This is a genomic window from Ruegeria arenilitoris, from assembly GCF_013031355.1.
In the GTDB taxonomy this organism is placed as follows: Bacteria; Pseudomonadota; Alphaproteobacteria; order Rhodobacterales; family Rhodobacteraceae; genus Ruegeria; species Ruegeria arenilitoris_C.
The window spans coordinates 573,826-630,856 of record NZ_WPZO01000002.1 but is presented as its reverse complement, the minus strand read 5'-3'; the positions used below and the strand labels follow the sequence as shown (position 1 = coordinate 630,856).

Here is a 57,031-nt window from a genome sequence, read left to right as displayed (position 1 = left end):
TGACAAACAACTCAATCTGGTCGCGCGACAGATTCCAATGATCAATCGCCAATGAACCCGCAACAGACTCGTCCCCAGCCTCAATGGCCGCGATGATGGCGTCATGCTGGGCACTGGCCTCGGACAGGTTCTCGGTCATGACCGGGTCCTGTGGTCGGTAGAAGGTCATGCCGATCCGGGCATGATCGATCAGCAGCCGCTTGAAAGACGGCAGCAGATAAATGTTATCGGCCATATCGCCGGTAATCTCGTGAAAGCGGTTGTTGGCCATGGCCCGGTCTGCACCGGACCCGCCGCGCAACGCCGATTTGAAATCTTCCTGCGCCTGCTTCAGTTGTTCAATTTGGGCAGGCCGAGCATTCTTTGCCGCCAGTTGCAGAATTGCGCCATAGATCATCGGAGCTGCAAGAAAGAAGTCGCGCAACGTCGTATAGGACATCCCCGATACGCGCGCGCCACGGTTCTCGCGTAACTCAAGGTACCCTTCACCCGCCAATTGCCGAAAAACCTCGCGCAATGGCGTCCGCGAAAGTGCAAACTCTTCAGATAGCGTCGCCTCGTCCAGATCCGTTCCAGGCTGAAGCGCAAGCGTCAAAACTGACACTTTCAAATGATCATAAAGCTGCTGCTTTCGACGTCGCGACGCGTCTTTCATGTTCGACCTCCCAAAAGAATACACGCGCCTGTGCAGTAACGGAATCGCCGCTGTGCTTCCACTGGTTCAACACAATAGAAGAAAATTCAAATTGTGTACAAGAAAAAAATATGCAGTATGCAACGCGAGTTTTAGGTTGGGAGGAAGCGGTGAAAGATTCACATGATGACGCTGTCATCGATTGCCGAAATCTATGGAAAATTTTCGGCAAACGTTCCGCAGAGGCTATGAAAGCTGTTCAGGAACAAGGGCTTGGCAAGCTTGAAGTGCGGGATCGCTTTGACTGTGTTGTCGGCGTTCAGGACGCCACTTTCACGGTCGGGCGGGGTGAGATTTTCTGCATTATGGGCCTGTCAGGCTCGGGTAAATCGACCCTGATTCGCCATGTGAACCGACTGATCGAACCAACTTCGGGTCAGCTGTTCATCGAGGGCCAGGACGTCAACAAGCTGAACGCACGCGACCTGCGCGAGGTTCGGGCCGAGAAAATCGGCATGGTTTTCCAGAACATGGCGCTGATGCCACATCGTACCGTGTTGGATAATGTGTCCTTCAGCCAAGAGGTTCGGGGTCATGATGCAAAAGAGCGCCATGAAAACGCCATGCGCGCCATTGATGCGGTTGACCTGAACGGCTGGGATCAAAAATACCCCGATGAGCTGTCAGGCGGTATGCAACAACGCGTGGGGCTTGCCCGTGCCATTGCCGCCGACCCGTCGATCCTGTTGATGGACGAACCCTTTTCGGCTCTCGACCCGCTGATCCGGCGACAGTTGCAGGACAAGTTTATGTCGCTGTCGGCCGAGATGAAAAAGACCACGCTGTTTATCACTCACGATCTGGATGAAGCGATCCGCATCGGCGACCGCATCGCGATCATGAAAGACGGTGCTTTGGTGCAGGTTGGTACGCCCGAAGACATCGTGACCAACCCGGTAGACGACTATGTGGCCGATTTTGTCGCCGGCATTTCCAAGCTGGAACTGATCTCGGCTGGCAAGATCATGGAGCCGGTGGCCGCGTTTGAACAGCGCCGCGGTCCGGTCGATCACGACCAATGGCCCGAAGCGCATCCGGATCACTCGCTGGATGATCTGGTCAATCTCTCCATCGCAACACAGCACCCCGTTGTGGTGAAAGCCGATGGCAAACCGATCGGGATCGTTACCAAAAACGCACTGCTGCGCGGCATCCAGGGTGATGTCGACGACCCCGCAACAATGAAACACTGAGAGAGGGTATCATGGCAGACACAGAACTCAGCATCCTCGATCCCTTCTCGTCCATCGATTTGGGCATCGCCGAAAGTGCGGATGGCGTCAAAGGTTGGGCCATCGCCAACAGGGCGATTATCCAGCCCATCAAGAACTTCTTCAACGAAATGATCGTCGGCATCGACACGGCTTTGAACGCTGTGCCGCCTCTGATCATGCTGATCATCATCATCCTGATTGCTTGGCAGGCCGCAGGTCGTCGCACCGCCATTCTGGTTGGCATCCTCATGACCGCACTTGGCTTCCTTTCGCCGAATGCCTGGGGGCTGGCGATGACCACGCTTGCCATCGTGGTTTCTGCGGTGATCCTGTCGTTCTTTATTGGCCTGCCACTTGGCATTCTGGCTGGCAAGAATGACCGGTTCGAGGCCGCAATCCGCCCGATCCTGGATACCATGCAGACAATTCCGGCCTTCGTGTATCTTGTGCCGGTGGTCATGCTGATCGGTATCGGCAACGTGTCGGGCGTGGTCGTTACGATCATCTTCGCACTGCCGCCGTTGATCCGCCTGACGTCGCTGGGTATTCGGGGCGTCAACCCGTCGGTGGTCGAAGCTGCCCGGGCCTTTGGTGCCAATCCGCGACAGGTCCTGTTCAAAGTCGAGCTGCCCCTGGCCACCCCCACCATTCTGGCCGGTGTAAACCAGACAATCATGCTGTCGCTGTCGATGGTCGTGATTGCCTCGATGATTTCGGTCAAAGGGCTTGGCAACGAAGTGCTGCGTGCCATGGGTCGACTGGATGCCGGTAAGGCGCTGGTTGGCGGCCTTGGCATTGTGATCCTGGCGATCGTGCTGGACCGCATCACTCAGGGCATGGGCCAATCCGGGCGCGAGCGTGGACACCGTCATTGGTACGAAGGCGGCCCGGTTGGCCTTGTGCTGCGTCTGATCAAAAAGCCTCAGCCCGAACAAACACCCGAACCACAGAAAACGAACTGATCTATTGGGAGGACCTTTCACTATGTTCGTCAAATCAACTCTGGCCGCGTTTGCTGCCACAACTATCCTCGCCACGTCGGCCTTTGCGGCCGGCGACAAGCCCGGCGAGGGCGTCACCGTTCGCCCGGTGATCCAGCCGATTGCGGAAGAGATCTTCCAGCACCGTATCCTGTTCAGGGCGCTGAATGATCTGGGCTATGACGTTGCCGAGCCCGAAGAAGTACAGGCGCAAACCCTGCACCTGGCTTTGGGCACGGGCGACGCGGATTTCACCGCTGTGCACTGGAACGGCCTGCACGACACCTTCTTCCAGGAATCGGGTGGTGACGACGTTCTTGAGAAAGTCGGGACCCTGATCGACGGTGCACTGCAGGGGTATCTGGTCAACAAAGCCGCCTATGATGCAGGTGTTCAGAATCTGGGTGATCTGAAAGACCCGGAAAAGGCCGCTCTGTTCGATGCCGATGGTGATGGCAAAGCCGACCTGGCTGGCTGTGTTCCTGGCTGGGGCTGTGAGCGTGTCATCGAGCACCAACTGGATGAGTTCGGACTGCGTGACACCGTCAACCACAACCAAGGTGAATATAACGCGATCATCGCGGACACCATCGCGCGCAGCGAAGGTGGCGAGAACGTCCTGTACTACACCTGGACCCCTTACTGGGTATCGGGTGTTCTGGTTCCGGGTGAAAACGTTGAATTCCTGGCCGTGCCGTATTCGTCTCTGCCCGATGGCGCAACCGCCGAGACTACTTTCGATGGCAAGGATCTTGGCTTTGCGGTCGATAGTATCCGTATCGTCGCCACCGATGAGTTCCTAGCCGCAAACCCGGCCGCTGCGAAACTGTTCGAAGTTGCCAAGATCGACATCAACGACATCTCGGCCCAAAACAAAAAAATCGCGGATGGCGAAGACAGCTCGGACGATATCGACCGGCATGTTGATGAGTGGATTGCTGCCAACCAGGCCGCATATGACAGCTGGCTGGAAGCCGCACGCGCCGCAGCGCAATAATACTAAGGCAACAATTTTGCTTTTCAGACTGCGCGGGCCAACCCGCGCAGTCTTTTTTTGGGGGTAGGGCTAAGGCGCCCTAGCGCAGCTTTGCCTTCTTGGCCTAGAGGCCGCATCGGGAAAGCCGCGATGCAACGCAGATGAAACCCGTCCAGATACGCGAGCGCCTCGCTTATTTCGGGCGCCTTGGCACAGCATTGCCACCTTTAGCCGCGGCCGCACGAGCCCGGTTTTTCTTGCTGCTTGGCTTACCTTTGGGCGGCGGCGGACCCTTCGGGCGACCGCCCGGTTTTTTGCTTGAACCCTTGAGGTTGTCGCGTTTGGTCTTGGCTTCAGCTTTTACCTTGTCAGACGGCTTGGGCTCGGGCTTCTTTCGCGCCTTCGCAGGCTTCGGCTCGGTAAGGCGAGGCGGTTTTTGCCAGGTTTTCTCCGGACCTTTTTTGCCTTTTGCGCCCCGTTTGGGACCTGCCTTGGCAGAGCTCGAAAAATCGGGTGCAGTATCCAGCTGCACGATGTCTTTTGTGCCCTCGATTTTCATCTCGGGTCCGATCGCGTCCAAAAAGCCAGGAACGCTGCTTTCGCGAATTTCGATATAGGTCACATCGTCCGCGATACGGATCGCTCCAACATCGGTTTTGGTAATGTTCCCCGCCTTGCAAATCATGGGAAGAAGATAGCGAGGAGACGCATTGTCATTGCGACCTTCCGACAGCGAAAACCAGACGCTCGGCCCAAAGGGCACGTTCGGCTTCGGCCCGGCGTCCTTGACGTCGCCTAACTCTTCCGGTGCGGAATGCTGACGCTGGTATTGACGGACATAGGCCGCGGCCAGTTGTTCTGGTGAGAACCTTGCCACCAGTTCATCAACGGATGGGCGTTCGGTCTCGGTTACATCCGTCAGCCAATCGTCCGAACCGAACATCCGCTGCAAGTCCTGCGCGTTGACCTCGTCGGCCGAAGGGGCAGCCCCCCAGTCGGCCGTCAGTTTGGCGAACTTCAACAGACGTTGCGCCTTTTTGAACGACGCCGGAGGGACGATCAGGGCGCTGACCCCTTTGCGCCCTGCACGACCTGTTCGGCCCGAGCGGTGCAGAAGGGTTTCATGACTGTTCGGCAGTTCGGCATGAACCACCAGATTTAAGTTCGGTAGATCAATCCCGCGGGCGGCGACGTCGGTTGCCACGCAGACACGGGCGCGCCCATCACGCATGGCTTGCAGGGCGTTGGACCGCTCGCTTTGGGTCAGCTCACCGGACAGCGCCACAACCGAGAACCCACGGTTCGACAGCCGGGCCGTCAGACGGCTGACCATGGCACGCGTGTTGCAAAACACGATGGCGTTTGGCGCCTCATAAAACCGCAACACGTTGATGATCGCATTTTCACCATCACGAGGAGCTACGCTCATTGCGCGATATTCGATATCAGCGTGCTGCGTCCGCTCACTGACGGTGCTAACACGTTCGGCATCCCGTTGGTACTGGGCAGCAAGGCTGACAATGGCGCGGGGAACGGTGGCCGAAAACAACAGCGTCTGGCGGTCTGTTGGCGTTTGCTCGAGAATGAACTCCAGATCTTCGCGGAACCCGAGGTCGAGCATTTCATCGGCTTCGTCCAGAACCACGGCGCGCACGGCCGTCAGGTCTATTGAGCCGCGCATGATATGATCGCGCAACCGCCCCGGCGTTGCGACAACGATATGCGCACCCCGGGCCAACGCCCGGCGTTCATCGCGCATATCCATGCCGCCGACGCATGATGCAATGAAAGCCCCCGCTTCGGCGTAAAGCCATCCCAGCTCTCGCTTGACCTGCATCGCAAGCTCTCGCGTCGGCGCGATGACCAATGCCAAAGGCGCATCTGCTGTATCAAAAACCTGCGCCTCGTCCAGAATGGTCGGTGCAATGGCCAAACCAAACCCGATGGTTTTCCCCGATCCGGTTTGCGCAGAAACCAACAGGTCCCGCCCCTGCAAATCCGGCGCGGTCACTGCCTCTTGGACAGGGGTCAGTGTGTCATATCCTTTGCGCTTTAGCGCAGCTTCGAGTGTCTGTTTCATGGTTCGGCTCTCTTGGGTGATGCTGTCACCCTCAGAGCGTCCAACATACGGATCAAAATCGAAGCGCTGTCCATACCGAGTGAAGAAGCGGATGTATAGAGCGAAAAAGGAGGGCCAACTGAGCCTGCGGTCTCATCCACAAGGCAATGCGATGCGGTAAGTATACAGTAGATTCGGAGCGCTTTGGCTTCACAAAAGCCCACACGGCGCGGGATGCCTCGCTCATCATGCTAGAGGGGTTATGTAGCAAGCTATATTGGATAGCAGCATCAGCGGAACTGGTGGTTTTTGTGGCCCTGCTAGCTGGGCAAACTGCGAAAACGGAGAGAAGCAAAGCGTGAATTGACCTTTCTGTCTCACGTTGACCAGTTCGAAACCACATTCATTCATGATTTCTTCAAGATCCCGGTATCAAACACCGTAGTGCTAGTAGAAGAAGATCGCGTGCGATCAGAACCGCAGTTGGAATGACAGTTGGGACCAGGGTTTGCAACAGGGCCCAACAAAACGGAATTTCTACAGAGGCAAAGGCGCATAGGCGGTCTTGAGCCAGACCAATGTGGATGGAGACAGCAGTGGGCCAAGACGCTCAAGCAGTGTCGCATGATAAGTATTCAGCCAGTTGATCTCGGTTTCATTCAATAACTCAGTCTGCAGCATGGCGGTTTGAACAGGGCACCATGTCAGGTTCGAAAACGCCATGAACCCGTCCTCGGCTCTTACGATCTCGAACAGGTTTTCGATCCGGATACCGAACTGATTAGCCACATAATAGCCCGGCTCGATCGACAGGATCATGCCGGGGGCAAGGTCGACCGGACTATGGGGTTTTCCGATACGTTGGGGATGCTCGTGTACTGAAAGTCTGTGCCCAACACCGTGGCCCGTACCGTGGTCATAGTCCAGGCCGAGGTCCCACAAGGGGCGGCGGCAGATTGCGTCTATGTGATGGCCTTGTGTTCCGGCGGGAAAGCGTAGGGTCGCGATGGCGTGGAAGGCTTTGAAAACTGCAGTGTAGGCGCGGTCATAGCCCTCTGGCCGGATTGGACCAAAGGCGAAGCTGCGCGTGGCATCGGTGGTTCCGGTTTCGTACTGGCCGCCGGAATCGAGGAGATAGGTGCCATTTTCCAAAAGCGGAACCGTGTTGTCCTCTTGTGTCGCGTAATGGCACATCGCAGCGTTGCCGGACGCGGCAGAAATCGGATTGAAGCTTTCCTCAAGAAAACTGGGCTGCGCTTGTCGGAAGCTCAGAATGGCGCGCTCAGCTTCACGTTCGGTCACAGGCTCGCCCTGTCTGGCGCGTAGAGGCACCTCGGTCGCCAACCATGCACAGAACTCGGTCCAGGCGACGCCATCCGCTATGTGACAAGCGCGCATGCCTTCGAGCTCGGTTTGATTTTTTATCGCTTTGGCCGCAGTCAGGAGGCTGGGCAAAGGCATCTTCCTTGCCTTTTTCTGCTCTAGCACAAGCCGAACAGCAGCGGGTGAGAATGCTGGGTCGAACAGAACGCCTTGACCTGCAGCGACTCTGGCCTTGATGGTCGGAAGAAAGGCACCGGGCGCGCAGGTTTGTACATTGTCCGGCAGGTGGTCGGTGACATATGCATCCAGCTTTTCCGGCGCGACGAACCATTGGACCAGTCCTTCGTCATCCAATAGCAGAAACGATTGAGGGACGGTGTTGTATGCCACATCTGCGCCACGAACATTCAAAAACCACGCGATGTTATCTGGCTGCGTTTCTACCAGAAATCTGGCCCCGAGGTCGCGCATCTGCTGAACCAGATCGCTGATCTTGTCTTGCGCTGGTTTTCCTGAAAGTTGAACGGGGAAAGGATCTATCCGACCCAGCGGAGCAGGGGGTTGATCAGGCCATACGGCATCGACGGGATTGGTTTTGATCGGGACAAGCTCGGCATCCGGCAACGCCTCGGCGAACCGATCCAGGAATACAGGCGGAAGGTGCATGGCATCAAAGCCAATGCGCCAGCCGGTCTGGGTATGCTCGGCCAGCCAAAACTCGGGCGGATTGTCGAACAGGTGTTGGTGCGTGAACAGCGGCGTTGGGCATTGGTTCGCTGCCTGCACCACATAGCGTCCGTCTACAAAGACAGCGACCGTGTCCATCGTCACGATTGCCATTCCTGCCGAGCCGGTGAAACCCGTGACATAAGCCAGTCGCTCGTCATGCGGTGCTACATATTCCGCCTGATGCGCGTCATACCGGGGCAGGATGAAGGCATCCAATCCTTGCGTCTGCAATTCGGCCCGGAGGGCGGCGATAACGGGGCCACGAGAGGTCTCGGGGGCATCAAGCATGGGCATTGATCTCTTCAACGTGATGGCAGGCCACTTCGCCTCGCCCCTCAACGGGCAGCAAGGCCGGAACCTGTTGTTTGCAAATTTCGCTGGCGTGTCGGCAACGAACATGGAACGGGCAGCCCGAAGGCATGTTCAACGGCGAGGGCAACTCGCCTTCAAGTTTGGTTGTCTTGCCACGGTCGTCCGGGTCCAAAGATGGGGCTGCTGACAAAAGCGCCTGACTGTAGGGATGGGAGGGGTTTGAAAACAGCGTTTCGCTGTCTCCAATCTCGACGATCCGACCCAGATAGATCACAGCCACACGGTTAGACACGTGCCGCACCAGGCGCAAATCGTGTGCGACAAACAAGATGGTCAGGTCGAGTTCTTGCTGCAGTTCCAGCAACAAGTTCACCACCTGAGCCTGGACCGAAACATCCAGAGCCGAGACAAGTTCATCCGCGATCAGCACCTCTGGCTCAACCGCCAGAGCGCGTGCGATTGCGATCCGTTGGCGTTGGCCGCCTGAGAACTCATGGGGCAGTTTGTGCTGCGCGTCTTGCGGCAGGCGCACCAACTCCAGAAGTTCCGAAACGCGGGCGGGGATTTCAGGGTCCGGGCGCATGTCATGAACCCGCAGCGCCTCGGCCAGAATCTGACCTGTTGTCATACGTGGATTGAGCGATGAGTAAGGATCCTGAAACATCATCTGGACGCGCCGGTTATAGCTGCGATCCGCGCGTTGATCGGCGCCAAAGATGTCTTGCCCATCGAAACGAACTTCGCCCTCGCTGGGCTTGTAGAGGCGCACGATACAGCGTGCCAACGTGGATTTGCCACAGCCAGATTCACCGACGATCCCGAGTGTTTCACCGCGGTTAAGATCTAGACTGACACCGTTCAGCGCGTTGACGACACGGCCCGGGCGACCCATGGCGACATCGGCCATGCTGCGCCCCAGAGGGAAGCGCAGGTGGAGGTCTCGGATCTGAAGCACCGAGGTCGTCATGCGGCATTCCCCTGTGATTTGGTGATCGGGTTCAAACAGGCCACTTGCCGCCCCTCGGTGACAACGGTCAGAGGTGGCCGGTCCTGCGTGCAGGCCGCAACACAGGCAGCACAGCGCGGGGCAAAGGCGCAACCTTGCGGCAGCGCATCAAGGCTGGGTGGGACGCCCGGCACCGAATAGAGCGGCGTCCGAGGTGGCAGGTTTTCAGGAACAGACCGCATCAGTCCAACGGTGTATGGGTGGCGCGGGTCTTTCAGCACACCGCGCACCGACCCTTGCTCGACAATCCGTCCGGCATACATCACGGCAACGGTGTCACAGGTCTGAGCGACGACGCCGAGGTCATGAGTAACCAGGACAACGCCCATATCCATGTCTTGCGCCAAGCGCAGGATCAGGTCGAGGATCTGCGCCTGAATGGTCACATCCAAGGCTGTTGTCGGCTCATCCGCCAACAGCAGTTTGGGATTTGCAGCCAGCGCAATGGCGATCATCACGCGTTGCCGCATTCCGCCCGAGAACTGGTGCGGGTAGTCTTTCAATCGTTGAGCGGCCGAGGGAATGCCGACCAAGTCTAACATCTCGATGGCACGATCGCGGCGAGCAGACTGGGATAGGTCGGTATGCGCGCGCAGGGTTTCTTCTAGCTGCAGACCGACCGTGAGAAGCGGGTTGAGTGAAGTCATTGGCTCCTGAAAGATCATTGCGATCTCGCGGCCTTGAATCTGGCGCAGGGCGCGATCTGGCATCTGGACCAAGTCCTGCCCTTGCCATCGAACCTCGCCGGTGACATCGCCGTAACGTCGCGCAAGGCCGATGATAGAGCGTAAAGTCACGCTCTTGCCCGACCCGCTTTCGCCGACCAGACCCAGAACCTCGCCCCGCGCGACCGAGAAACTGACATCGCGCAAAGCTGGCAATGGTTGCCCGCCGCGGTGGAAGGTGGTGTTGAGCCCATCAACCTCGAGTATCGGTGTGTTGTGTTCCATCCGTTACCCTCGCGGTCTCAGCAAATCTGCCAGCCCGTCACCCAGCAAGGAAAAGCCCAGCCCGGTCAGAACGATGGCGATGCCAGGCATCAGGCTCAGCCACCACGCTGTTGAAATGAAGTTGCGCCCTTCGGCGATCAGAACGCCCCATTCTGCTTGTGGCGGTTGCGCGCCAAGCCCCAGATAACCCAGCGAGGATCCCAGCAGAATCACCAGCGCCATATCGGTCATCCAATAGACGATGACCGGAGTTATCGCGTTGGGCAGCAGGTGGCGGAAGATGATGCGCTTGTCGGAGTAGCCCATGACCACACCGGCTGCGGCATAGTCGTTGCCCATTTGCGCAATCACCTCGGCCCGCATCAAGCGCGCGTAGTACACCCAATAGACCACCGAAATCGCGATATACATATTGACCAACCCGGGCCCCAAAACCGCAACAACTGCGATGACCAGCACTAGGAAGGGGAAAGTGATCACCGCATCCACGATCCGCCCAAAGATCAGGTCGGCGATACCCCGGTAGTACCCGACCAGAGCGCCAACTATGACACCGATCACCAGTGCAAAGACTGTGCCGAAGACAGCCATTTGCATGTTCACCTGATACGCCCAAATCACGCGAGACAAGCTATCCCGACCCAGCAGATCCGTGCCGAACGGGTGCGCCCATGAAGGTGGTTGGCGGACTGCAAGATAATCGATTGCGTTGGGGTCATACGGGGCAAAGAACCCCGGAAAAATCGCCAGAAGGATTGAGAACCCGATGATGATCAGCCCAGCAACAAACCCGGGTTTGCGCAGAGCCCTTTGCAGAAAGGTCGGCTGTGTTGGTGTGAAGGTTGCATCACTCATTGCAGGCGCATCCTTGGATCAAGGCGGCTTTGGAACAGGTCCGTCATCAGGAAGACCAGTGACACCAGTAAGGCGAAGGTCAGGGTCAGTCCTTGGATCAGGGGGTAATCGCGGGCGAAGATGGCTTCGAGCATCAGCCGCCCCATACCCGGAACCGCAAACACTGTTTCGGTGACCAGGGTGCCGCTCATCAGGTTGCCGATGGACAGGCCCAGCAGCGTTACGGTCGAAATCAGGGCATTCCTCAGCACATGCCGTCCCAAGATAAGCCGCGCGGGCAATCCTTTGGCGCGGGCGAATTGGACGTACTCGGCGTCCAGAACCTCGATGATCGCACTGCGCAGGTTCCGCATGATGATGGCCGAGGTGTAAAGCGCCACCGTCACCGACGGCAGAAACAAGTGATAGAGCCGTTCTCCAAAGGTGTCGCCATAGCCCCCCACGGGGAACAGGCGCAGCTGGGCTGCGAGGAAAGTCAGCAAAACCAATCCGATATAGAAAACTGGCATCGACAGGCCGATTTGGAAAACAGTGCGGATGACGGCGTCCGGCCAGCGGCCCCGGTTCAGCGCGGCAACAAAAGCCAGAGGTCCTGCTATCAGCAAAGACAAAACAACCGAGTAGATTGTCAGAAACACGGTAATCGGCAAGCGGTCTGCAATCACTGTGGTGACATCGGTACGCATCAGTATCGACCGTCCCAGATCGCCTTGCAGTGTGTTGGTGAGAAACAGCCAGAACTGCACGAACATTGGCTGTGTCAGACCAAGGCGTTCGCGAATGGCTTGAATATCAGCGTCCGAGGCGCGGTCGCCCGCCATGGCAATCGCAGGATCACCGGGCAGCATACGCACCAACAGAAAGATGATCACCATGACCAGAAAAAAGGTCGGGATCATCAGAAGTAGACGTTTGAAGATATAGGACAGACTGGACAAACGCTGGCTCCGCAAAGAATACCCGCCGCCCGTGAGCGACGGGCTGAGGGGGTCAGAGGTTAGCGGCTTACAGTCGCTTCGTCGAAGATATTATTGCCCAGCGGGGTCTGGACATAGCCATCAACGGCCGTTCCCAGTGCCACGGCAAACGGAGTTTCATACATGAACAGCAATGGGGCGGCCTCTGCATAGATCTCCTGCATCCGGGCAAACTGCGCCTTGCGGGCTTCGGCGTCCATCTCGCTTGCAGCTTTCTCAAACAAGGTGTTGAACTCGGCATTTTCCCAACCGGTGCCAACGGCTTTGGCGGTTGGCGTGTAGCCCAGCCAGCCAACAACCTGGCTTGGATCATTCACGTCATTCACCCAGCCATAGGTGTGAATGTCGAATTCGCCCGAACGGTTCTTGGCGCCGCGAGTGGCGTTATCGACCTGCTCGACCACCAGGCTGAGGCCCAGTTCACCCCACATCTGTTGCAGGGCTGCAAAGATCGTCGCATCATCCGCCGATCCCGCCAAAGTGGTCAACGTCACCTCGGTTCCGGGCTGTACACCCGCCTCAGCAATCAGCGCCTTGGCCTTGTCGAGGTCATAGGCATAAAGCGGGTTCAGGTCCGCAGCATATTGTGTCGCCTTTGCCATCAGAGGAGAGCTCATGGGTTGACCTGCGCCGTGCAGAACCACCCCAATCAGCGCATCTTTGTTGGTGGCATAGTTCAACGCCTGCCGGACACGCGGATCAGCCATTGGGTTCGGGGACCCATCTGCACGGGTTTCGCGTGTGTTGATCGGCGAATAGATGATCCGGGTCGACGGATAGAGCTGCATGTCGATGCTCGGATCAGCCTCCAATTCGGCTACGCGGCTGAAGGGGATGAACTCGGCAGCGTCCACCTCACCGGCTTGCAGGCGTAGGATACGGGTGGCGTCGTCGGGTACGATCTCAAAATGCACGCCGTCCAGATAGGGCAGGGCTTTGCCGTCCGCGCCCATGCGCCAGTAATGCTCGTTGGCGCAGAAATCCATCGAAGCGCCCTGTTCGAACCCGCACAGATAGAAGGGACCCGAGCCGACCCCGGCCGTTGTTGCCGCAAAGATGGCGGCAGATTTGTCCTGATCAGTGTCACCAGCGGCCGCATCAAACGCGGCTTTGGACACGATAGCCGTGTTGAACGTGGCCAGCATCGACAGGATTGTCGGGTCTGGCGCGCTCAGCGAAAGGGTAACTGTGTTGCCATCTGCAGCAACCGTGTCAATCGAACCCAGCAAACCTGCCCAAGGGCTCAGGTCAGGGTTGCGCGCACGGTCCAGCGAGAAAATGACGTCTTCGCCAGTCATAGGTGAGCCATCTGCAAACATGACGCCTTCGAGCAGGGTAAGAGTGACAGTCTTACCATCGTCGGAAACAGAATAGCTTTCGGCCAGTCCCGGTTCGACCGAGTTCCCGTCGGCGCTGCCGCGTAGCAACGTGTCAAACAGGCTGCCGACCATCCAGATATCCGGGTTGCGGTCTGCATAGATCGGGTCAATCAGACGTGATCCGTCATAACGGGCAAAGTTCAGCGTTCCACCTCGTTCCTGCGCCATAGCTGGCATCGCTAGGGTAGCAGCAACGGTTATTCCCAATACCGTCTTAAACTTCATTCTCTTCATCCTCCCGCAATAGTTCTTTTCCAACCTTAGAAGGGACAATAAGTGATTCTTAAAATTACTAAAGAAAATTTTAGTGAAGAGTGAAAATTTTTTACCGCCAGAACCTCGTGATTGTTTTCTGATCAGTTTAGAGCGTCACGAGGACCCTGTGTCTTTGATAGGTGAAGTTGTGACCCACAGCTCAACAGCCTCGGTCTCTCCAAGAACAACTGAATAGTGCCGCGTAGAGGTGTCGTGATGTATGACATCTCCGGGGGACATAATGAAAATCTGGTCTCCCAGATGGTATTCCAACTGACCTGAAAGCAAGTAGCAGAACGCCTCTCCATCATGACACATTTTCTCCGAAACATGGCCCGCAGGGCGATGAACGATCTGGGGGTGAAACAAGGCGCCCGAAAATCCAGGCCCTAGTTTTTCGTAGAAACGCCCGCGTGTTCCAAGAGAATACGTTTGTCGTTTGTCTTTCGGTACATACTCCGAAAAGACTTTTGGCACACTCAGCAGCTGTTCGATGCTGGTGTGCAATGCTGCGGCAATCGCCATCAGCGATGTCAGGGACGGCGAACTGAGCCCTCTTTCCACCTGAGACAAGAAACCGGTAGTCAGGTCCGAGGACTTCGCCACTTGATCAAGCGTCAACCCCATGGCTTTGCGCCGTCGCCGGATGGCCTGTCCCAACTCGGTCGGTTTGCCCTTTGGCTTGGCTTTGGCACGCTCGGTCGGGGCTGACATGCTGTTTCTCCTGCGGTTGACGGTTTGGCTATAAAACAGAATAACCGAGAGAAGATCAAAATTTTTCTTAGTACTGCTAAAAAAATCCACGCCACCGCGCTACGTCATATAGAAACATCGTTCGTCGCGGGGCGGTTTCTTGCTTTAGTGTTCAGATGCCTAGGTAAACGCAACGTTTGTGGGTGCCGGAATAGTGAACCCGGCCATACTGGAAGAGGTTGTTGTCCAACAGAACCAGATCACCCGGGTCATCCTCGGCACCATCACCAGAGGCGCTGTTGCTCCGAATTTCATCTTCTTTCAGACCATAGTCCCAATAGACACCGTTCTGCGTCCAGAAAGAGAAGCGCATTTCAGACATCTGGTTTAGCCAGACCTCTTCGCCCTAATAGCGTTGAAACACCTTTGCCCCGTGCGAGATGGTCATCGACCCGTTCGGCCCCAAGTCGCTATTGATACCGTAGTGGGCCAGATAAGCCTCGGCCTCTTCCCTGTTGCGGACACCAAGAGATTGTTTCAAACCCACGACCTGGCTGGTTTTTCCTCGGGATGCCAGCGGTAGTAACGGATGGCGCGACGGCGAGTTTCCTCGACAATCGCCGAATCAAGTTCTCCGGCGTCAGGCGGTTGTCGTTGATCGGAACTTCTCCGCCAGTTTCAGTGGTCTTCTGGAAAAAAATTAAAAAAGCCGGCCCGCCGGGCATATGGGTCATCTCGATAAGGGCGACAGCGTGACCTCGGGCGGTTCGAATCTAGTGACGTTGACATTGTTTTCCTACTAGTCGCGCACCGCTTTGCCGCCAGTGTAGTCTTGCGGCTTCACTCCCATTCCCGCGCAGAAAGCGCCAAACTCATCCAGCCTGAAACCGCACAACCTAAGTAAAGCTACCTGACTGAATTTACAGGGAATGGAAAAGATCTGGTCCAGATTAATATCAGGGAAAAGCGGGCAAAACAGTATGACCTTGCATGGGTTAGCCCGTGATTGGCGGCGGACGGGGGCGTTTCCCCGAGATGGCATTCCCAACGATGGCCACCAATAGCACGCCGCCGCCGAGTAGTGTGTTAACAGTTGCCGTTTCACCCAGAAATAGCCAGACCCATACCGGGCCAAGGAGAACCTCTGCAAGGGACAAAAGGACTAGTTCAGCCGCAGGCAGACCGCGAGATCCAATAGTGTAGAGAATAAGACCCGTACCAACCTGAACAACGCCCATGGTCATCGCAATGCCACCGTCGCGGGGGGACAGGAGTAAAGGCAAGTGTAAATACAGGCAAATCGTGGATGTGATAATTACTGCGAAAACGCCAGAGAGAAAAACCGATGGCAGCATGTCGGTCGATTTTCCCCAGCGCAGAGCCACTGTGAACACAGCAAATCCAAGAGCAGATCCCAGAGCCGCGACGCTGCCTTGAATTGCACTGCTTCCGGTCTTGTCAGCGACCATAATCGAAATGCCACAAATGGCGACGAAAATGGATATCCAGGTTGCCCTACGGACACGTTCTTTCAAGATAATCCACCCCAGAATTGCCGCCATGAACGGAGCAGAGGCAAAAAGCAGCATCGCATTGGCGACGGAAGTGACCTGAATCGCATAGATCGCACTAGAATAAGCTGCAACCAGTGACAGCCCCGCGATAACAGCAGGAAAACCAAGGCGACGAAGGTGTACAAAAGGCATCTCTCCGGTGCGCAATCGAATAACAACCAAGAGAAACAGGCTGAGGCTTATCGAACGATAGAGTAGGATCTGCCAGACGACGGCGTCTTCAATTAGGCGAATACCGAGCCCGACTGTCGACCAAAGAACCCCGGCCGCAAAGACAAAGAGTACGCCTCGCCCGTCATTACTCTTTCTGATTGCGGTCTCACTCTGCGTGTTCGTCATCTCATACTCGGCTGCCCAACTTCCGGGTCAACTGTATTGAAAGGAAATTGAGAAAACCTACTGGTTGCGACATTGGGCATTTGCAGCAATGCCGGCTTTTTTGCGAGACTTGATCATCTCTCTCACAGACCTCGCCGCGGAACGTATGAAGGGGCGGAACTCCTGCCGCGCGGCGACATACTGGGTTATGCAAGTGCGCCGAGTATTGTTCTGCGAGCACACTCAGCGAGATACTGACACAGCTTCTAAGGGCTCGGCATGAACCAATGCCACATGAATGACGGAAAGCCGCTTTGAAATGGTGAAGGGTGCTGTCGATCTTCGATCGACCAGGCAGCAGTTGCACAGCGCGAAGATTACCGGTCTTTAGGTATATTTCCGCTGCCCTTGCCCGGCGGAGTGAATGCGTGCCATTTTCACTTGGCACCAAGCCAATCGCCGTCACCCAGTCAGGGACAAGCTGACCAAACTGGCGCGTCGAAATGTGTGGCCGGTCATGGAAATGGCCAGGGAAGATGAACCGGTATGCAAACATCTCGGATGATCTGACCCGGGCCGGCACGGTTTCTCTCGTATTTTCCGTCTGTTCGAGCTGAACGGGTCGGTTGGTCTTGCTCTGGATCACCGAAACACGCTCCCGGACACGATCATCCTTCACGAGATCAGTCACGGCCAGCTGGACCAGATCGCGGCCGTGCGGCTTGCTGTCGATGGCGGCGGGGGCACGCAGGTTTCCGGCAAGTTCAAGTCGTGCGCTGCTGCCCAAACCTGCTTGGGCAGCAGCGGTCGTTTCTGACCGATGATCCGCCCCTTGTTCCAGGTATTGCATTTCGGGGTGACTGCGGGGAGTTGGACTCTTGGCATGATTTGCCCACCGATCCTCCCTCCGCATCCACTTATCAGCACCGCGCTTACAGCGCGCTTCTAAGAGCAGGATTGATCGACGGGTTTCCAAGGCCAACTTACGCGCGATTTCTGCTCAAGCATCGGGCGGAAATGAACCCGTATTTGCTGTTTTCGCGAAGTGAGCAAACGGCCGCTTTGGTGATAGTCTCTATTGTTTAAAACTTGTCTCCAAGTTCTTAAGGACGACCGAAACGATCGCCCTTTTGCGGCTCAATCCCATTGCTTAGCTACGTGTCCGTGACTTTTCAGGGTCATAGACTGGGCCGGCGACGATCTTTGCTGTTGTACTCAAAGCATCGCCAGCTACCGACAAACATGTACCGACGGGCAATCCCGGTTGCACATGGGCCAAAGCCAGTGATTTTCCCATGCGGCGCGAATAGCAAGGGCTGTTGATCACGCCCACGTTTTCGCCGTCCATCATCAGGGTTTCACCACCTTCGACCAAGTCGGGGTGGTCGATATCAATGCTGATGTTGTTGACCTTCTCATTTCCTTTAGCAGCCATGAGCGCAGCTTTCCCCCGGAAATCGGCTTTGGTAGTACTTATTGTAAAATCCAGGCCGACCTCCCACGGGGTGTTGTCCTCGGTCATGTCATAGCCATAGAACAACAGGCCCGCTTCGATGCGCACTTTATCCAGCGCCGTGAACGAACAGGGCATAACGCCAGCGGCCGCCAACTTGTCCCAGATTTCAGTGATGACGCTGCCATCGGCAAAAATCTCATAACCGCGTTCGCCGGAATAGCCAGTGCGCGATATGCGGCAAGCATGGCCAAACAGCGTCGCTGGCGCATGTTCAAAGTAGGCCAGTGTCCCAAGGTTGATATCGGAATGAGCGTTGAGGATATCCAGCGCTGCAGGGCCCTGTACGGACAGGTCGTGTAGGTCATCAGTAAATTGCACCTCAACATCTCTGCCTTCAGCCGAGGCCTCAAGCAGCGCCATCGTGTCACCCGATCCATGCACTATCATCCACTCATCGCCGCCGTTGTTAGACACAATCGCATCGTCCGCAATTCCGCCCTGATCAGTCAGCACACACAGATATGCCGCTTTGCCCGGTGTGACTTTTTTCAGATCTCGTGTGGTCAGATGGTCCAGAACCGCCCGCGCATCCGGCCCCCTCACAAATACCTTTTTCAGGGGCGACATGTCGAACATACCCGCGCGATCGCGTACCGCATCATGTTCGTCATTCGGGTCCGTGTCATAGGTCCAGGCAGTGCCCATGCCGTTCCAATCTTCCAAACCGGATCCAAGGGCCGTGTGGCGCGATGCAAGCGCCGACCTGCGGCTGAGTTCTTCGGTCATGATTTTCCTTTCTAGTACCATTCATCCGGCATCGCGGCCTTGCGTTCAGATACAAAATCCTCAAGCGCGGCACGGATGCCCGGGTTCATTTCAGGAGGTTGGTAATCGTTGAGCATCCGCCGCCATTGCACCGAGGCGCGCTGATCCGATGTGAGAGCCCCATTTTCGATCCAACTCTCGTAGGGGCCTGGGTCGGAAATCTGGGGCTCAAAATTGGCAGATGTATAGTGTCGCAAGGTATGGCCGCTAGACAGGAAATTTTCGCCCGGCTCGGTCTCTAGATAGGCATCACGGCCGAAGGCCTCGTCATCTGTTTCGAACCCTCGCAGCATTTTCAGAATCGCACCGCAATGATCCAAATCCATGATGAATTTTTCATAGGACATAACCAACCCGCCTTCGAGCCAGCCTGCCGCGTGCCAAACCTGATGCGCGCCGGACAATATCGTAGACCACATCGCACCGGCACTATCCTGCATGGCCTGCCCGTCCGGCGCATTCGATGACGTGATCTGTCCGCCACCGGAGCGAACCGGCACACCCAATCTGCGGCCCAACTGGGTGATCGCCATCGTGGTCATATTCGCCTCGGGCGAGCCAAAGGTCAGTCCACCTGTGCGAAGGTTCATCGTCGAGTGGAAGGAGCCAAAGACAACTGGGCAGCCGGGCCTGACCAACTGTGCCAGCGCAATTCCGACCATTGCCTCGGCCAATGTCTGCGCGGCGACGGCCGCCGGCGACAGCGGTCCCATTGCCCCCGCGAAAATCGCCGGTGAGACGCATACACATTGATTTGCCTCGGCATAGATACGCAACGCGCTGGACATTGTGTGATCATAGATCAGCGGGGAATTGACGTTGATATTGGCCTGCATCACCGTATTGCGTTCCAGAACCTCCGACCCAAAAACCAGTCGCGCCATTGCGATACTGTCCTCTGCCCGCTCGGGGGCTGTCACTGCCCCCATGAACGGCTTGGTCGACAGCGTGAGATGCGCCAGCATCATGTCCAGATGACGCTTGTTCACCGGTACATCCGTTGGTTCGACCACGGTGCCCCCGGAATGATTCAAGGCCGGCGCACCAAAGGTGAGTTTCACGAAATTCCGGAAATCCTTGAGCGTGGCATAGCGTCTGCCCTTTTCCAAATCGGTCACAAAAGGCGATCCATAGCCCGGCATCAGCACCACATTGTCCCCACCAAGGGTCACAGTTCTGTTCGGGTCGCGCGCGTGCAGCAGAAACGTCTCGGGTGCGGTGGCGCAGAGTTCACGCGCATGGCCGGGTTTGAAACGGACCCGTTCACCGGAAACCTGCGCGCCCGCCTGCGCAAACAGATCCAATGCTTGCTGATCGCCGCGAAATTCCACTCCGATTTCGTTCAGTATCCAGTCGGCCTGATCCTCGATTCTCTTCAGTGCCGCGTCGTTCAACAACGCGTATGCCGGGATACTGCGCCCCGAAAACGGCGCTGCAACTTCTGGTGTGTTGTGGCGCACCAACCGCCTACGACGGGCCTTGACGCGGTGGGTTGTCGAAGGCGGCGAATGAGGATCTGCGTTTAAATTGACCAACACCCTTACTCCTCCATGCGGGGCCAGGAACTAATCTGCACGATATAACGAACAGGAAAATCGAAAATTTCTTTTCACGGCGTTCAAGAAATTTATACTCTGATCTATGTCATCCAGGTTCCGCCATCACGATCAACTCAGACTCTTTGTCGAGATCGCCAGTCACGCCAGCTTTTCGGAAGCGGCAGAAGCGCTCAACATGACCAAGGGTGCCATCAGCTATCAGGTCAAAACGCTGGAGGACGATCTTGGTATGTCTCTGTTTCGGCGTACGACGAGGGGCGTTGCCCTGACGGGTGAGGGTCTCAGGCTGTTGGCAATCTGTCAGCCTCAGTATGACGAGATCGAATCTGAACTTTCTGCGCTGAAGGGTATCGTTTCGCGCACCTTGACGATCGGAGTCTCAACCTATTTTGCAGCACGCTGGCTCTCGCCTCGGCTGATGTCCTTCATGCAGGATCATCAGAGCGTGCAATTGCGAATTCAACCAATGGTTCAGTTTTCCGAGCAGGAGTTGCAGGATGTTGATCTGGCCATTCGCTGGGGCGATGGACAGTGGCGTGATGGCATTGTCACCCCCTTCATGCCCCTGCGTTCTTACCCAGTCGGCAATGCGGAGGCCGCGCAGCAGGTTTCAGAAATAGGCATGGAGAGCGCGATTTCCCGATTTACTCTGCTGAGGGATCGCGATGACAGCAACGCCTGGTCCGAATGGCTGAGAGCGGCCGGGCTTCCACGGCAAGCGCGGCGCGATGTGCTGATTGTTCCCGACCCGAACGTCCGGGTGCAGGCTGTAATCGACGGTCAGGGGATTGCCCTTTTGGATGATCTCGTACAAGAGGAGCTGCGAAGCACTAAGTTGTATCGGCTATCGGATACTACGCTTTCCGACTATGGATACTTCCTCTATAGACCGCTCCGGGTTGCTGAAACTGAAACGGTTCAGGATTTTTCCAATTGGCTTCAATTACAGAAGTCAACAGATCCATGATTGACGGCGTAACCATTATTCAGCGGATCGCTGAGCGCGGGGCACACATAAAAATCCTTGATAAGCCATGGCTCAGCCTTGCCACCCCAATGAGAAAGGTCATCCTCGCATTTCGACGATCTCAGGATGGTGGCCAATGACCACTTTGTCTGCGACGACATTGCTCCGAACCAGGACTTTGGAAGGGGTAGGCTTTGCTCTGCAGAACAATCGTTACTCTACATGGAACACACAGGGTTGCGCCCCGCTTCGGAATCAACTTCGAAGAGTTGAGATGCCACGGTTGCTTCTGGCACAGACAGGCCAAGCGACGCTGTTTGGATCAAAGAACCCCGAGCAGTAACAATATGCGCTTGTTCTTCGTTTCCCGGCTGTAAAGGACGCTAAAATGAACCAAGGATTGGCTCCAAAGACGCGCCGATCCTGCTCAGTTCTGCTGAATGGATTGAGATTGCCATGGACTAAGCGGAGATTTGTTGAAGTGCCTTTGCTTTGGTCGGTAACTATCGGAAAGAGGTCATTCGCTGTAATCGCAAATAGTCACTAGAAAAGTGGAAAGTGCTCTTTGCTATTCCGGCCAAACAGAACTTATCGCGTCTTTGGAAGTTCAAGCGTTAGGCTTGCTCCTTTTACGGCCGGATTGATTAGGATCTGACCTCCGTGGCGACGTGCGACTGCTGAAACGATCGACAAGCCTAACCCGCTTCCGTCGGAGGGTTCTAGTTGAGAAAACCGGCTGAAGGCCGTGTCGCTTTGGTCGGGCGTCAACCCAATGCCGTCATCGGTCACAGTCAGCCGGATCGTATCCTGATCGCACTGCAGCACAACTGAAATGATGCTCAGTTTGGTGCCGCCATGTTTCATCGAATTGTCCAGTAAGTTCTTTATGGCCTCCGCCAGAAAAACTCGATCACCCGCGACCATGATCGACGTATCCGGCATCGTGACCTCGAATTCGACGCCCTTTGCAAGGATGTGAACGCCCATCTCCGCGCAGGCCTCTTCCACGACTGCGCGGAAATCAATTTTCTCCATCTGGTCCTGATGCGTCGGTTGCCTCAACCGCTCAAGAGACAACAACTGCTCGGCGACCGCGGCCGAGTTTTTTGCCGCTGCCACCAACTCCGCGATGCGTTTGTCTCTGTCCGCTTCCGTTTTTGCGTCCCGCAACGCTTCGGCCATCGACTGAACCGCGGCTGCTGGATTTCGTAACTGATGGGCGGCTTCGGAGATGAACACCTGATGGGCGTTTATGCTGGTTTCGACCTGCCCAAACAGCCGGTTCAGGGTTTTTACAATGCCATGGACCTCGACCGGAACCGGGCGTTTGATTTCGCTCAGGTCGTCAGGTGAGCGCAAGTCGATGGCGTTTTGCAAATCCAGCAAGGGCCGCAGACCTCGCGCGACGCCGAACCAGACAACAAAAGCCAGGGTCGCAAGCAAAACACCCATCAAGATCGCTGCTCGGATTGACAGCTCATTGGCAAAGGCATTGCGGTCTGCGATCCGTTGCCAGGCCGTGACCGTCGCATCGCCCACCAGGTTATCCAGTGTGATCCGTTCAGTCATTTTCAGCACACGCACCGGCTCATTACGATAAATTGCTTCAAAAAACTGCGGCTTGTATGCGTCTTGTTCCGACGGGCTCGCGGAGGCTGGAGGATATGCATAACCGGTCACGTAGATACCACCGGGCCCGGTCACGTGATAGAATATCTCTCCGCCCGACGCATCGCGGATCAAGCTGCGCGTGGTAGGCGACAAGGCATCGCCCTCTGAAATCGCCACATCGCGCGAGATCGCCAGACCAGCGGACAACAAGCTGTCGTCAAAAAGCTCTTGCGCCGTTTGCTGTGCAACCGTGTAGCGCCAATATCCAAGCAGTATTGCGATCAGAACCAGCGGCGTCAGGATCAAAATAAAGAGCCTGAGCCGGAGCGAACCATGTCTGATCACTTCTGCACCTCAAGCAGATACCCAAGGCCGCGGGCTGTCTTGATCCTTATGCCCAGGTTCTGAAGGCGTTTACGCAACCGCGATACATGAGGTTCAACGGCTGAGTCTTCGACATCGGCCCCCACGCCGTAGACGTAGTCGGTCAATTGGCTTTTGGGAACAATCCGACCGCGCCGCTCCAACAGGCATTCCAGCACCGCCATTTCTCGGCGCGGGACGTCAAGCACCTGTCCATTTGCGCTGACTTGCCGGGCGGTGCGGTCAAATTCCAGGCTGCCGATGGTTTCGCGTGATCCATAATCCAGTTGTTTGCGGCGCGACATGGCGCGGATGCGGGCCTCCAGTTCGTCCATCTCGAAGGGTTTGACCAGGTAATCGTCTGCACCCATGTCCAGGCCCGACACCCGGTCACTGGTCTCGGAGCGCGCCGTCAGCAAGATGACCGGTACGCTGTCGCCTCGATTGCGCAGGGACCGCAAAACCTCCAATCCCGACTGACCGGGCAGATTGATATCCAAAACAATCAGGTCTGCGCCTTCTTGCTGAAGGTACAGGTCCGCCTCATCGCCATCCGTTAGCACGTCTGCTGCGTGGCCCCGATCGCGCAGACGATAGGCAATAGCGTTGGCGAGGGTTTCGTTATCCTCGACGATGACGATCCGCATCGGGTCTCCTGCAAGTTTCACGCAAGGTTGGCGCTCCATGATTGCCAGATGGGAGGGGGAATCAACCCCACAGTTCTATTTGCGATCACGGTGGCGCGAGAGACGCTGGCGTGGTTGTCTGGTCAACAGGGAGGAACCAATGGCCATTTCCAACTTTACCCGTCGCGCCGTCGTGGGGCTGATCGCCGCCGCCGGTATCGCTGCACCTGCCGCCGCCGAGGTCGATTTCTCGGGTAAGACTATCGAATGGGTCATCCCGTTTTCGGAAACGGGCGGGTCTGCCAAATGGGCCAACTTCTTTGCGCCGCTTTTGTCCGAGGCGCTGCCGGGTCAGCCGACCGTGGTGGTGAAATTCATGCCGGGTGCCGGGTCGACCAAAGGGGCGAACTGGTTCCAGGAACAAAATCATGATGATGGAACGCTGCTGTTTGGCACTTCGGGTTCGACCCAGTTCCCCTATCTGCTGAGCGATCCACGCGTGCGCTATGAATACAATGATTGGATCCCGGTCATGGCATCGGGAACCGGTGGTGTTGCTTATCTGAACGCCGAGGACGGAGCCAAGTTTGATGGTTCCGCAAATGCGCTGAAAGACACCAGCTTCATCTACGGTTCGCAGGGTGCGACCCGTCTGGATCTTGTACCGCTGCTGGCATGGCAAATGCTGGGCATGAATGTCGAGCCAGTCTTTGGCATCAAGGGCCGTGGTGACGGCCGTCTAATGTTCGAACGTGGCGAAGCCAACATCGATTATCAGACCTCGTCCGGGTATTTGGGCGGCTCGGCCCCGTTGGTCGAGGCCGGTCAGGCCGTGCCGATGATGACCTGGGGTGCGCTGGATGCCGCCGGCAACATTGTCCGCGACCCGACTTTCCCGGATATTCCGACGTTCAAAGAGGTCTGCGAAGCCACCGATGGCTGTGAAACCAGCGGTCCGGCCTGGGACGCCTGGAAAGCCTTTTTCGTGGCGGGCTTCCCGGTGCAGAAACTGGCCTTCCTGCCAGGTGACACGCCGCCCGAGGTCGTTGATGCCTATACTGCTGCCTTCCAGGCGGTAACCGAACGGGCCGACTTTGCCGATATCTCCTCAAAGCGTGTGGGCAAGTATCCGGTATTCGTGGGCGATGGGTCGCAAGTCGCGCTGCAAACGGCCACGAATGTCGATGACAGTGCCAAGCAATACGTCCTGAACTGGCTGAAAGAGGCCTACGGAGTCGAGCTGAACTAAGCCGACCTCCTCAGCGCGTGCCCGCCATTGGGCGCGCGTTTTCTGCACACATGACAATTTATGAAAGGCGGCCGCTATGGAGGTTTTCGCCACCGCTGTTCCTGCGCTCAGTGACGCGTGGGGACTCATCCTGCAACCCATCGTTCTTGGCTACCTCGTGCTCGGCGTCGTTATGGGGCTGGCCGTAGGTGTTTTCCCGGGGCTTGGGGGTATCGCTGGTCTGTCCCTGTTGCTGCCTTTCATGTTCGGTATGGACCCGATCCTTGGCCTCGCGCTGATGATCGGGATGGTCGCCGTTGTTCCGACCTCTGACACCTTCGCGTCAGTTCTTATGGGGATCCCCGGCAGTTCCGCCTCGCAGGCCACGGTGCTGGACGGTTTCCCGATGGCGAAAAAGGGCGAGGCCGCGCGGGCGCTGTCGGCAGCCTTTGCTTCATCTCTGTTTGGCGGTTTGGTTGGGGCCACATTCCTGACCATGTTCATCCTGATCGCGCGGCCCATTGTGCTGGCGTTTGGCCTGCCCGAGATGTTGATGATCACCATCCTCGGCTTGTCGATGGTTGCCATCCTGGCAGGACGTATCCCATTGAAAGGCGTCGCTGCTGCCGGCCTGGGCCTGATGGTCGGAACGATTGGCGAAGCAGACGCGGGCGGGTCGCTGCGTATGGCGACCTATGACATTCCCTATTTGACGGACGGTCTGAAGCTGGTCATCGTTGGCCTGGGCATCTTTGCCGTTCCCGAGATCGTCTCGCTGCTGCGGCAAGACCGGTCGATTGCCAAAGGCGCCTCGCTGGGGGCAGGTTGGCTGGACGGTGTCAAAGACTGGGCTGCCAATATCTGGCTGTCGGTCCGCTGTTCTATCATTGGTGTGGTTGTCGGCGTCATTCCCGGTCTCGGAGGGTCGGTGGTCGACTGGATCGCCTACGGCCATTCGGTTCAAACCACCAAGGACAAAAGCAACTTCGGCAAAGGCGAAGTGCGCGGTGTCATCGGGCCGGAAAGCTCGAACAACGCCAAGGAAGGCGGCGGGCTGGTGCCAACGCTGCTGTTCGGCATCCCGGGTTCGGGATCAATGGCGATCTTCATCGGTGCGGTTGCTCTGCTTGGGTCTGGCGATATCGAGGTCGGTCCGAGCATGCTCAAGGACAACCTCGACATCACCTATTCGATTGTTTGGTTGCTGGCGCTGGCCAACGTCGTGGGCACCATCCTGTGCATCGCGGCCTCGGGCGGGATCGCCAAGCTGACCACGATCCGCTTCACCTATCTTGCGCCGTTTCTGTTCATGCTGATCAGCTTTGCGGCCTTCCAGTCCGGTCAGAATTTCGAAGACCTGCTGGCCCTGTTCGTCATTGGCCTGATCGGCATCTTCCTGCGCCGTTTCGATTGGTCGCGCCCGGCCTTCCTGATTGGCTTCGTCCTGTCAAACCCGGTCGAGAAATTCACCAATCAGGCGTTCCAGATCGCCTCATTCCGCTTCCGCAAAAGCTTTGGTGAGGGCATGGAATATGTTTTCAGCCCGATCGTGATTATCCTGATCTTGGTTACTGTGGCTTCGGTCATTCTGGGCATCCGGCAAGCCAAGATGATCATGGCCGAGGGCGAGGTCAAATCGGGCAGCAAACGTGCGCCATTGGTGTTCCTGCTGGTGATCATGGCCTATCTGATCGTCGCATTGGTCAACGCCAACATGATCCCCGACTACAACATGACCGACAAGATCATCCCCCTGGTGATCGGCAGTGTGTCTTTGTTCTGCTGCGTGATCCTGTTGATCCAGATGATGCGGAGACCCGAGGGTGATGCGATCTTTGCCGACAAGGAACTTGCCGGAGAGGATGCCAGTGCGCCGCATGGGCTTTGGTCGACTCTGGCGTGGTTTGCGGGTCTGATCGCGGCCACTTGGGTCGTGGGCTTCATCCTCGCCCTGATCGGGTTCCTGATTGCCTTCTTCCGCATTCGTGCTGGTTCAAGCTGGCAAATGACCCTGATCCTGACTGCCTGTGGCATCGGCTTCATGTGCTTCATGGCAGGCGCACTGAACCGGGATTTCCCGCCCGGTCTGCTTCAGGACATGGTCAGCCTGCCGTGGCCGCTGAAATGAGCGATCCACTAAAGCTGTTATGCCTCGAAGGGGACGGCATCGGGCCAGAGATCATGGCCGCAACACTGGCAGTTTTGCAAGCTGCCAGCCCGGCCCTGAACCGAGAGGTCAAAATCGAGCAGAAGACGATCGGCTTTGCGGCGTTGGAGACCGAAGGGTCCACAATCCCTCAGGCGGTCGTCGATGCCGCCAAGGCCGCTGACGGAGTTATCCTTGGACCGGTTTCGCATAACAGCTATCCGCCGGTCGATCAGGGCGGGCGCAATCCTTCGGGAGTTCTGCGAAAAGAACTGGAGCTTTTCGCCAACCATCGCCCGGCCAGAACGTGGCCCGGATTGGATGCACCGTCCCGCAAGGCGTTTGATCTGGTCGTGATGCGCGAAAACCTCGAAGGGTTCTACGCCGACCGCAACATGTTCGCCGGTGGCGGAGAGTTCATGCCGGAACCAGATGTGGCCCTCGCCTTCAGGAAGGTCACGCGTGCCGCCAGCATGGATATTGCACGAGCCGGGTTCGAGCTGGCCGCGTCGCGCCCCCCCAAACAGGTGACTGTCATTCACAAGGCGAACGTCATGCGCATGACGGATGGCTTGTTCCTCGATTGCACCAGAGCCATGGCCGATACGTTCCCCGGTGTCACGTATGACGAAATGCTCGTGGATGCCGCGGCGGCCCATTTGGTGCGGAATCCCGCGCAGTTCGACGTTTTGATCACCACAAATATGTTCGGGGACATTTTGAGCGACCTGGCCTCTGAACTGGCCGGGGGGTTGGGGTTGGCCGGGTCCTTGAATTTCGGCGCCCGCCACGCTGTCGCGCAGGCACAGCACGGATCGGCCCCGGATATTGCGGGCAAGGATCAGGCCAACCCGGTGTCCCTTGTTTTGTCGACCGAGATGCTGCTGCGGCATCTGGGCGAAACAGCCGCTGCGGACTTGATCCGCGCGTCCGTAGGTATCGTCCTTGCGCTGCCTGAAACTCGAACACGCGACCTGCAGGGGACCCTTGGCACCCATGAATTCACCGAAGTTCTGACAAACCTTGTTGAGGAGGGCCTGAAATGACCCAGACGGCAATTCCGTATGTTTTCATGCGAGGAGGCACTTCGCGCGGCCCGTATTTCCAGCGGTCTGACCTGCCAGAGGACCTAGATATCTTGGCTGAGGTCTTGATCGCGGCAGTGGGTGCCGGTCACCCGCTGAATATCGACGGAATAGGCGGCGGTGCGGCGGTCACGACCAAGGTCGCGATGCTTTCGGTCAGCGAAGATGAGTGGGCAGATATCGATTATTTCTTCGCCCAGGTTTCGGTCGAGGAAAAGTTGGTGGATTTCAAGCCGACCTGCGGGAATATCCTGTCTGGGGTCGGGCCTGCCGCAATCGAGATGGGGTTGATTTCGCCGCAAGGTGATCAGACCGAAATGCGGATTCGAGCCGTCAACACGGGGGCACAAGTGGTCGCCAAAGTGCAGACCCCGGGCGGTGAACTGACCTATGACGGTGAGGCTGAAATTGCTGGTGTTCCGGGACACTCAGCACCGGTGCAACTGAGTTTCATGGGGGTCGTTGGTTCCTCTACAGGTGCCTTTTTGCCCACGGGAAATCTGCGAGACACTGTTCAGGGGATCGAGCTGACCTGCATGGATGTTGCAATGCCCATGGCCATTGCGCGCGCCTCGGATTTTGGTCTGACGGGATATGAAAGCGCAGAAGAGTTGGACGCAAATCGCGCGTTCTTTGATCGGATGGAAGCTATTCGGATAGAAGCTGGCGAATTGATGGGAATGGGGGATGTCTCTCAGTCGGTAACGCCGAAGTTCGGGCTGTTTGCCCCGGCCAAGGACGGTGGAACGATTGCTGTCCGGTACTTCATGCCGTGGAAGACGCACCCAACCATGGCAGTTACGGGGGCGCAATGCATGGCTTCCTGCGCGCTGACGCCGGGAACCGTGGCAGACGGGCTGCTTGAGCGCGCGGTCGCCAGCCCGGCAGAAGTCGTACTCGAACACGCCTCGGGGAAAATCGATGTACTGGTCGATTTTTCAAACGAAGATGGCTTTTCACTGAGTGCCGCTGGCTTGGTGCGAACTGGGCGCAAGCTGGCCGATGGCCATATCTATGTGCCCCAAAGTGTGTGGGATGGGAGTTGATCAGGCCATCCTAATGGTATACAATAGTATACATAAAGGAGGTGATGCCATGGACGATTATTCAGAATGCCTCGACATTGCCCGACAGGAACTCAAGCTGGCACAGGCGGCGCTGCGGCGAGACATGGTGGAATATCCGACACCAATTGCTGTATGCGACGAGCAATTCAATCACTTGCTCGATCAAAGCGAACGTGTTCGCAAAGCACTGGCTGCACTCGAAGCCCCTTGTTTTGTTCCAACGCCAAGAAAGCTCACACCCGGGCGGAGTATTGAAAGCCGATGAAAGTTCACATCCTGGATGACTGGTTTGATACGTTGCGTGGTCTGCCTTGCTTTGCCAAGCTTGCCCAACACGACGTGACGGTCTGGACAGACCACGTTGAAGACATTGCCCAGCTGGCGAGCCGATTGCAGGACGCAGAGGCGGTTGTTCTCTTCCGGGAACGTATCAAAGTGACGCGTGAGTTGCTTGAGAAGTTACCCAATCTCAAACTGATCAGCCAACGCAGCGTGTATCCTCATGTGGATGTACAAGCCTGTTCGGATCATGGCGTTTTACTGTGTTCAAACATGCACGGCGGGACGCCATCTTATGCCGCCGCAGAACTGACCTGGGCTCTTATTATGGCCGGAATGCGAGATTTGCCCACGCAGATGGCTTCTGTCAAAGCGGGGAATTGGCAAGCAGGCGTGGGCAAGACTCTGCGTGGTCGTCAACTCGGGCTTTATGGCTATGGTCGTATCGCTCGCGCGGTTGCAGAATATGCCAAGGCTTTCGGGATGAATGTGGTCTGGTGGTCATCAGATGAAGGCCGCGCCCGAGCACAGGCGGACGGCGCCCCAATTGCCGCCAGCCGCGAGGCATTCTTCGCCGAAAGCGACGTCGTCTCGATTCATGTGCGCCTGAAACCGGGCACGCAAAGGATAGTCACTGCATCTGATTTCGCAACCATGCAGCCAGGTGCGCTGTTTGTGAATACGTCCCGGGCGGGGCTGATCGCACCGGGGGCGTTGCTGGACGCGCTCAATGCCGGTCGTCCCGGAAAGGCGGCAATCGACGTGTTCGACACCGAGCCGCTGACCGATCCTAACGATCCGCTGCTGTCACATCCGAATTTGATCGCGACACCGCATATTGGTTTTGTGACCGAGGACGAGTTCGACCTGCAATTCGCCGATATCTTTGATCAGGTGAACGCTTATGCAGAAGGCGCCCCGGTTCATATGATCAACCCCGAGGTCTGGAGCAAAACGCCGTAGGTGTTCGCGTCGAGGCCGATAGATGTGACCCGGCCTCGAACAATCCGCACCTATTGGCGCGCCGGGATGTGCGGTCGTTCGCGGAAGCGACCGGGCCAGAGGTAGTCTGAGCCGAGCATGAGTTCGTCTTCTATACGTTTCGCAACAGAAGCGTTCATGGATCTGACCTGATGACATGAGATTGCCGGAGCCGGGAGAAGTTGAGCCAATCAGATGCATATGAGAGTTTTCGTGAAACAACTTCCAGGCTCATGATTATCAGCACAGGAATTCGCAGGGCTAGGTGTGTGACCTGTTGCGAGCGTAATCTTCATATACGGAGTACATGCACCGAACACTGAGCGTGGCGAACGACGAGAGCGGCCGTTGAGCCCAAAAAGAACTCCTTCATCCCGGGTTTGTGCGAAGCAAGGACGATACAGTCGATACCATGCTTGTTTGCGTATTCGGTGATCGCCCGCCCGGCAGATTGGCTCTCGAGCAGGACGGAAGCGACCTCGGTCTCACCTTTCAGGCGTTCGGCCAGGCGCGCTTCTGCTTTTTGAAGAGATTTTTGCGCAATCCCTTCGTCCATATAGTACATAATCTGCCTGTTTGGTGGTTCGTGAATATGTGCTGCCGTGATTTTCCCACCTTCGGATACAAGGGCGTGTGCCGCTGAGAGTGCGTGATCACTGATGCCGTGTTCGAGAGACAGCGCGACTAGGATATTTGTATACATTTCAAACCTCTGTTTTTGGTACCCGGTTTTTTTGCTGCGAACTTGTCTCTCCCGGTTCATCTTTGAGAGAGTGCGCCGGCACCCCGAGTCAGAATGGGGTGCGCGCTTCTTTGTTTGCCTTGCGGTTTTGCACTTCCTCGCCGCTACCTGCTGAGCAGGAGGTCCGGCAGAAAGAGAGCCAGCTCTGGTACGAAGGTTGTCAGCATCAGCGTGGGAAGCCAGGCAAAGACAATGAAGATCAAAGTCGGCCACAGCATGCGCGAAACCGGCTCATCACAGACCTGAGCACCAAGATAGAGCAGGGGCGCTGTCGGAGGTGTAATGTTTGCCATCCCCAGGTTCACGCCAATCACAGCCGCAAAATGGATCGGATCCATGCCAGTGCTCTGAGCTATAGGCAGCAGGATTGGTGTAGCCAGAAGCAGACCCGAGATGTCGTCCATCAGCATTCCGATCAGGATCATCACGACGTTGATCATCAAAAGGATCACGATCGGGTTGTCTGACACGGAATAGACCAGATCCTTGGCCAGTTGGGGCGCGCCTTGTGAAATCAGGTTGTCCGACACGATCAGAACCATGAAGATCATGACCATGACCACGCCAATCGTAACGCCTGAGTTCTGGATGGTCTGAGCCAGCGTTTTCCACGTCAGGCCACGATAGAAGTAAATCGCGATCGGAATCGAGTAGACCACGGCGATCCCGGCGGCCTCGGTCGGTGTCATGATCCCGCCATAGATCCCACCCAGAATGATAAGCGGCATCATCAGCGCAGGCCCGGCCAACCGCGCCTGTACTCCGAATGTCGGCAGAAACGGCTTTGGGCGTTCCGTCAGATTGATGTCGTGGTACTTCCGCAGCATGAACTGATTGACCACAATCAGAAGCGTGATCAGGATGATGGCGGGAATGACCGTGGACAAGAAGCATTTCAGCACGTGCTGTTGGGCGACCCAACCATAAAGGATGTGCGACGAGCTGGGCGGGATCAACAGGCCCAGCGGGCTTGCCGCCACGATCAGCGCAGCCGATTGACCGCCCGGATAGTTGGCCTTTTTCAGATGGGGCATCATGATGCCGCCAATACAGGTCAGCGTTGCGTTCGCACTGCCGGAAATGGAGCCGAACACACCGCAGGCCAGTACCCCCGCCGCGCTCAGCCCCCCTTTGATATGGCCAATGAACATTTCAGCCAGCGAAACAAGAGGGGCGGCAATTTTGCCTTTTTCCATGATGCCACCGGCGATCATGAAGAGCGGGATTGCCAAAAGCACCAATGAACGGATGCCCGTAGAGCCGGTCGGCAGGTAGCCGGTGATGGATTGATCTCCAACAATTGCGATGAAAATCAAGACCGATCCGAATGCCACGTAAACGCTAACGCCCAACAGCAGCATAAAGCAGACGATAAGGAGACTTCCTCCGATGATCATTGGGTTTCTCCTTTTTGCATTTCTGATCTCAAGGGAAGGCCAAGCCCCTTGCGGATATGCACGTACAAATATGCCGCCGTGAACGTTGCCATGAGGCCAAAGGCAATCATGATTGCAATCCGCCAGGTCACAAATGGAATGCGCAGCACTGGCGTTGCGCGCAGTCGCGGGAATGAGAAGTCATCGAGCAGCGAAACGTAGCACGCATACATAAGAAACAGGATCACCAGGACCTCGACGGTCAGGACGACAAAGCCGCGCCACCAGATCAATCGAGGGTTTTGGATCACAATGCCCAGAATGTCCGCGTTGATATGCAGGTTGCGGGCAGAGGCCAGAACAGCGCCCGCAAAAAAACCGATGATGCTGATGCCCAGAAGCCATTCTTCGTAGGCGAAGAGATCGCCACCAAATCCGTACCGGATGACAACAACGGCCCCAAATGTGAAGGCCATCAGAAAGCCGGCAAACATGACGATCTGTCTCATGACAAAGGCCACTGCTTTCAGCGGATACCCAATTACAACCGGCAACTCATCGGTGATTTTTTGCGAGCTCTTCTTCTCCGCGCTTTCTACGATCAGTATATGCTCAGCTTCTGAAGCAGACATCTTTCTCCCTCCCTTTGTTGAGCTAAAAACCAAAAAAGGGCCAACTGATTTGCTGGCCCTTCTCTTGGAGTTTATTGTTGCGCTTTAGCTGCCAGCAGACGGTCAATGATGTCCTGACCGACATTTTGCGCCATCGCAGGCCAGACCGTTTCTTGAACATGAGTGGCCATTGCAGCCTGTTCTTCGTCGCTCAGGCGCAGGATGGTGTAGCCTTTGTCGAGCAATTTCTGACCGAAGACTTCGTCGTTCTCACGGTTGTAGGCAAAGAAGTCTTCCGATGCTTTGGTCATTGCGGCCTGCAACGCGGCACGCTGGTCGTCGTTCAATTTGTCGAGTGTCCGTTGCGATGCATAGAACGTTGTCAGTTCCGAGATCGAGTTGTACTCGACGAAGTGAGTGCCAACATCCGACTTTGCGAAGATCGAGTAGGTCGCGGTCTTGGTGCAGCAGATGGCCCCATCGACAATACCAGCCTGAAGTGCGGGGAAGATGTCGCCCCATGCCATGGTTGTCGCCTGGTAACCCAGTTCTTCAACCATCGATTTCACGACACTGGACGACCAGACACGAATATTCATGCCCTTGTCGTCAAAACTGTTCCAGTTCTCGGGCTCTTGCGAGGCAACAATGCCGATGAACCCTTCAGGGTTCTGCGCCATGACGCGCACACCGTATTCGTCGGTGATTTCCTGCAGGATGGTGTTGAACTCGGAATCCATGTTGAGCAGGGTGCTTTCCATGTCATCCCATCCCCCAAGCAGGAACGGCATGGACAGGAACTCAAGACGCGGATCGGTGTCGGCATAGATGAAGGCCGAGGCCAGATCGATATTGCCGCGGGCTACGTCTTCGAACAGCGCCTCACCAGAACCAAGCTGGTTTGCCGGAAAGACTTCAATCGTCAGGCCAACATCTGCAGCTGCCACGTCAGCTGCAACCTGCTCCATCATTTTTGTGCCCTGATGATCGATCGGGAACACGCCGGCAAAGCGCAGTGTCATGTCTTCTGCTGCGACTGATGTTGAGAGTGTGGTTGCAGCAAGCAACACGGCGCCACCCATCGCGCCGAGGGCGCGGCGGTTAATCTTCGTAGTCATTCGGGTTTCCTCCTCAGTGGTGGGTGTCCCGCAGCCTCGTGAACCGCGGGACGTTTCTTTGCTTCAGATCAGCAAAGTTCCGGGGCGATGAACTCGTATCCGAGGTCATCGGCCACAGCCTTGTATGTCACCTTGCCGTGGGCCACGTTCAGGCCGTTCATCAGGTGACGATTGTCCGCAAGCGCCTGCTTCCAGCCATTGTTGGCAATGGCCAGAGCGTGCGGCAGCGTGACGTTGTTGAGCGCGTAAGTCGACGTTCGGGCGACTGCGCCCGGCATGTTGGCGACACAGTAATGAACAACATCGTCGACAACGTAGGTGGGCTCTGCGTGAGTGGTGGCTTTGGACGTTTCAAAGCAGCCGCCCTGATCGATCGCCACGTCCACGACGACCGCACCGGGTTTCATTTTCGAGATCAACTCGCGCGAGACCAGCTTGGGCGCAGCAGCGCCCGGGATCAGAACCGCGCCAACAACCAGATCCGCATTGGTGACTTCTTCCTCCAGTGCAGCTTTGGTCGAATAGACAACCTTGGCCGAGGCCTCGAAGTGGTTTTCCAGCTTCTCCAGAACTGCCGGATTGCGGTCCAGAATGGTCACGTCCGCATGCAGGCCGACAGCCATCTGGGCCGCGTTGAAACCAACGACGCCACCGCCGATGACCACAACTTTGCCGGGCTTTACACCAGGCACGCCGCCCAGCAATACGCCCAGACCGCCCTTGGCCTTTTCCAACGCACTGGCCCCGGCCTGGATCGACATGCGACCGGCAACCTGACTCATCGGTTTCAGCAGGGGCAGACCGCCATTGTCGTCGGTGACGGTCTCATAAGCGATGCAGACCGCGCCCGAGTTGACCAGATCTTTGGTCTGCTCTGGATCGGGGGCCAGATGCAGGTAGGTGTAAAGGATCTGGCCTTCACGCAGCATGGCGCGCTCAACGGCCTGAGGTTCCTTCACCTTCACGATCATCTCGGCATTGGCGAATACATCGGCCGCAGTTGCAGCAATTTCGGCCCCGGCAGCCCGATAGGCGTCGTCATCTGCGCCAATGCCGGACCCGGCATTGGTCTCTACGATGACGTTGTGACCATGCGAGACCAGTTCCGCGACGCTTTCTGGGGTCAGGCCAACCCGATATTCATGGTTCTTGATTTCCTTGGGAACACCAATGAACATGTTCTTCACTCCTTGGACCGGATGATCATTTTACCGTTGGCATGACGAATTCGGCGCCTTCCGAGATGCTCTCGGGCCAGCGCTGCATGATGGATTTCTGCTTGGTGTAGAAACGCACACCCTCTTCGCCGTAGGCGTGCATGTCTCCGAACAGGCTCTTCTTCCAGCCGCCAAAGCCGTGCCAGGCCATCGGAACCGGGATCGGAACATTGACGCCGACCATGCCGACCTGAACCTGCTTGCCAAACTCACGCGCGACATTGCCGTCGCGGGTGAACAGCGACACGCCGTTGCCGAACTCGTGGTCGTTGATTAGTTGCAGACCTTCCGCGAAACTCGAGACGCGGACGCAGGACAGAACCGGGCCGAAGATCTCTTCCTTGTAGATCTTCATGTCGGGGGTGACGTTGTCGAACAGGGTGCCGCCAAGGAAGTAGCCTTCCTCGTGCCCTTCGACGGTATAGTCGCGGCCATCGACCAGCAGATCCGCACCTTCTTCGACGCCAGAGTCGATGTACCCTTTGATCCGGTCCCGCGCGGCTGCGGTGACGATCGGACCCATCTCGGCGTCCAGCTCAAGACCGTTTTTGACCTTCAAGGTTTCGGCGCGTTCTTTCAGGACCGGCATCAGCTTGTCGGCGGCATCGCCGACAAGCAGGGCAACCGAGATCGCCATGCAGCGCTCTCCGGCCGAGCCATAGGCCGCGCCGATCAGTGCGTCGGCAGCTTTGTTCATATCGGCATCGGGCATCACCAGCATGTGGTTCTTTGCGCCACCCAGCGCTTGAACGCGCTTGCCGTGCCGCGCACCGACCTCGTAGATGTAGTTGGCGATCGGCGTCGAACCGACGAAGGAAATGGCTTTGACGTCGTCATCTTCCAGCAACGCGTCCACAGCGACCTTGTCACCCTGAACGACGTTGAACACACCGTCGGGGAAACCGGCCCTCTGCATCAGATCCGCATACAGCAGCGAAGCTGACGGGTCGGTCGGCGACGGTTTCAGGATAAAGGTATTGCCTGCGGCGATGGCGATCGGGAACATCCACATCGGCACCATGACCGGGAAGTTGAAGGGAGTGATCCCGGCGACGACACCCAACGCCTGACGCGTGGTCCAGTTGTCCATACCGGTGGAGACTTGCTCCGTGTAATCGCCCTTGAGGAGTTGCGGAATACCGCAGGCAAACTCGATGATATCAATACCGCGCTCAACTTCGCCTTGGGCGTCGGTGAACACCTTGCCGTGCTCGACCGTGATGGCGCGGGCCAGCTCGTCCTTATGCTCGCGCACCAAGGCCAGGAAGTTGTTCATCAGACGTGCGCGGCGGATCGGTGGGGTATTTGACCACTTGGGGAACGCGGCTTTGGCAGTGGTCACCGCATCGTTCACTGTCTGTACAGTCGCCAGCGACACCTCACCGGTTTGCGTTCCGGTTGCCGGGTTGAAAACCGGTTGGGTCTTTTCGCCGGACGTAACTGTGATTTGGCCATTAATGTAGTGGCCGATCAAAGCGATCGGGGATGCATCTTTCATGATGTCAGTCCTTTTTGGGGTTAGTGGTCAGAGGTTATGGCAAGTCGGCCAATACCTCTCCAAGCGATTGACAGAGGGTCGCTATCTCAGGTTCAGAGATGATCAGTGGTGGCGACAGGGCGATGATGTCCCCGGTGACACGGATCATGATTCCAGCGTCCCAAGCGCGCTTCATGGCGTCATAGCCCCGAGCACCCGGAGCGCCGTCACGCGGCGCGAGTTCGATGGCACCGACAAGGCCCAGATTGCGAATATCAATGACATTCGGCAGGCCTTTGAGGCTGTGCATTTGATCTTCCCAAGGCTGAGACAGCAAGGCAGCGCGGCGGAACAAATCATTCTGTTTGTAGCTTTCCAGAGCCGCCAGCGCCGCGGCACAAGATACAGGGTTGGCGGAATAGGTATAACCGTGGAACAGTTCGATCGGCGCATCGGCGTTTTCCATAGCCGATGTATAGATTTTGTCAGAAACGATCACGGCACCCATCGGGATGACACCGTTGGTCAGGCCTTTTGCCGTCGTGATGATGTCGGGCTTCACATCGAAATACTCCGATGCAGTCGCGGCCCCCAAACGACCAAAGGCGGTGATGACCTCGTCGAAAATCAGCAGAATGCCATGGCGGTCGCAGATTTCCCGTAGCCGCTTTAGGTATCCTTTCGGCGGTAGGAGAACACCGGTAGACCCGGCCATCGGCTCAACGATCACGGCTGCAATCGTCGACGCATCGTGAAGCGCTACCAGTCGTTCCAGATCATCCGCCAGTTCCGCACCGTGTTCCGGGCAACCGCGGGAGAAGGCGTTTTTCTCCAGATCATGCGTGTGACGCAAGTGATCAACGCCGGTCAGAAGCGTGCCGAAATGCATGCGGTTTTTGACGATACCGCCGACTGAAATGCCGCCAAAACCAGTCCCATGATACCCGCGCTCGCGTCCGATCAAACGCGTACGTGCGCCATCGCCGCGCATCCGGTGGTAATGCAGCGCAATCTTGAGCGCCGTATCAACGGACTCGGATCCCGAGTTGGTAAAGAAGGCGTGGTTCATCCCTTCCGGCATCATTGCGGTCAGTTTCCCTGACAGTTCGAACGCCTGCGGGTGGGAGAACTGGAAGTTCGGTGCGTAATCCAGCTCGTGCACCTGTTTCTGTACCGCTTCAACGATAAGCGGATCACGATGACCGGCATTGACGCACCATAGCCCGGCGGTGCCGTCCATGACCTTTCGGCCGTCGGAACTGGTGTAATACATCCCCTCGGCCGACTGGATCATGCGGGGCTCGCGAAGGAAATCACGATTGGCCGAAAACGGCATCCAAAACGATGACATTGTGTTAGGTTGATCGAGCACGTTCATTCCTCGTGAAGCAGATTTTTATTTGGTGCCAAATCCTTGCAGAGTTCAGGCCTTCCGCACACCCGGCTTTGTGGGTTTCTGTAAGTCATTGAAAAACAGACCCGCCCCTCCTAAAGTGCTTTCGATCAAAAGCAGGAAATCACGATGGCTGACTCTTCGACATCTGATCTGGAAACTGCCCGGCGGTTACGGTTGATTCGAACCTCAAAGGGCCTCAGCCAGCGCGAGATGGCCAAACGTGCAGGAGTAGGTAGCGGGACGATTTCCCAGATCGAAAGCGGATCAACTCAGCCTTCCGTGGCACTGCTCAAGAAGATCCTCGCGGGCGTTGATGTCAATCTGGGGTTCTTTTTCAGCTTCGAGCTCAAGAACGAGGACAGCTTCTATTTTCCCCACAGCAGCATGCGCGACCTTGGATCAACAGGTGTTTCCTATCTTCTGGTCGCGGGTGAGCGCCGAAATCGGAAGTTGCAGATGCTGATAGAGGAGTACGATGTCGGTGCTGACTCGGGTCGGGCTGAACTGTCTCACGAAGGAGAGGAATGCGCGGTCGTGATAGAAGGCCGTCTTGAAGTGACGGTAGATGGGCAGTCCAGGGTGCTCGGTCCCGGAGACGCATACTATTTCTCGAGTATTTTGCCGCACAGGTTTCGGAATGCCGGGGAAACGCCGTGCAAAGTTATTAGCGCTTGTACTCCTTCGTCGTTCTGACTGAATCACACGAGCTCGGCATTAGGTTTGTTCTGTATTTCGTGAGCGGAGCACATCCGACGATCGTTTCAGAACGCGAAATGAAATCGACTTTCACAAACCTGAACTGGTTGTCGCCCTCGGCAATTCCGAACGTCGAGTCCATTGCCGGTTTCGTACTAGCAGCGAATGGCGGCAATTTGGGCCGCTTACTGCGCCTCTTCAGGTCAGGCTGTTCTTTAACGCTGCGATGCATCCGATGTCCGCGCATAGCCTAACGCTGAATTTTTGCTAGTCCGTACGAGACAGGCTTCAAGAGGTTGGAACGGGCTAGAATTTCCGCCGTCGGGCTTATCGCCTAGCTTAGGTTCACACCGGCTTCCTGGATGATCCAATCCCGGAATGCCTTTAGTTGCACTTGCTCCATCGCATCTGGAGGGTAGACCAGATGGTAGGAGCGCGTTGGTGTGAAATCTTCGCGGAAGGGTCGGATCAGTTGCTGGGACCGCAGTTCATCTTTGATGAGCGGCAATAGTCCGAGCGAGACACCCTGACCCGACAACACCGCCCTGAGTAGAACACTGGAATCGTCAATCACCACTCCGGACAGGTGGCCTCCGGTGTCGATGCCCATGGATGCGAACCACTCCAACCAGTCAAACTGGTCCTTCCAATGCAAAAGCGGCAGGTCAAGCAAATCCTTTGGCTCGCTCGGTAGCGCCGCCCCGCCCAGAAGATTGGGGCTGATCACCGGTGAAGTTTCGAACTGCAGCAGAGGTTCGGACGCCAGCCCCGGCCAGCGACCGTTGCCCCAGGCAAGCATCAAATCCGTCTGCCCGTCTGAAAACTCAACGCCGCCTGGGGAATACTGCAGGTGCAACCCGGTTTCGGGAAAACGCTGCCAGAAACTGTAAAGCCGCTTGGACAGCCATTGCGAGCCGATCAAGGCGCCCACGCCCACGGTGATCGAGGCTCGGTTGGCGGTATGGCGTGTGTCCCGAACGGCTTTGTCGAGCCGGGCAAAGATACTGTCGCAGGCCTCGGCGAACAGGCGTCCGGCCTCAGTCAGGGTGACCGACTGGGCGTTGCGGTCAAACAACAGGCAGCCCAGATACCCTTCCAGGGTTTTGACCTGCGAACTGACAGCCGTAGGGGTAACGCCCAGCTCGGCTGCCGCGCGTTTGAAATTCTGGAACCGCGCGGCCATCGCAAAGGTTCGCACCGCCCCCAGCGGTATCTGATCGGTGTGGTCCGACATGATTAGGACAAGCTCAAGTTACCCTAGGCATAGTGGTTTTTTATCTTTGCAAAGAGTGGAGAGCAAGGCAGTCTTTTGCTTCACAGGATGCAAGCAACATGTCGCGGCCCCGTCGCCCCGGCAGCAGCGGAGGTAGAATGTCGCGCAACACCCCCTTGGCCGCACGCTACTACACGCAACCAAAATTCTTCGAACTCGATAAGGAAAAGGTTTTTTTCCGCACATGGCAATGTGTCTGCCATGTGTCAGAGATTGCGGATCCCGGCGACTTCAAGACCTTCACTATCGTCGACGAGGACGTTTTCGTCATCCGCACACCCGAGGGGCAGGTCAGTGCGTATTACAACATTTGCCGCCACCGGGGGCATCCGCTGGTCGAAGGTTCGGGCAAGGGCAAGCGGGTTTTGGTCTGCCCGTATCACGCCTGGACCTATGAACTGAACGGCAGGCTGCGACGCGCGCCGGGCTCGGTTGAAAGAGATGGGCTGAGCTGCGACCAGATCAACCTGCGCACAATCCGGGTCGAGGAGTTTTGCGGCTTCATCTTTATCAATCTCGATCAGGACGCAGCGCCAATGGGACCGGAACTGGAGGATTACCGCCAGAACCTTATGAGCTTTCACCCAGACCCGACCCAGCTAAAATTCGTTTGCGAGACCGAGATCGTGCATTCCAGCAACTGGAAGCTCTCAGTCGAGAATTACAATGAATGCTACCATTGCCCGACCGTGCACGCGAGCTCGCTGACTCATGGGGTGCTTGAGATGGAAGGATACACAACCATCCCCAAAGGCAAAACGATCTGGCACGATGGTAAGGCGCAGACTCGGAATGAAAAGCAGTATGATTTTGACGTGACCGCCAGCCCGCGGGCGGGCGATTACGGGGCCTATTGGATCTTTCCCAATGTCTCGATGTGCTGTTACCCAGGCGGTTATTTCACCATTCGCCAATTCCTGCCCGTAGCCTGGAACAAAACAATCTATCGCTACCGCTGGTTTTCCAGCGGCGACATCGCCGATGAGGACGTGATTGCGCTGATGCAGAAGCACAAGGAAACCACCGGAGCTGAGGACGAAGTCGTCGTTTCGAAGATACAAAAGGGTATGCAAAGCCGCGCTTTCGAGCCCGGGCCATACGTGATCGGCGACGGCTGCGGTGCGATGAGCGAGGTGGGCTTGCGCCATTTCCACAACCTCTACCGCGACGCGCTGGGGGAAGAGGCATGAACCATACCGTCCGCCAGGAACTGGCCGCGCTCTACCGTCTGGCTCATCACTATGGTTGGACCGACCTGACCTCGACCCATATCTCGGCACGCCTGCCCGACGATCCGGGGCATTACCTTTTGAACTCGCATGACCTGATGTTTGACGAGATCACGGCCACGAACCTGACCCGCATGTCCTTTGACGGGAAGGCGGTGGATGATCAGCCGGGCAGCGGGCGGATCGTCAATCTGGCCGGGCACATCATCCATTCAGGCATTCTGGCCGCGCGGCCCGAGGTGAACTTTGTGATCCACAGTCATACACGCGCAGGCGTGGCGGTGTCGGCTATGCCCGAGGGGCTCATGCCTCTATCGCAACACGCGGGCTTTGTGCTGGGCACGCTGTCGAGCCATCCTTACCAGGATTCGACCGTTGTCGCGGACGAGGGCGTGCTGCTGGCCGGTGATCTGGGTGAAAACTACGCAATGCTGTTGCAGAACCATGGGCTTCTGGTGGTCGGACGCACGGCTGCCGAGGCATTCCTCTATCATTATTACCTTGAAATGGCCTGCAAGATTCAGGTGGATATCCTGGCGGGCACCGACCGGCCGATAGAAATCACCCCCGACGCCATGACGGCGCTGCATGATTGGGGGGCACCGGAAAACGGGCCGCATGGCGACGTGCAATGGCCGTCGCTCATGCGCATGTTGGACCGCACCGTTCCGGAGTATCGCGGATGAGGGGCGCCGATCTGATCCAGACCCTGCGCGAGGGTGCTTTGCTGACCGTGACCATCAACCGGCCGGACAAGGCCAATTCGCTGACGACCGAGATGTTGGTCGCCCTGCGCGACATCTTTCGCGCCAGCAGTCAAGACGACACCTTACGCGCTGTCCTGATCACCGGGGCAGGGGGGCGGGTGTTCTGCGCGGGTGCGGATCTGAACACGCTCTATGATGAGACCGATGGCCCCGACCCATGGGATGAAATGGCCCGCGCGCTGCACGCGGTGCCAGTGCCGACTATCGCGGCGATAAACGGTCCCTGCATAGGCGGCGGTCTGACACTGGCACTGGGTTGCGACATGCGTTTTGCAGGACCCAAGGCGCGGTTCTCCTACCCGGTGCTGAAGAACAATGTTCTGCCCGGGCAGTATGATGTAGATCGGTTGCGCGCGCTGATCGGCCAAGGACGCTGTGCTGCGATCCTGTTGGGCGGAGATGTGTTAGGCGCTGAAGAGGCCGCCGCCTGGGGGCTAGTGGACCGATTGGTAGAGCAGAGCGACCTGATCGGCGCTTGCCGCCACCTCTGCGCCACCGCGTTGGCTGCAGAGGGCGCCCATCTGAAAACACTCAAGTCCATGCTGAGAGGTGCCGCATGAAAGGTATCCGCATTGTCGACATGACCTCGGTTCTGTCCGGCCCATTCTGCACGTGGCTGCTTGCAAGCCTCGGCGCCGATGTGATCAAGGTGGAGAACCCGAACGGGGACCTGGCCCGTACCACGCCGCCTTTCGAGGACGAGATCAGCCTCTATTTCGCCTCGCTCAACCGCAACAAGCGCTCGGTGAAGCTGGACCTGAAGACGGACGAGGGTAAAGAGGCACTGCACAAGCTTCTGGCGACCGCAGACGTCTTTGTCGAAAACATGCGCCCCGGCGTGCGTGACCGTCTGGGGTGCGGTGACGCGGATCTGAAACGTATCAACCCGCGCTTGATCTCTGCCTCGATCAGCGGGTTCGGGCAAACCGGCAGCCTGTCGCACCGTCCAGCCTATGACATCGTGGTCCAGGCGATGAGCGGCATGATGAGTATCAATGGTGAGCTGGGAGGTGATCCGACGCGGGTGGGCTTTTCCGTCGGTGATATCGCGGCCGCGCTCTTCACTACCATCGGCATTCTGCAACGGTTGTACGAACGTGACGCCCAGGGTGTGGGAGAGACGAGCCATCTCGACGTTTCTATGCTGGCTTGCCAATGGGTCTGCCTGGAAAACGCCTTTGCACGTTATTTGAACGCAGGAATCGTGCCGGTGCCAATCGGCTCGCGCCACCCGTCAATGACGCCGTTCGAACCCTATCCAACTGCCGACCGGGATATTGTCATCGGGCTGGGCAGCGACAAGGACTGGCCGCGGTTTTGCGAAGCCATCGGGTATCTTGAACTGCTGGAGGATGCCCGGTTTCAGGGTGACGAGGCGCGGCTGGCCAATCGCGACGCGCTGGACGAGGTTCTGGGTGCCCACCTGAAACAGAAACCTTCGGCGCATTGGATCAAGGTTCTGATCGACAACGCGATCCCATGTTCGGTGGTTGAGACTATCCAGACCATCGCCGACAATCCGCTGTCCGAGGAATACGCGGCCTTTTCCACCGTAAACGCGAAAGGGCGCGACATGCGCTTTGCCCGCAATCCCATCGCTGACCTCGATCTTCAGGAAAATGCTGCACCGGAGTTGGGGCAGCACACAGTAGAGGTCCTATCCGAGCTGGGCTATGACGCCGATGCAATCGCGGCCCTGACCAGCTAACGCCTCCAACAGGAAAGACCCATGCCTGAATTCCAGTCCGCCGATGGCCTGACCCTCTTTTATGAAGACACCGGGGCCGGCGCGCCCATTCTGTTCGTACATGAATTCGGCGGTGACTATCGCAGTTGGCACCGGCAGGTGCCGGTCCTTTCGCAGTCTTTCCGCTGCATCGCCTACAGCGCGCGCGGTTTTCACCCGTCGGCGGTGCCCGAGGATCGTGCGCAATATGGCCAAGCACAATCAACCGGCGATGTGTTGGCGCTGATGGATCACCTGGAGCTGGAAGCGGCGCATCTGGTCGGTACCTCCATGGGCAGTTTTACCAGCCTGGATTTTGCGCTGACCCATTCCGACCGTGTGCTCAGCGTGACCTTGGTTGGCAACAGCTCTGGCCCACGGGACGATGCCGAGCGCACGCATTATCGAGAAAACTGGGTCGGTCACGAAATCGCCCTGCGCGAGGCACGCGGTGGCGCGGGCGCCGTTGCGGTACTGGAGGATGATCCGGCCTATCAGAGTTTCCAGAATAACGACCCTGAAAGTTGGGCTATTTATACCGACAACTTGCGGGGCCAATCCGCGACAGGCGCCGTACATGTGCTGTCGACCCTGCATTGGAACCGGCGTTCGCTATTTGACGATCAGGCTCGATTGCAAGCCTTCGATCGACCGGTCCTGCTGGTGACGGGCGATGATGATTACTATCTGGTCGGCGAAACCAACGCGTTCCTGCAAGACCTTCTGCCCGATGCCACCTGGCACCGGTTTCCCGAAACAGGTCATCTGGTCAACATTGAACGGGCAGCTGAGTTCAACCAATTGCTGGCAAAATTTGTCGGCATGGTGAAATGACCATATGTCAAACGCGAATACCGAAGCGGCGGAGCATCAATTGCCAGTTCCCGGAATCATGGACGAGATGGGTCAGTAGCCGTTCATCCACCGACAATTAAACCTATTCGGGTAAGATCTGTAACCGCCCCAAAGGTGCAAGAAACGCATTGAAAACCTATGGTTGTGCCAAGCTGCAAAACAAACTTGGCCAAGACCAAAATCTTCCGGTTTGACGATTCTGGCAGGGATTAACCAAATGGTGCCACTCATGGACACATCATCAAGAGGGCAGCGCATGTCTCAGCACCGTAATCAGATTGGTTTCCCGCAACATGGCAAGCCTGCCAAGGATATCCTCAACGCTATGGATGCCGCGCGGGTTGGAGATTGGGATTGGTTCTCTCTCAAAAACCTGACGGCCTCTTACTATGGCGGCAGTGATGTGGCGGACATTGCCAAGGACGCTTTTGTCAAACATATCGGTGACAACGTTGTTCACCAAACCGGCCTGCATCCATCGGTTCGGAAATACGAAACCGAAGTGATCGAGATGGTGAAAGAGCTGTTTCATGCCCCTGAGAATGCAGCTGCAACAATCACGACCGGTGGGTCGGAATCCATCATCCTGGCCCTGAAAACTGCGCGTGACCGGGCGCGTGAGCTCAAGGGGATCACCGAACCCAATATCATTGTGCCTCAGTCGGCCTACGCTGTGTTCAACAAACTGAGCCATTTCCTGGGGATCGAAGTCATCCAGATGGACAAAAGCCCAGACTACAGGGCTGACGTGGCTGGTATGAAAGCTGCCATCAACGAAAACACGATCATGTTGGTTGGCTCTTGCCCGCCGTTTCCCTTGGGCGTTGTGGACCCAATCGAAGAGATCGCCGCCATCGCCCAGGAACACGAGCTGTGGATGCATGTCGACGCATGTATCGGTGGCTTCATGCTGCCGTTCGCAAAAGAACTGGGCTACGACGTCCCGAATTTTGACTTCTCGGTACCCGGTGTGACCTCAATGTCAGCAGACTTCCACAAATACGGGTACAGCTATCGCGGGTGTTCGATCCTGGTTCTGCGTGATGCGGAATTGGTCAACTGGCAGGGTTTCGAGGTCGCGAACTGGAATGCAGGTGACTATTACTCGAAGAACACAGCTGGCTCGCGCAACTCCGGTCCGATTGCTTCGGCCTGGGCCGTGTTCAACTACCTTGGCCGCGAGGGATTTCTGCGCGTTACCAACGACGTTATCAAAGGTCGCGAGGCGTTCTGCAACGGGATCAACGCCATCGATGAACTGGAGATTCTGGGTACACCACAGGGCCCCCACTTTGCCTTCAAGGCGGACGGGCTGAACATTCTTGCCATTGCGGATGGTCTGATGGATCGTGGCTGGGCAATCAATATCGGTAGCAAACCGGACGCCATTCTGCTGATGGTATCTTGCCACCACCATGAAATTGCCGACGATTTCCTGAGCGACCTGCGAGACGTGGTCGAAGCAGTCAAATCCGGAGAGATCAAGGCAAAGGGCGAAGAAGAGATCTACGGAATCTACTGATGTGCTCAAGGGAGGGTATGTGATGGAAATTCGCAAACTGGCTGTTTACGTGGAAACCGTAATCGCTGAGGCTGGGAAGCCTAATGCACAGGAGGTCACGCGCGTGGCGGCAGCGGGCGTGATAGCAAACCCTTTCTCCGGCACATTCCAAGAGGACCTGAGCCAGCTTTTCGATTTTGGTAGCTTGCTTGGGGAAAGGCTGGTGCAGGCCGCCCTGCCGCATCTTCCGCGTGCCGCAGTGTCTTACGGGAAGGCTGCCATCGTTGGCGTGTACGGCGATATCGAGCACGGTCACGCCATGTTGCACCCAAAGCTGGGAAAGGCCATGCGCGATCCTATTGGCGGCGGCGCTGCGCTGATCCCGTCATCGGCAAAGGTCGCCGCGGCTGGTACAGTATTGGATGTACCGCTCGGCCATAAGGATGATGCCTGGTCATTCGACCATTTTGATACAATCAGCCTGTCTGTTCCCGACAGCCCTCGGCCTGACGAAATCATGATGGTCATAGCGCTTTCCGATGGCAGCCGTATCAATCCGCGTGTTGGCAAGACGCGCGCTGCAATCTGAGGACACAATGACTCCTGACAGAGATCGTCTCGCACAAACGCTTATTGAACTTGTCCGAATTCGGAGTGTGAATCCATTTGATGAAGCCGCCAAGGAAGGTTTCCGCGAACAGGAAATGTCGGATGATTTGCTGTCCCGGTTTTGGACCTTGGGCATGGAAACAGGCTGGCGTCAGGTTGCACCCGGGCGACCCAATGTTTGGGGTCGATTGAAGGGAAACGGCGACGGGCCGACCATCATGCTTGCGGCTCACATGGATACGGTTGGAACGGAAGGTTATGAGGCGGCATTTGACGCAGAGCTTAAGGATGGCCGGATCACTGGCCGCGGGTCCTGCGATATGAAAGCCGCATTTGCGTGCTACCTCGAAGTCGTTCGTATGCTGCGCGAGAATGACATCACTTTGCCGGGCGATTTGATCATCGCGGGAATTGTTGATGAAGAACATTTGCTGACCGGCTCTGCCGAGATGGGTGAAAACGGACCCAGTGCGGATTTTGGGATCATAGGCGAGCCGTCGAAGCTGGCGATTTGTCCCACGCATAAAGGCCAGCTATGCGCAAAGATATATACCAGAGGTGTGGCCACGCATTCGTCGCGGCCCGAGAAAGGCGTCAACGCTGTCGAGCATATGGGCGCTGTCATTCAACACCTGTCGGGGTTAAACGCGGAGCTTCAAGAAAAAGGGCCATCTCATCCTTTGTGCGGTAGCGGTCGATTTTCGATGAACGTTATCCGTGGTGGAACCTTCGCCTCTGGCATTCCGGATCAGTGTGAAATGGAAGTGGATCGCCGCTTCCTGCCCGGTGAGGATATCGATGATATTCTGAATGATTACCGCACGCGTTTGGCCGAGCTGAGCAAGAGAATTCCAGATTTCCAGGCCGAAGTTTTCGGGCCAACACTGCTGGCGAGAGCCCTGGATGTGCCCTTGGATTCACCTCTCGTCGAGGCAATTTCGGGCGCAGCCAAGGCAACACTAAATACTGAACCGGAGATCACCGCGTTCCCTGGTGGCACCGACGCGCCGAACCTAGGTTTCCCTTGTGTGATCTGCGGCCCCGGGGATCTGGCACAGGCGCACAGTACGGATGAGTATGTTGAGCTGGAAGAAATGGTGCAGGCGACCGAAATTTACCTAAGAACAGTTTTGTCTTTGAACGGGTTTGAGAGCGCAAAGTGAACGGCCTTTTAATCCAAGAATGCTTTTAATCCGCCTCTCGCAGGTCCCGCGACTTTAGAAAAAAAATCTGACGGTGGACAAAAGTGAGGTGACACCGCGGATAGCTATTGGGAGCCTTCGTAAGTCAGGCACTGTTGCCAGATCGCTGGTTAACAGGACACCCACTGGACCAGCGGTCTGAATATACGTTGCAATCGATCTACACACTGCGGGGTTGTAGAAACAGCAAAACCAGTTGCAATTTATTGGGACAGCGTATGCTTCTCGCACTCACCCTTCTCAAACTGAAGACCCGCTAAATGGCCGAACTTACAAAAGAATGCGGTCGGGTGGGCGTCTCTGTAGTAGAAGTAGTTGGCTGCTGTGATGCTAGCCGCAATAACAAATACTCCAAGTAACTGCAGTCTCTTTTCCATCTTCAATTGCTGCGTCCTGCTGCAAACCTGAGGCACGAAAAATTTAGTCCAATGTCACGCATATCGGCTTGCCTCGAGCCCTTCGAACGAAATGTCGGGCTCGCGTTCAACAACCTGATCCGCGACAGCTCGGCTTGAGCCACAGGCCATTGTCCACCCAAGAGTTCCGTGACCAGTGTTCAAATAGAGGTTCTTGAGATTTGTACGCCCTAAAACAGGTGTTCCATCCGGAGTCATTGGACGAAGCCCGGTCCAGTTTTCGATCTTCGTCTGATCGCCCCCATGAGGGAAAAGGTCATTCACGACATAGAGCACCGCATCGGTCGCGTGTTTGCCGAGTTTCTTGTTGAACCCGATGATTTCGGCCTGACCGGCAACACGAATGCGGTCACCAAGCCGTGTTAGTGCGACCTTATAGGTCTCATCCATGATGGTGGATTGAGGCGCTGCGGCTGGGTCAATCACTGGCAGAGTTATGGAGTAGCCTTTCACCGGATAGATCGGCAGATGAATGCCCAGTTGCTTCAGCAAGACGGCGGAATAGGGGCCGAGACAGCATACAAACCGATCGCCCTCAAACGAGTCATTCTCGGTCAGAACGGATGAAATCTGATCGTTTCTGGTTTCAAAGCCCTTGATCGTTTCGTTGTACCGAAATTTGCCCCCCATTTTTTGGGCTTCGGCCGCAAGGGCTGCGGTGAATTTCCGGCAATCTCCGGTGCGGTCGGACGTTAGTTGCAGTCCACCAACAAATTTTTCTGCGACATTGGCCAAGCCTGGTTCAGCGGCAATGCAGGCATCGCGATCCAGAACCTCAAATGGGGAGGCAAATTCGCGAAGAACGTCCTGATCAACTTTCGACGCATCAAGCTGTTTTTCGGTCCGAAACAGTTGAAGTGTCCCGAGATTTCTTTGGTCGAAGTCAATTGGAACGTCTTTCAACAGACCCGCCAGTGCGTCCCTGCTGTAGCTCGAGATCCGGACCATGCGGCTTTTGTTGATGCGATAGGCTTCTTCGTTGCAGTTGCGTAGCATCTGCAATCCCCAGGACCACATGGCCGGGCTAAGCAAGGGCCAGATTGTCAAAGGACGGTGCCGCATGAGTAACCATTTCACAGCTTTCTTGGGAATTCCCGGCGCAGCCCAGGGAGAGGACATCCCGTATGAAAGCTCACCGGCATTTGCAAAGCTTGTCTCAAGCCCGGCTTCACGCTGTCGGTCTATGACGGTGATATCGACGCCGTGCTTTGCAAGATAATATGCTGTGGTGATGCCGATGACACCCGCTCCGAGAACGATGACTTTCATTCGCTTTAGCTTTCACTGACCCGAATAGGCTGAATTATTCTGCTTCGACAGCAGTGACGATCACTTCGACGCGTAGCTGCGGACGCGCAAGTTTGGCCTCACCGCAAGCCCGAGCGGGGGCGTGACCTTCGGGAACCCACGCATCCCATACGTCATTCATTTCATTGAAGTCGGTCATGTTGGCCAGCCAGACGATGGCTTGCAAGATATGCTTGCGGGACGAGCCGTAGTTTTCAAGAAGTGCGTCGACGCGGGACAGACAGTCTTTTGTCTGCTCGGCCACAGTGTCGCCGCTTCCGACCTGACCGCAGAGATACAGCACGCCGTTGTGCTTAACGACTTTGCCCATGCGTTGGCCGGTTTCAAAACGTTCAATCATTTTCTGTTCCGTAGCTTAGTGAGTGGCTTCTGGTTGCTGAGAGCGAAGGTCCTAGGACGGCAAGATCGTCGTTATTGGTACCTGCTTGCCCTGCATCGGATTGGTGTCGTGTCGTACCGTCTCCGAAACCGCAGATTGAAGCTTGACCGCGACGTAAATCCCGTTGCGATCGATACTTCGTCGATGGGCAAGTCAGTGAACTTCAGGAGGTGGTAAGCGCGTTCCAGGCGTATATTCAGGTAAACGGAGGTTGGCGTTTCGCCGAAGAACAATTGAAACTTGCGCTGAACTTGACGGGGTGATGCCTCCAAGGCCTGTGAAAGGCTTTCAATGTAAAGCGGTTCTTCCACGTTCTGTTTCATCATCGCGATGGCGCGGCAAAGGGTCGAATTTCCTTTCGCAAGTCGAAGGTAGTGGTTTTCGGCTTCCGAACGGTTCGCAGAGGACGAAAAAGTCAGACCAATGTGGCTCAGAATTTGTTGAGCAAGAAACTCACCACAGTCATCCGCGACCATTGATCCTATCATGTGCAGCGCTGCGAGTTCGCCAGTCGCGGAATGTACCTTACCATCGCGGTAGGCCGGTACATCTTCCGCAATTACCTGAATCGCCTCTTCATCTGCAGCTTCGGAAAATTTGGTGTGTATACAGAACCCGTAATTGCGAAAGAACGGCACCTGCGCCGCAAACAAAACTGCACCACCAACAAGCCCGATGCGATCCGCGCAGGGTAAGTGAGTTCTCAACAAGCGAGTGTCGATTTCACTAAGCGGCCAGAGTTTTCTTAGGCCGCCAAACAAAATGACGGTTCGCTTGGACAGGTTGGAACGCAAAGAAAACGCACTCTCGACGCTGCGAACCACTTCAATTCGGTACTTCGTTTCTGATGAAAACCTATTCGCCAGCTTCAGAAGTTCAAAACATGCTTTGACCGCGTACATTGAGTTGCAGTCCTGCACGACAAAGACCACGTCTTTTGTGCTGTTGCAGTGCTCTGCCCAAAAACCATTTGGATCGGCAAGAATTTTTGTCTGGTGCAACATATCGTACCTCGGATTGGTGATTGGGTCAGATTTTGATCCTGGGACAGCTCGAAGTGATTTTGGTTCTTGCTGAGCAAAAGATGCGTAGTTTGCTTGGGCAGCAGCCCACGCCCTGATCACAAATTTCCACGCCTGTGCGATGATCCTATGATCTAAATCGTCGCGCGTTTTTCAAAGGCGCGCAAAAAGTCGCCCCGTCGTATATGTTTCCACGACGGGGCAGGGAGTGTGGTCCGAAAGGAGACCACGCGGGAGTTCGTTACTCTGCGTAGGTCGGAAACGAGGAGCACAGTTCCGCAACGGTCGCCTTGCAGCGCGAGACGGTCGCGGCGGTGTCACCAGCGGCTTCTGCTTCGATCAGGTCCGCGATCATGTTGCCAAGTTCTTCGAACTCGGTTTCCTTCATGCCGCGAGTGGTGGCCGCGCTAACACCCAGCCGCAGACCGACCCATTCGGGTGGGCGCGGGCTATCGTTCGGAATGGCGTTCTTGTTTGCGGTGATATTGGCGTTTTCCAGAACGGCCTCGGCACGTTTGCCGGTGATGCCTTTCGGGCTCAGATCAACCAGCACCAAATGCGTATCGGTACCACCCGACACAATGCGCAATCCGCGGGCCTGAAGCGTTTCGGCAAGTTTGGTCGCGTTGGCCTTCACCTGTGCGCTGTAATCCTTGAAATCATCAGTCAGCGCTTCGGCCAGGCAAACAGCTTTGGCCGCAAGAACCTGACTGTGGATCGAGCCCTGAACACCTGGGAAAACAGCCGATTGCAGCTTTTTAAACCACTCTTCGTTGTTGGTGAGGATCAGGCCGCCGCGCGGGCCACGCAGCGTTTTTGTGGTTGTGCAGGTCACGATGTCAGCGTGCGGGAACGGCGAGGGATGTACGCCTGCCGCAACCAAACCGGCGATATGCGCCATGTCGACATGGAAATGCGCACCAACATTCTTTGCAATCTGACCCATGCGCTCAAAGTCAATTTCACGCGGATAAGCAGAACCGCCGGTGATCAGCAGCTTGGGCTGGATTTCTTTTGCCAGCGCCTCGAGTGCGTCATAGTCGATAACCTCGGACTCGGCATCGACACCATAGTGGTGTGGCTCAAACCAGCGTCCGGACAAGTTGGCTTTCAACCCGTGGCTCAGATGACCACCGGCGGCCAGATCCAGAGACAGAACCTTATCGCCGGGCTTGAGCAGCAAGAAAAAGACCGCCAGATTGGCCTGGCTGCCCGAATGCGGCTGTACGTTTGCATAATCGCAGCCGAACAGTTCCTTCGCGCGATCAATTGCGGCTTGTTCAATGACATCGACAAACTGACCGCCGCCGTGGAAGCGGTTGCCGGGATAACCCTCCAGTGTCTTGTTGGTCATCTCGTGACCAAGAACATCCAGAACCGCCCGGCTAACAATGTTCTCTGAAGCGATCAGTTCGATTTGATCTTGCTGACGCTGTTTTTCGTTGACAAGTGCTTCGGCGACAATGGGATCGGTCGCATCGATAGGGGTCGAAAAATGCTGCGACATTAGATTTCCTCCGACGGTTTTCGTTTGATTAAAAATCCGTAGTTTGTCTGGCCAAAGCAAATCAGTATTGCTATTTTTTTGGCGCAGAAAAACTAAGGCTAGACGAATGTCACTTTCCCCACGTCGCCCAAAGGGACCGCACCTGAATGCCTTGCGCGCATTTGAAGCCGCAGCTCGTTTGAAGAGTTTTGCAGCCGCTGCAGACGAGTTATCCGTTACTCCAGGGGCGATCACGCAGCACGTGAAATCTCTTGAAGCCTGGGCTGGCGCTCAGCTGTTTGTGCGAAGCGCGCGAGGCATAACGCTGACGCCTTTGGCAGAGAATCTCTTGCCCGGATTTAGCCAAGCGTTCGATCAACTTGGGGACGTCGTGCAAGAGTTACGGGCAGCTGCGCAGCCCATGAAAGTCAAAGTTGCGGCGCTACCTTCGGTGGCGCAACTTTGGTTGGCTCCTCGGCTCGGGAAGTTGCGTCTTGTCGCTCCGGAAATTTCCGTTTCGGTGGTTGCTCTCGAGTCTCCACCAAACCTGGCTCGGGAGCCATTTGATTTGACGCTCTTTTACAGCGGTGCAGCGTTGGGCAAAAACGAAATTCCGGTCTCGGAAGATATCATCTTTCCGGTATGTGCTCCGTCCGTTGCGGCACGTTTGCATTCAATCACGGATCTGTCGAATGAGACTCTTTTGATTGATGGATCTTGGACAGATGATTGGCAAAATTGGCTGAACAGTCAGCAAGGTGGCAACTTAGTAGTTCAATCAGGAACGACACATTCTCTTTTTTCCGTAGCCCTGGAGGAAGCCCGCCATGGCGGGGGTGTTTTGATGGCTCACGAACTACTCGTACGCGAACTTTTGGAAAGTGGAGCCCTCGTTCGCCCGTTTGAAGGTTCACTAAAGCTTCCTCGGAAGCTTGTCGCCAAGTACACATCGTCGTTTCGCAAGTCTCCAGCCTTTGACAAAGTGCAATCTCTCCTTCTGGACGATTTGCACTCGGGTACACCATAGCCATTGCTTGTATCGGCAGGAGCAACCGCCCAGTTTATTGAACAGCTGCCTTGTCTTTTTCTGCTTTTACCCAATCCCAGAATGTCCGTACATTTGGTTTGTTGAGGTTTTCTTCCGACGTTAGGACAAAGTAGCTTTTCGGAGCTTCTATCTCTTGCGCGAAGGGTTTTACCAAACGCCCGGAAGAAATCTCATTGCCCAGCAAACCTGTGTGGCCTATCGCGACTCCACCTCCGTCGATAGCAGTCTGGATCAATGCGGAATACAACGAAAACCCAAGAGAGTTCTTAAGCTCGGGACCTCCGACTTCTGTCAACCAATAACTCCAGTCCTCGTCCCAATACAGATCATACAGAGCTGGCACGCAGAGAAGATCATCAAGTGTCATTCCATTGGGGTATTCAAGCAGCAATTCGGGTGAGCAGACGGGCGTCAGCTTTTCGGACAGGAAGCGCATTGAAACCAGATCTTCAGGAGGCGTTTCACCATGCCAAATCATGATATCAAGGTTATTGACCTGAAGATCAGGCTCAATCAAATCAGCAAAGAGTTCGGCTTTTACGTCAGGGAAGTCGTTTAGAAATCTACGCACAAGTGGCAGGACCAGCCGTTCAGAAACAACATGCAAGGCTCCGATACGCATCGGTTGTGCTTCGTACTGAGCTTTGAATATTTGCGTCTTTCGTTTGAAATCGCCGAGCAACGTCTGAGCAATTTCAAGATATTTTTTCCCAGCTTCGTTGAGCTCAACGCCGCGAGAATGTCGACGGAACATTTCAACGCCCAAACCTTGCTCCAGATTCTTGACCTGATGCGCTATCGCCGCTGACGTAAGGTTCAACTCGTCCGCCGCCTTCTTGAAGCTGTTTAGGCGCGCAGCAGCCTCAAAAGCACGCAAAGAATAGATCGGAGGCAAGCTGGGCATACACTCTTCTTCCAAATTGCAAGGAGCTAAGTTCCGTCAGAACTACTGCCATCTGAGTATTTGTCAGACTTCGGCAATGGAACTGCACTCTTAGTTGAAATGCCAGCTTGAGGATAAATTTTCTTTTGTCAATATTCAGTGAGGCTGCGTGCTTCATGGCGGAATTGGTGTTCTCGTCAGGTGCTATCCCGGTTAAAATAGACATGATTGTTGAGTTTACGTTCTTCTTTGAATTTTCCTGAAAATTAACGTTATCTCTGGATAGGCCAAGAAATATTTGGTCAAGACCAAATTCTTCCAGTTTGTCAGAGCGGGCTCGAGGTCGGACAAATTATGCACTGTCGGACCTCCTGCATGTGGTGGGTGGTTGAGACAACCGAACTTGGGAGGAGTTATGAACTTCAATCATTTTTCTAAGCTTGCTGTAGCAACCGTGTTTGCCACAGGAACGATGCTGTCGGCCGTCGGCTCAGCGCAAGCGGACGAGCGATTCACCTTGGCACATCCGATGCCGCCTGAGCACATCTTCCATCCGACTTCCGAGAAGTTCATGGAAGCACTGGGGGACGGGTACGAGGTCGAGTATCACCCAGGTGGGGACCTCGGCGACTGGACCTCTCTGTTCGAGCAGTCCATGCAGGGCGCAGTTCCGATGACCATGACCTTCGCGGCGACCGAATTTGATCCGCGCCTGAACATCTTTGCGGCTGGCTATATCGTCGACAGCTGGGAGCAAGCTCGTGAACTTTATGGTCCCGGTGGCGCACTTATTCCGGTTTACGACGAAATCCTGGCTGACCTGGATATGAAACTCGTCGGCGTGCTGCCGGTCGACTTTGGGGGCTACGCGATCCGCAAAGGTGTGGGTGAAGTGCCGCTGAACCTGCCGGAAGAAGGCAATGGTATCAAAGTTCGTGTGCCTGGTCTGGAAATCGCCATCAAACGCTATGAACTGCTGGGTTTCAGCCCGGTTCCGATGCCGTTCTCCGAACTGTATACCGCACTGCAGCTGGGCACCGTGGACGGCCGTACCTTTGGTCCACCGCCGGAAATCTGGCAAATGCGCGACGTGTTGGAAGCATACGTCTATAGCAAGGACTATTTCGAGCACGCCTATTGGCTGGTCAACAAAAGCTGGTGGGATGGTTTGTCTGACGACGACCGCGGTGAAATCCAAGGCGCGGTAGACACCGCCGTTGGATGGGCCTGGCACGAGGCCCAGAACATCAGTGACAAAACGCTGGAAGACATTCGTGGCGCAGGAATTGATGTCGTAGAGTTCTCACCTGAGCAACTCGAAGCCGTGAAAAAGATTGTCTACGAGCAGGAATGGCCTTTCCTCGAAGAAATCGTAGGCCCGGAGACAACCGCAGCCCTGAAGTCTGCGGCCGGCATCAACTAGCGATGCCTCCTCCCGACTGCCCGGCAAATTGCCGGGCAGTTTCTTTTCATAACAATCCATGTAACGGGGGGAACAAATGACACCCGAAACCACGGGAATAACCGCGTTTGAACGGGGGTTCTTGTTGATCCTCAAATCAGCAATGATCTTCTTTGCGCTTTCACTTGCCATACTGATGTTTGTCACCGTGATCATGCGCTACGGAATGTCCAACCCGTTCTTGGCGATCGAAGAAGCCTCTATTTTGCTGGGTATTTGGCTGTACTTTGTGAGCGCCAGTTACGTTACGGGCACGCGCGCGCATATCTGCGGCGGCGCATTGCATCTGGTCGTTAAGAACGAAAAAAAGAAAAACTATGTGCGCCTGATGACGTCGCTGATCTGCCTAGGCGTAACGTTGGTCGCGCTGTACTACGCCTCTCAATACGGCTGGTTCACATTCGAACGAGGACGAAAAAGCACTTACCTGCAGTGGCCACGATCAATCTGGGTCGCAAGCATGGTTTTTGGTTTTGCCGTAATGGCGCTGTTTTTCCTGCTTCAAACCATGCGCGATGCCATGAAAATCCGAGATTTTAACGAACAAAACGTGATGGGAGAATCCTGATGCTCGCGGTTTCTGTCGCACTCATACTGATTGTCGTTCTGCTGATGCTGGAGGTCCCGGTTGCGTTTGTTTTCGGGCTGGCATCGTTGGTAATTGTTCTGATCACCGGGCGAGACATCGCCTTCCTCATTCCCTACGCGTACCAACAGGAAAGCAGCTTTGCACTGCTGGCTTTGC

At 56.2% G+C, this 57,031-nt stretch carries 52 protein-coding genes and 1 pseudogene (1 of these 53 cut by a window edge); 23 read left to right on the top strand and 30 right to left on the bottom strand.

The annotated features are described in order from the left end of the window. On the bottom strand, positions 1-655 hold a 655-nt coding region (locus tag GOX63_RS08525; RefSeq protein WP_170545511.1), incomplete at its 3' end, for a GntR family transcriptional regulator. Positions 656-765: 110 nt separating this feature from the next. Between GOX63_RS08525 and GOX63_RS08520 the strand changes: the two genes are divergently transcribed. The 3 genes from GOX63_RS08520 to proX are packed head-to-tail and all read left to right on the top strand — an operon-like array spanning position 766 to position 3,885. Next, entirely contained in the window at positions 766-1,887 is a 1,122-nt protein-coding gene (locus GOX63_RS08520; protein WP_174826733.1) for a glycine betaine/L-proline ABC transporter ATP-binding protein, read from the top strand. 11 nt (positions 1,888-1,898) lie between these two features. Continuing rightward, entirely contained in the window at positions 1,899-2,870 is a 972-nt protein-coding gene (locus GOX63_RS08515) for an ABC transporter permease (protein ID WP_170545508.1), read from the top strand. A gap of 22 nt (positions 2,871-2,892) precedes the next feature. Beyond that, positions 2,893-3,885 carry a glycine betaine/L-proline ABC transporter substrate-binding protein ProX gene (gene proX / locus GOX63_RS08510; RefSeq protein WP_170545506.1) on the top strand — a complete coding sequence of 331 codons (993 nt, stop codon included), beginning with the start codon at positions 2,893-2,895 and terminating at the stop codon, positions 3,883-3,885. A gap of 172 nt (positions 3,886-4,057) precedes the next feature. Here proX and GOX63_RS08505 read toward each other — a convergent pair whose 3' ends face one another. The 14 genes and pseudogenes from GOX63_RS08505 to GOX63_RS08445 all read right to left on the bottom strand — a co-directional run bounded on the left by GOX63_RS08505 (position 4,058) and on the right by GOX63_RS08445 (position 20,113). Beyond that, positions 4,058-5,944 carry a DEAD/DEAH box helicase gene (locus GOX63_RS08505; protein WP_170545503.1) on the bottom strand — a complete coding sequence of 629 codons (1,887 nt, stop codon included), beginning with the start codon at positions 5,942-5,944 and terminating at the stop codon, positions 4,058-4,060. Positions 5,945-6,460: 516 nt separating this feature from the next. Next, a complete protein-coding gene (locus tag GOX63_RS08500) occupies positions 6,461-8,269 on the bottom strand; it encodes an aminopeptidase P family protein (protein ID WP_254435894.1) in 1,809 nt (602 codons plus the stop codon). Continuing rightward, positions 8,256-9,254, bottom strand: coding sequence for an ABC transporter ATP-binding protein (locus tag GOX63_RS08495; protein WP_170327538.1), 999 nt, complete (start codon positions 9,252-9,254; stop codon positions 8,256-8,258). The genes GOX63_RS08500 and GOX63_RS08495 overlap by 14 nt, the downstream gene beginning before the upstream one ends. Then, positions 9,251-10,243 carry an ABC transporter ATP-binding protein gene (locus GOX63_RS08490; protein WP_170327537.1) on the bottom strand — a complete coding sequence of 331 codons (993 nt, stop codon included), beginning with the start codon at positions 10,241-10,243 and terminating at the stop codon, positions 9,251-9,253. The genes GOX63_RS08495 and GOX63_RS08490 overlap by 4 nt, the downstream gene beginning before the upstream one ends. Before the next feature lie 3 nt (positions 10,244-10,246). Then, a complete protein-coding gene (locus tag GOX63_RS08485; protein ID WP_170545499.1) occupies positions 10,247-11,098 on the bottom strand; it encodes an ABC transporter permease in 852 nt (283 codons plus the stop codon). Then, a complete protein-coding gene (locus GOX63_RS08480; protein ID WP_170327535.1) occupies positions 11,095-12,036 on the bottom strand; it encodes an ABC transporter permease in 942 nt (313 codons plus the stop codon). Before GOX63_RS08480 ends, GOX63_RS08485 begins: the two co-directional genes overlap by 4 nt. A 59-nt stretch (positions 12,037-12,095) precedes the next feature. Beyond that, on the bottom strand, positions 12,096-13,679 hold the full coding sequence (locus GOX63_RS08475; RefSeq protein WP_217356191.1) for an ABC transporter substrate-binding protein: 1,584 nt from the start codon (positions 13,677-13,679) through the stop codon (positions 12,096-12,098). 144 nt (positions 13,680-13,823) lie between these two features. Continuing rightward, positions 13,824-14,423 carry a helix-turn-helix domain-containing protein gene (locus tag GOX63_RS08470; RefSeq protein WP_170545493.1) on the bottom strand — a complete coding sequence of 200 codons (600 nt, stop codon included), beginning with the start codon at positions 14,421-14,423 and terminating at the stop codon, positions 13,824-13,826. 151 nt (positions 14,424-14,574) lie between these two features. Next, positions 14,575-14,775, bottom strand: coding sequence for a hypothetical protein (locus tag GOX63_RS08465; protein ID WP_170327532.1), 201 nt, complete (start codon positions 14,773-14,775; stop codon positions 14,575-14,577). 33 nt (positions 14,776-14,808) lie between these two features. Beyond that, positions 14,809-14,943, bottom strand: a complete 135-nt coding sequence (locus GOX63_RS23965; RefSeq protein ID WP_302477145.1) for a hypothetical protein — start codon at positions 14,941-14,943, stop codon at positions 14,809-14,811. Positions 14,944-15,397: 454 nt separating this feature from the next. Next, on the bottom strand, positions 15,398-16,315 hold the full coding sequence (locus tag GOX63_RS08460) for a DMT family transporter (RefSeq protein WP_170327531.1): 918 nt from the start codon (positions 16,313-16,315) through the stop codon (positions 15,398-15,400). A 298-nt stretch (positions 16,316-16,613) separates the two neighbouring features. Further along, positions 16,614-17,179: pseudogene (locus GOX63_RS23765) on the bottom strand (integrase); the annotation flags it as partial. Between the two features lie 265 nt (positions 17,180-17,444). Next, the gene (locus GOX63_RS08450) at positions 17,445-18,536 is read right to left on the bottom strand and encodes an aminomethyltransferase family protein (RefSeq protein WP_170545490.1); all 1,092 of its coding nucleotides are present in this window, start codon (positions 18,534-18,536) and stop codon (positions 17,445-17,447) included. Between the two features lie 11 nt (positions 18,537-18,547). Next, complete coding sequence (locus GOX63_RS08445; protein ID WP_367647200.1) at positions 18,548-20,113, bottom strand: trimethylamine methyltransferase family protein; 1,566 nt, start codon at positions 20,111-20,113, stop codon at positions 18,548-18,550. A gap of 103 nt (positions 20,114-20,216) precedes the next feature. Here GOX63_RS08445 and GOX63_RS08440 point away from each other — a divergent pair, with 103 nt between their 5' ends. After that, positions 20,217-21,101 (top strand): LysR substrate-binding domain-containing protein, encoded by an 885-nt coding sequence (locus tag GOX63_RS08440; protein ID WP_170545487.1) that lies wholly within the window; start codon positions 20,217-20,219, stop codon positions 21,099-21,101. Positions 21,102-21,689: 588 nt separating this feature from the next. On the opposite strand, the gene GOX63_RS08435 is transcribed toward GOX63_RS08440, so the two are convergent. Next, positions 21,690-23,057 (bottom strand): sensor histidine kinase, encoded by a 1,368-nt coding sequence (locus GOX63_RS08435; RefSeq protein ID WP_367646740.1) that lies wholly within the window; start codon positions 23,055-23,057, stop codon positions 21,690-21,692. Further along, the gene (locus GOX63_RS08430) at positions 23,054-23,722 is read right to left on the bottom strand and encodes a response regulator transcription factor (protein ID WP_170327528.1); all 669 of its coding nucleotides are present in this window, start codon (positions 23,720-23,722) and stop codon (positions 23,054-23,056) included. The genes GOX63_RS08435 and GOX63_RS08430 overlap by 4 nt, the downstream gene beginning before the upstream one ends. Positions 23,723-23,861: 139 nt before the next feature. On the opposite strand from GOX63_RS08430, the gene GOX63_RS08425 reads away from it, so the two are divergent. The 6 genes from GOX63_RS08425 (at position 23,862) to GOX63_RS08400 (ending at position 30,469) form a co-directional block, all read left to right on the top strand. Then, on the top strand, positions 23,862-24,950 hold the full coding sequence (locus GOX63_RS08425; protein ID WP_170545486.1) for a tricarboxylate transporter: 1,089 nt from the start codon (positions 23,862-23,864) through the stop codon (positions 24,948-24,950). Positions 24,951-25,026: 76 nt separating this feature from the next. Further along, positions 25,027-27,057, top strand: coding sequence for a tripartite tricarboxylate transporter permease (locus GOX63_RS08420; protein WP_170327526.1), 2,031 nt, complete (start codon positions 25,027-25,029; stop codon positions 27,055-27,057). Next, a complete protein-coding gene (locus GOX63_RS08415; protein WP_170327525.1) occupies positions 27,054-28,121 on the top strand; it encodes an isocitrate/isopropylmalate dehydrogenase family protein in 1,068 nt (355 codons plus the stop codon). Before GOX63_RS08420 ends, GOX63_RS08415 begins: the two co-directional genes overlap by 4 nt. Then, the gene (locus tag GOX63_RS08410; protein WP_170327524.1) at positions 28,118-29,206 is read left to right on the top strand and encodes a 4-oxalomesaconate tautomerase; all 1,089 of its coding nucleotides are present in this window, start codon (positions 28,118-28,120) and stop codon (positions 29,204-29,206) included. Before GOX63_RS08415 ends, GOX63_RS08410 begins: the two co-directional genes overlap by 4 nt. A gap of 49 nt (positions 29,207-29,255) precedes the next feature. Then, positions 29,256-29,492 (top strand): hypothetical protein, encoded by a 237-nt coding sequence (locus GOX63_RS08405; RefSeq protein WP_170327523.1) that lies wholly within the window; start codon positions 29,256-29,258, stop codon positions 29,490-29,492. Continuing rightward, the gene (locus tag GOX63_RS08400; RefSeq protein ID WP_170327522.1) at positions 29,489-30,469 is read left to right on the top strand and encodes a D-2-hydroxyacid dehydrogenase family protein; all 981 of its coding nucleotides are present in this window, start codon (positions 29,489-29,491) and stop codon (positions 30,467-30,469) included. The genes GOX63_RS08405 and GOX63_RS08400 overlap by 4 nt, the downstream gene beginning before the upstream one ends. A 310-nt stretch (positions 30,470-30,779) precedes the next feature. Here GOX63_RS08400 and GOX63_RS08395 read toward each other — a convergent pair whose 3' ends face one another. From GOX63_RS08395 to GOX63_RS08365, 7 genes are all read right to left on the bottom strand, one after another. Next, positions 30,780-31,190 (bottom strand): universal stress protein, encoded by a 411-nt coding sequence (locus tag GOX63_RS08395; RefSeq protein ID WP_170327521.1) that lies wholly within the window; start codon positions 31,188-31,190, stop codon positions 30,780-30,782. A 143-nt stretch (positions 31,191-31,333) separates the two neighbouring features. Beyond that, positions 31,334-32,626, bottom strand: a complete 1,293-nt coding sequence (locus GOX63_RS08390) for a TRAP transporter large permease (protein ID WP_170327520.1) — start codon at positions 32,624-32,626, stop codon at positions 31,334-31,336. Then, positions 32,623-33,237 carry a TRAP transporter small permease gene (locus tag GOX63_RS08385; protein ID WP_254435893.1) on the bottom strand — a complete coding sequence of 205 codons (615 nt, stop codon included), beginning with the start codon at positions 33,235-33,237 and terminating at the stop codon, positions 32,623-32,625. Before GOX63_RS08385 ends, GOX63_RS08390 begins: the two co-directional genes overlap by 4 nt. Before the next feature lie 71 nt (positions 33,238-33,308). After that, the gene (dctP, locus tag GOX63_RS08380) at positions 33,309-34,298 is read right to left on the bottom strand and encodes a TRAP transporter substrate-binding protein DctP (protein ID WP_170327557.1); all 990 of its coding nucleotides are present in this window, start codon (positions 34,296-34,298) and stop codon (positions 33,309-33,311) included. 104 nt (positions 34,299-34,402) lie between these two features. Next, positions 34,403-35,512, bottom strand: a complete 1,110-nt coding sequence (gene ald, locus GOX63_RS08375; protein ID WP_170327519.1) for an alanine dehydrogenase — start codon at positions 35,510-35,512, stop codon at positions 34,403-34,405. A 25-nt stretch (positions 35,513-35,537) separates the two neighbouring features. Beyond that, on the bottom strand, positions 35,538-37,049 hold the full coding sequence (locus GOX63_RS08370) for a CoA-acylating methylmalonate-semialdehyde dehydrogenase (protein ID WP_170327518.1): 1,512 nt from the start codon (positions 37,047-37,049) through the stop codon (positions 35,538-35,540). Between the two features lie 34 nt (positions 37,050-37,083). After that, a complete protein-coding gene (locus GOX63_RS08365; RefSeq protein WP_170327517.1) occupies positions 37,084-38,406 on the bottom strand; it encodes an aspartate aminotransferase family protein in 1,323 nt (440 codons plus the stop codon). Between the two features lie 144 nt (positions 38,407-38,550). Here GOX63_RS08365 and GOX63_RS08360 point away from each other — a divergent pair, with 144 nt between their 5' ends. Further along, the gene (locus GOX63_RS08360) at positions 38,551-39,117 is read left to right on the top strand and encodes a cupin domain-containing protein (RefSeq protein ID WP_170327516.1); all 567 of its coding nucleotides are present in this window, start codon (positions 38,551-38,553) and stop codon (positions 39,115-39,117) included. A 337-nt stretch (positions 39,118-39,454) separates the two neighbouring features. On the opposite strand, the gene GOX63_RS08355 is transcribed toward GOX63_RS08360, so the two are convergent. Next, complete coding sequence (locus GOX63_RS08355; protein ID WP_170327515.1) at positions 39,455-40,354, bottom strand: LysR substrate-binding domain-containing protein; 900 nt, start codon at positions 40,352-40,354, stop codon at positions 39,455-39,457. A 137-nt stretch (positions 40,355-40,491) separates the two neighbouring features. On the opposite strand from GOX63_RS08355, the gene GOX63_RS08350 reads away from it, so the two are divergent. The 8 genes from GOX63_RS08350 to GOX63_RS08315 all read left to right on the top strand — a co-directional run bounded on the left by GOX63_RS08350 (position 40,492) and on the right by GOX63_RS08315 (position 48,243). Further along, the gene (locus GOX63_RS08350; RefSeq protein ID WP_170327514.1) at positions 40,492-41,583 is read left to right on the top strand and encodes an aromatic ring-hydroxylating oxygenase subunit alpha; all 1,092 of its coding nucleotides are present in this window, start codon (positions 40,492-40,494) and stop codon (positions 41,581-41,583) included. After that, on the top strand, positions 41,580-42,308 hold the full coding sequence (locus tag GOX63_RS08345) for a class II aldolase/adducin family protein (RefSeq protein ID WP_170327513.1): 729 nt from the start codon (positions 41,580-41,582) through the stop codon (positions 42,306-42,308). Before GOX63_RS08350 ends, GOX63_RS08345 begins: the two co-directional genes overlap by 4 nt. Then, the gene (locus tag GOX63_RS08340) at positions 42,305-42,949 is read left to right on the top strand and encodes an enoyl-CoA hydratase/isomerase family protein (protein WP_170327512.1); all 645 of its coding nucleotides are present in this window, start codon (positions 42,305-42,307) and stop codon (positions 42,947-42,949) included. The genes GOX63_RS08345 and GOX63_RS08340 overlap by 4 nt, the downstream gene beginning before the upstream one ends. After that, a complete protein-coding gene (locus tag GOX63_RS08335) occupies positions 42,946-44,097 on the top strand; it encodes a CaiB/BaiF CoA transferase family protein (protein ID WP_170545484.1) in 1,152 nt (383 codons plus the stop codon). Before GOX63_RS08340 ends, GOX63_RS08335 begins: the two co-directional genes overlap by 4 nt. A 21-nt stretch (positions 44,098-44,118) precedes the next feature. After that, on the top strand, positions 44,119-44,949 hold the full coding sequence (locus GOX63_RS08330) for an alpha/beta fold hydrolase (protein WP_170545482.1): 831 nt from the start codon (positions 44,119-44,121) through the stop codon (positions 44,947-44,949). A gap of 277 nt (positions 44,950-45,226) precedes the next feature. Then, positions 45,227-46,492, top strand: coding sequence for a pyridoxal phosphate-dependent decarboxylase family protein (locus GOX63_RS08325; protein WP_170327509.1), 1,266 nt, complete (start codon positions 45,227-45,229; stop codon positions 46,490-46,492). Between the two features lie 22 nt (positions 46,493-46,514). After that, positions 46,515-47,060: an amino acid synthesis family protein gene (locus GOX63_RS08320; RefSeq protein ID WP_174826730.1), complete on the top strand. Its 546-nt coding sequence runs from the start codon at positions 46,515-46,517 to the stop codon at positions 47,058-47,060. A gap of 7 nt (positions 47,061-47,067) precedes the next feature. Further along, positions 47,068-48,243, top strand: coding sequence for a M20 family metallopeptidase (locus GOX63_RS08315; protein ID WP_170545477.1), 1,176 nt, complete (start codon positions 47,068-47,070; stop codon positions 48,241-48,243). Between the two features lie 470 nt (positions 48,244-48,713). Here GOX63_RS08315 and GOX63_RS08310 read toward each other — a convergent pair whose 3' ends face one another. The 4 genes from GOX63_RS08310 to glyA all read right to left on the bottom strand — a co-directional run bounded on the left by GOX63_RS08310 (position 48,714) and on the right by glyA (position 52,914). Further along, a complete protein-coding gene (locus GOX63_RS08310; protein ID WP_170545474.1) occupies positions 48,714-49,967 on the bottom strand; it encodes a D-amino acid dehydrogenase in 1,254 nt (417 codons plus the stop codon). Positions 49,968-50,001: 34 nt separating this feature from the next. Continuing rightward, positions 50,002-50,346 carry a RidA family protein gene (locus GOX63_RS08305; protein WP_170545471.1) on the bottom strand — a complete coding sequence of 115 codons (345 nt, stop codon included), beginning with the start codon at positions 50,344-50,346 and terminating at the stop codon, positions 50,002-50,004. A gap of 71 nt (positions 50,347-50,417) precedes the next feature. Further along, the gene (locus tag GOX63_RS08300; RefSeq protein ID WP_170327504.1) at positions 50,418-51,389 is read right to left on the bottom strand and encodes a helix-turn-helix domain-containing protein; all 972 of its coding nucleotides are present in this window, start codon (positions 51,387-51,389) and stop codon (positions 50,418-50,420) included. Positions 51,390-51,648: 259 nt separating this feature from the next. Then, a complete protein-coding gene (gene glyA, locus GOX63_RS08295; RefSeq protein ID WP_170327503.1) occupies positions 51,649-52,914 on the bottom strand; it encodes a serine hydroxymethyltransferase in 1,266 nt (421 codons plus the stop codon). A gap of 106 nt (positions 52,915-53,020) precedes the next feature. On the opposite strand from glyA, the gene GOX63_RS08290 reads away from it, so the two are divergent. Then, complete coding sequence (locus GOX63_RS08290; protein ID WP_170327502.1) at positions 53,021-53,920, top strand: LysR family transcriptional regulator; 900 nt, start codon at positions 53,021-53,023, stop codon at positions 53,918-53,920. A gap of 34 nt (positions 53,921-53,954) precedes the next feature. Here the strand turns inward: GOX63_RS08290 and GOX63_RS08285 are convergent, their stop codons facing one another. Continuing rightward, complete coding sequence (locus tag GOX63_RS08285) at positions 53,955-54,845, bottom strand: LysR substrate-binding domain-containing protein (RefSeq protein ID WP_170327501.1); 891 nt, start codon at positions 54,843-54,845, stop codon at positions 53,955-53,957. Positions 54,846-55,239: 394 nt separating this feature from the next. Between GOX63_RS08285 and dctP (GOX63_RS08280) the strand changes: the two genes are divergently transcribed. The 3 genes from dctP (GOX63_RS08280) to GOX63_RS08270 all read left to right on the top strand — a co-directional run. Further along, positions 55,240-56,247 (top strand): TRAP transporter substrate-binding protein DctP, encoded by a 1,008-nt coding sequence (gene dctP, locus GOX63_RS08280; RefSeq protein ID WP_170327500.1) that lies wholly within the window; start codon positions 55,240-55,242, stop codon positions 56,245-56,247. 76 nt (positions 56,248-56,323) lie between these two features. Continuing rightward, on the top strand, positions 56,324-56,854 hold the full coding sequence (locus GOX63_RS08275) for a TRAP transporter small permease (protein WP_170327499.1): 531 nt from the start codon (positions 56,324-56,326) through the stop codon (positions 56,852-56,854). Continuing rightward, positions 56,854-57,031, top strand: partial view of a TRAP transporter large permease gene (locus GOX63_RS08270; RefSeq protein WP_170327498.1) — the 5' end (the start) only. 1,127 nt of this gene lie beyond the right edge of the window; the window shows 178 of its 1,305 coding nt (coding positions 1-178); the start codon lies at positions 56,854-56,856; its stop codon lies off the right edge, out of view. The genes GOX63_RS08275 and GOX63_RS08270 overlap by 1 nt, the downstream gene beginning before the upstream one ends.

Excerpts from the sequence above, each read along its gene's own strand:
- GOX63_RS08330 (WP_170545482.1), top strand. The coding sequence starts at position 44,119 with ATGCCTGAATTCCAGTCCGCCGATGGCCTGACCCTCTTTTATGAAGAC.
- GOX63_RS08275 (WP_170327499.1), top strand. The coding sequence starts at position 56,324 with ATGACACCCGAAACCACGGGAATAACCGCGTTTGAACGGGGGTTCTTG.
- ald (WP_170327519.1), bottom strand. The coding sequence starts at position 35,512 with ATGTTCATTGGTGTTCCCAAGGAAATCAAGAACCATGAATATCGGGTT.
- GOX63_RS08410 (WP_170327524.1), top strand. The coding sequence starts at position 28,118 with ATGACCCAGACGGCAATTCCGTATGTTTTCATGCGAGGAGGCACTTCG.
- GOX63_RS08495 (WP_170327538.1), bottom strand. The coding sequence starts at position 9,254 with ATGACGACCTCGGTGCTTCAGATCCGAGACCTCCACCTGCGCTTCCCT.
- glyA (WP_170327503.1), bottom strand. The coding sequence starts at position 52,914 with ATGTCGCAGCATTTTTCGACCCCTATCGATGCGACCGATCCCATTGTC.
- GOX63_RS08340 (WP_170327512.1), top strand. The coding sequence starts at position 42,305 with ATGAGGGGCGCCGATCTGATCCAGACCCTGCGCGAGGGTGCTTTGCTG.
- GOX63_RS08425 (WP_170545486.1), top strand. The coding sequence starts at position 23,862 with ATGGCCATTTCCAACTTTACCCGTCGCGCCGTCGTGGGGCTGATCGCC.
- GOX63_RS08390 (WP_170327520.1), bottom strand. The coding sequence starts at position 32,626 with ATGATCATCGGAGGAAGTCTCCTTATCGTCTGCTTTATGCTGCTGTTG.
- GOX63_RS08440 (WP_170545487.1), top strand. The coding sequence starts at position 20,217 with ATGTCATCCAGGTTCCGCCATCACGATCAACTCAGACTCTTTGTCGAG.
- dctP (WP_170327557.1), bottom strand. The coding sequence starts at position 34,298 with ATGGGTGGCGCCGTGTTGCTTGCTGCAACCACACTCTCAACATCAGTC.
- GOX63_RS08470 (WP_170545493.1), bottom strand. The coding sequence starts at position 14,423 with ATGTCAGCCCCGACCGAGCGTGCCAAAGCCAAGCCAAAGGGCAAACCG.
- dctP (WP_170327500.1), top strand. The coding sequence starts at position 55,240 with ATGAACTTCAATCATTTTTCTAAGCTTGCTGTAGCAACCGTGTTTGCC.
- GOX63_RS08355 (WP_170327515.1), bottom strand. The coding sequence starts at position 40,354 with ATGTCGGACCACACCGATCAGATACCGCTGGGGGCGGTGCGAACCTTT.
- GOX63_RS08485 (WP_170545499.1), bottom strand. The coding sequence starts at position 11,098 with ATGAGTGATGCAACCTTCACACCAACACAGCCGACCTTTCTGCAAAGG.
- GOX63_RS08285 (WP_170327501.1), bottom strand. The coding sequence starts at position 54,845 with ATGCCCAGCTTGCCTCCGATCTATTCTTTGCGTGCTTTTGAGGCTGCT.
- GOX63_RS08430 (WP_170327528.1), bottom strand. The coding sequence starts at position 23,722 with ATGCGGATCGTCATCGTCGAGGATAACGAAACCCTCGCCAACGCTATT.
- GOX63_RS08305 (WP_170545471.1), bottom strand. The coding sequence starts at position 50,346 with ATGATTGAACGTTTTGAAACCGGCCAACGCATGGGCAAAGTCGTTAAG.
- GOX63_RS08290 (WP_170327502.1), top strand. The coding sequence starts at position 53,021 with ATGTCACTTTCCCCACGTCGCCCAAAGGGACCGCACCTGAATGCCTTG.
- GOX63_RS08365 (WP_170327517.1), bottom strand. The coding sequence starts at position 38,406 with ATGAACGTGCTCGATCAACCTAACACAATGTCATCGTTTTGGATGCCG.
- GOX63_RS08420 (WP_170327526.1), top strand. The coding sequence starts at position 25,027 with ATGGAGGTTTTCGCCACCGCTGTTCCTGCGCTCAGTGACGCGTGGGGA.
- GOX63_RS08520 (WP_174826733.1), top strand. The coding sequence starts at position 766 with ATGCAGTATGCAACGCGAGTTTTAGGTTGGGAGGAAGCGGTGAAAGAT.
- GOX63_RS08325 (WP_170327509.1), top strand. The coding sequence starts at position 45,227 with ATGTCTCAGCACCGTAATCAGATTGGTTTCCCGCAACATGGCAAGCCT.
- GOX63_RS08370 (WP_170327518.1), bottom strand. The coding sequence starts at position 37,049 with ATGAAAGATGCATCCCCGATCGCTTTGATCGGCCACTACATTAATGGC.
- GOX63_RS08505 (WP_170545503.1), bottom strand. The coding sequence starts at position 5,944 with ATGAAACAGACACTCGAAGCTGCGCTAAAGCGCAAAGGATATGACACA.
- GOX63_RS08405 (WP_170327523.1), top strand. The coding sequence starts at position 29,256 with ATGGACGATTATTCAGAATGCCTCGACATTGCCCGACAGGAACTCAAG.
- GOX63_RS08500 (WP_254435894.1), bottom strand. The coding sequence starts at position 8,269 with ATGCCCATGCTTGATGCCCCCGAGACCTCTCGTGGCCCCGTTATCGCC.
- GOX63_RS08345 (WP_170327513.1), top strand. The coding sequence starts at position 41,580 with ATGAACCATACCGTCCGCCAGGAACTGGCCGCGCTCTACCGTCTGGCT.
- GOX63_RS08400 (WP_170327522.1), top strand. The coding sequence starts at position 29,489 with ATGAAAGTTCACATCCTGGATGACTGGTTTGATACGTTGCGTGGTCTG.
- GOX63_RS08350 (WP_170327514.1), top strand. The coding sequence starts at position 40,492 with ATGTCGCGCAACACCCCCTTGGCCGCACGCTACTACACGCAACCAAAA.
- GOX63_RS08335 (WP_170545484.1), top strand. The coding sequence starts at position 42,946 with ATGAAAGGTATCCGCATTGTCGACATGACCTCGGTTCTGTCCGGCCCA.
- GOX63_RS08475 (WP_217356191.1), bottom strand. The coding sequence starts at position 13,679 with ATGAAGTTTAAGACGGTATTGGGAATAACCGTTGCTGCTACCCTAGCG.
- GOX63_RS08300 (WP_170327504.1), bottom strand. The coding sequence starts at position 51,389 with ATGTTGCACCAGACAAAAATTCTTGCCGATCCAAATGGTTTTTGGGCA.
- GOX63_RS08395 (WP_170327521.1), bottom strand. The coding sequence starts at position 31,190 with ATGTATACAAATATCCTAGTCGCGCTGTCTCTCGAACACGGCATCAGT.
- GOX63_RS08385 (WP_254435893.1), bottom strand. The coding sequence starts at position 33,237 with ATGTCTGCTTCAGAAGCTGAGCATATACTGATCGTAGAAAGCGCGGAG.
- GOX63_RS08415 (WP_170327525.1), top strand. The coding sequence starts at position 27,054 with ATGAGCGATCCACTAAAGCTGTTATGCCTCGAAGGGGACGGCATCGGG.
- GOX63_RS08360 (WP_170327516.1), top strand. The coding sequence starts at position 38,551 with ATGGCTGACTCTTCGACATCTGATCTGGAAACTGCCCGGCGGTTACGG.
- GOX63_RS08515 (WP_170545508.1), top strand. The coding sequence starts at position 1,899 with ATGGCAGACACAGAACTCAGCATCCTCGATCCCTTCTCGTCCATCGAT.
- GOX63_RS08320 (WP_174826730.1), top strand. The coding sequence starts at position 46,515 with ATGGAAATTCGCAAACTGGCTGTTTACGTGGAAACCGTAATCGCTGAG.
- GOX63_RS08310 (WP_170545474.1), bottom strand. The coding sequence starts at position 49,967 with ATGAAAGTCATCGTTCTCGGAGCGGGTGTCATCGGCATCACCACAGCA.
- GOX63_RS08450 (WP_170545490.1), bottom strand. The coding sequence starts at position 18,536 with ATGACCGAAGAACTCAGCCGCAGGTCGGCGCTTGCATCGCGCCACACG.
- GOX63_RS08465 (WP_170327532.1), bottom strand. The coding sequence starts at position 14,775 with ATGCGCTTCTCTTTCTGGACGCAGAACGGTGTCTATTGGGACTATGGT.
- proX (WP_170545506.1), top strand. The coding sequence starts at position 2,893 with ATGTTCGTCAAATCAACTCTGGCCGCGTTTGCTGCCACAACTATCCTC.
- GOX63_RS08490 (WP_170327537.1), bottom strand. The coding sequence starts at position 10,243 with ATGGAACACAACACACCGATACTCGAGGTTGATGGGCTCAACACCACC.
- GOX63_RS08315 (WP_170545477.1), top strand. The coding sequence starts at position 47,068 with ATGACTCCTGACAGAGATCGTCTCGCACAAACGCTTATTGAACTTGTC.
- GOX63_RS08460 (WP_170327531.1), bottom strand. The coding sequence starts at position 16,315 with ATGACGAACACGCAGAGTGAGACCGCAATCAGAAAGAGTAATGACGGG.